Genomic DNA, 56,759 nt, shown 5'->3' with positions numbered 1-56,759 from the left:
ATGCGCTGACCGCCCAGGACCTCGTGCTCGACTCGTTTCTGCTGCCGCCGGAGCACGCCGATGATGTGCGCGGACGGCTCGCCGCCGGTTCCGTGCTCGTCCTCGACCAGGTCAGCTGGGTCAAAGCCAACGCGCAGTCCGTCAATGGAATGCTCGACGAGGCGGCCCTGCCCGCCCCGGTCAGCCCCGCCACCGCGAAGGCCGGCGCCGTCGAGGTCGCCGGGGTGCTCTCACTCCTGTCGACTCGCGTGCTCGGCCAGTTCGACCCCTTCGCCGTGGAGACGGGACGGCTGATGTTCGTCGCCGCCGCCGTGCTCATCGCCGAGAGGGCCATGGACGTCGATCCGCGTGACTTCCGCATGTGGGTGGCCCTCCACGAAGCCACCCACCAAGTGCAGTTCGCGACCGCGCCCTGGCTGCGCGAACATATGCGCACCCTGCTCTCCGGAGCCGTGTCGACCCGACTGACGATGCCGGGGATCGGCGGGATCGTCGACCTCTTCGCCACCCTCGGCCGCATCGTCAAGGGCGAGGCCAGCATCATCGACCTCATCCGTGACGAGAACATGCGCACCGCACTCGACGAGGCCACCGCGATCCTGTCCCTGCTCGAAGGCCACGCCGATGTCGTCATGGACGAAGTCGGAGCCGGTGTGATCCCGAGCGTGCGCCGGCTGCGCCGCAAATTCGAGGCCCGCCGCGATGCCGCCCAAGGCGGGTTCCTGACGAATCTGCTCGGAATGGACCTCAAACTCGCCCAATATCGCGACGGAGCGAAGTTCGTCCGTGCCGTCCGCCGCGAGGTCGGACAGTAGGGCTTCTCCCGCATCTATGCCGAACCCGCGAACCTGCCGTGCACGGCCGAAATCCACGAACCGCAGCTCTGGCTCGACCGTGTCCACGGCTGAGGGGCCGCGCAGCGCATCGTCGCCGAGGCGGCCGACCCTCGACCCGGCCAGCGCAGCCATCCGCAATGCCGTGCGCGCAGCGCTCGCCGTCGCAGAATCGTCTGTCCCGGGCCTCATCGTCGCAGTGTCCGGGGGAGCGGATTCGATGGCGCTGCTCCACGCGACCGCATTTCTCCATCGACGCGGTGAGATCCGGGCCCGTGCCGTCACCGTCGACCACGGCCTGCAGACCGTCACCGCCGAGGTGGCCGACCGGGTTGCTGTCACCGCCGAATCCTGGGGCGTACCCGCCGAGGTGATGAGGGTGAGCATCGATGCCGGCGAGGAAGGCCTCGAGGCCGCGGCGCGCACCGCCCGCTACGCGGCCCTCGAAACCGCTCGGGCCGCGGCCGGAGCCGACTGGATTCTCACGGCCCATACGCGCAGCGACCAGGCAGAGACCGTTCTGCTCGGCCTCATGCGCGGATCGGGCACCCGGTCCCTGGCCGGGATGAGCCCGCTGGCCGGTCGCCTCATGCGTCCGCTGCTCGGCCTCGACCGAGACCGGACCGAAGCGTCCTGTCAGGCACAGGGCATCGAGATCTGGAACGATCCGATGAACGCCGACACCGCGTTCACCCGAGTCCGGGCTCGGCAGCTGCTGGCCGGACTCGAAGCCCAACTCGGCCAACCGATCACCGCGAACCTCGCCCGCACCGCCGACCTCTGCCGAGCCGACGCCGATTTCATCGACGCCCACGCCGAAGCAGCAGGGCAGACGATCCGCGGAGCCGCCTCGGTGCCGGTGGAGGTCTTCACTGCGCTCGACGATGCCGTGCTCAGCCGCGTCGTGCGCGACTGGGTGATCTCACTCGGAGTTCCCGGACAGAACCTCGGAGCGGTGCGGGTCGCCGAACTCTGTGCCCTCATCTGTGACCGCAGGCGCGGTCGACTGTCCCTGCCCGGGGACACGGAAGTCGTCGTCTCCGACGGGCGGGCCGTGTTCCAACCGGCCGCGAAGGCCCGCTGAGACTCAGCTCAGCCGCGGCCCGCCCGCCAGTTCGCCGCCGGAGGCGATGAGTCGACCGCCCTTGAACACATCCCTGTCCCTCGGGCAGTCCATGATCGCCGAGGTGACCGTGTTGGCGTCGACGAGCACGAAGTCCGCGGGAGCGCCCACCGCCAGACCGAACCGGGAATCGTCGACCAGAGCCGAACCGTCGGAACGAGCACCGGCCAGGACCTGCGCTCCTCCGCGTGAGGCGATGTCGAGACAGCCTTCGATGTCTGCGTCTGCACGGAATCCGTTCGTGAACGCCAGCTGCCAGGTCCGGCGCAGCAGATCGCCGTCACCATAGGGACTCCAGTAGTCCCGCTGACCGTCCTCGCCGAGTCCCAGAGCCATTCGGCGCTCACGGATGAGACTCTGCGGCAGCGCACCCTTGGCCGGGGCAACCGTCGTCAGGGCCACTCCCGCCTCGGCGAGGACATCGAGGATCCGAGCGACCTCGGGTTCCGGGTTCGTGTTGAGCGCGAAGGCATGGGAGACCGTGACCTGCCCGGCCATGCCCGCGGCTCGAGTACGCGCAGCGATCTCCTCGAGCGTGAAGAGTCCCGCGGTGCCCGCCTCGTGGAGGTGGATGTCGATGCCCTTGCCATGCTTCTCAGCCAGGCCGAAGACGACATCGAGGTGGGAGACCGGATCCCGGTCGTAGAGCAGCGGATCGAGTCCGCCGACGAGGTCCGCGCCCTCGCTCAGAGCCGCATCGAGCAGCTCTTCGACGCCCTGCTCGTGCACGATTCCGGCCTGCGGGAAGGCAACGATCTGGAAGTCGAGGACATCGGCATGAGCCTCGAGCGCGGCCCTGACCCCGCGGAAGCGCTCGAGACCGCAGTCGGCATCGACCTGTGCGTGTGAGCGGATGCGCGTGCCTCCGGACGCGATGATCTTCGCAATTGCGTACGCGGCCTGATCGGCGACGCTGCGTTCGCCCTGCCGCCAGTTCTCGCGATCGTTCATGATGTACCCGTGCAGAGTGCCGTCGGCGGTGTGCGGACGGAACGTCTGGCCCATCCGATTCGAATCCAGATGAGCGTGGACATCGCCGAGGCCAGGCAGCAGGATCCGCCCCGCTCCATCGATGACCTCGGCCCCGGTCGATGTCGTCCCGGTCGCCGGTGGCGCGGAATCGGGGGCGGCATCCTCGGCGGGGGAGAGGCGAGAGAACCGTCCCTCGGTGATCTCGACATCGACGGCGGGAGCATCGGGGGTGCGAGGGAACAGGCGCACATTCTTCACAACGATCATGTGCTCAGCCTACGACCGTCAGACGGTATACCATCGGAAGCTGTGCCTGTCTGCGTGCCTCTATGGGGCCGCGGCCCGCGCGCACGACGACTACAGCGGTCTGAAAGGATGAGGCCATGACGACTTCGCCCGTGCAGGGATTCCGACGCAACCGCGGCCTCGACGTTCTGGCCCTGGCCTGCCTCGTCCTCATCGCCGCCTCGCTGCGCCCAGCCGCCTCCTCCCTGGGGCCCGTTCTCTCCGAAGTCAGCGACGGATTCTCCCTGGCCGAATGGCAGACCGGTCTGCTCACGGCTCTGCCGGGACTCGTGTTCGCCATCTGCGGCACCATCGCCGTACCCCTGCTCAAGCGCCTCGGTCTGTTCTCAGCTCTGGCCTTGAGCTCCGCCCTCATCGTGGCAGGCATCGGTCTGCGCGCCATCGTCACCGAATGGGTGGCCTTCGCTCTGCTCACGGTCCTCGCCCTGGCCGGAATGTCGATCGGCAACGTCATCCTGCCGGTCTACGTCAAGTCCCGCTTCCCGCACCGGCCCACCCTGGGCGCGACGACATTCACGGTCTCGCTCGGCCTCGGTTCGATGCTGCCCTCGCTGCTGACTGCGCCCCTGGCCGAACAGTTCGGCGGGTGGCGCTTCGGTCTCGGCTTCTGGCTGGTCCTGCCCTTGTCCGCGCTCATCACCTGGACTGTGCTGCGGACACTGAAGTCCGTGCCCGTCCTTTCCGGACAGGCCGCGGAGCCCGGTGGGCAGCAGGAGGAGGCGCCGCCTCGGCGAGCGGTTTTCACCTCGCCCAAGGCGCGGTATATGGCCATGTTCTTCGGCCTCCAATCGGCTAATGCCTATCTCCAGTTCGGATGGCTGCCGCAGATCTACCGCGACGCCGGACTCGACCCCTTCCTCGCCGGGATCATGCTCACGATCGTCACCTTCGGCGGTCTGCCCGGCGGTTTCCTCGCCCCGCAGATCATCGTCCGGGGCATCGCCCCGCGCGCCTTCCTCGTCTCCTTCGGGGCCAGCGCCGTCGCCGGCTATACCGGACTGCTGCTCAGCCCGGTCAGCCTCCCCTGGCTGTGGGCGGCTCTGCTCGGATACGGCGGATTCGCGTTCCCCGCCGCGCTGGCGCTCATCACCTCCCGCACTCGCGAGGTCTCCGTCACCGCCTCGACTTCGGCGTTCGTCCAGTCCTCGGGCTATGTGCTCGCCGCACTGTGCCCCCTGGCCGTGGGCGGACTGCTCGGGGTCAGCGGCGGCTGGCAGGTGCCGCTGTGGTTCATGGTCATCATCTCCGCACTCATGGCGATCACCGGTTGGCTGTCGGCCGGTCCGGGGACCGTCGACGACGAACTGGCACCGACATCCGGGCCCACTGGCACCGGTGAGGCAAAGTGACCCATAATGGAATCTCCAGGACCCGCATCTGAGGAGAATCGACACTCGTGGACATCAACGATCTCGGCAATGACATCGAAAAAGTACTCGTCTCGGAAGAGCAGATAGCCGCACGACTCGTTGAACTGGCCGCCGCCATCGATGCAGACTACAAAGACAAGGACATCCTCCTCGTCGGCGTCCTCAAAGGCGCCGTCATGGTCATGGCCGACCTCGCCCGCGCCCTGCACTCTCCTGTGACGATGGACTGGATGGCCGTGTCCTCCTACGGTTCGGGCACCAAGTCCTCCGGCGTTGTGCGGATCCTCAAGGACCTCGACACCGACCTCACCGATCGGCACGTCCTCATCGTCGAAGACATCATCGACTCCGGCCTCACTCTGTCCTGGCTGGTCCAGAACCTGCGCACCCGCGGAGCTGCCACCGTCGAGATCTGCACTATGCTGCGCAAACCCGAAGCCGTCAAGGTCGACATCGACGTCAAGTACGTCGGCTTCGACGTGCCCAATGAATTCGTCATCGGCTACGGCCTCGACTATGCGGAGAAGTACCGCAATGTGCCGTTCGTGGCGACCCTGGCCCAGCACGTCTACAGCTGAGTCCGCTGGCACCGCTTTTTACGCCCGCGGCGAACCCGGGCCGAGTCCGGGGTCTGTGACGGAATAGATTCGGCACGCATTCGGGCTATAGGGGTGCGAAGTACTAGGCTGTGGGGGATGTTCCCAGGCAGCCTCGGTAGCCTGAAACGGTTGCCCACATCTTTTTCCTGAGAGGACTTATGGCCGAGTCGAACAAACGTCGCCCCCTGCTGAACAAGGCGACGAAGGGCCCATTGGTCTGGATCGTCCTGGCGCTGCTCGTCGTATCGATCGGTGCTCTGCTGTTCAGTCAGTCCGGGTTCAGCCAGATCGACACCGAACAGGGTCTGCAGTTACTCAAGGACGACAAGGTCGAACAGGCCAAGATCGTCGACAAGGACCAGCGCGTCGACCTCACTCTCAAGGACGACTACAAGGTCGACGGCAAGGACTTCGGCAAGAAGGTCCAGTTCTTCTACGTCGAACAGCGCGGAGAGCAGGTCGTCAAGGCCGTCGACTCCGCCGGCCCGGACAAGGGCTTCACCGACGAGGTGCCCAAGCAGAGCTGGCTGATGTCGCTGCTGGGCACGCTCATCCCGTTCGTCATCATCTTCGTCGTCTTCTGGTTCCTCATCTCGCAGATGTCGGGCGGGAAGATGATGAACTTCGGCAAGTCGAAGGCGAAGCTCGTCAACAAGGAGAACCCGGACGTCACCTTCAAGGACGTCGCCGGAGTCGACGAGGCGCTTGAAGAGCTCGAAGAGATCAAGGAGTTCCTCGCCGAGCCGGAGAAGTTCAAGGCCGTGGGAGCGAAGATCCCCAAGGGCGTGCTCCTCTACGGACAGCCCGGCACGGGCAAGACCCTGCTGGCCAAAGCCGTCGCCGGTGAGGCCGGAGTCCCGTTCTACTCGATCTCCGGTTCCGACTTCGTCGAGATGTACGTCGGCGTCGGTGCCTCCCGAGTTCGTGACCTGTTCGAACAGGCGAAGTCGAACGCCCCCTGCATCATCTTCATCGACGAGATCGACGCCGTCGGCCGCCAGCGCGGCGCCGGAATGGGCGGCGGACACGACGAGCGCGAACAGACTCTCAACCAGCTGCTCGTCGAGATGGACGGATTCGACGTCAAGACGAACGTCATCCTCATCGCCGCGACCAACCGTCCCGACGTCCTCGATCCGGCGCTGCTGCGTCCCGGTCGCTTCGACCGGCAGATCCCCGTCGAAGCCCCTGATATGAAGGGCCGCAAGCACATCCTCGAGGTCCACGCCGCCGACAAGCCGCTGGCCGACGAGGTCGACCTCGGGCAGGTGGCGAAGCGGACCCCCGGATTCTCCGGTGCGGACCTGGCCAATGTCCTCAACGAGGCGGCCCTGCTCACCGCACGTGAGAATGCGAAGGTCATCGACAACCGGATCCTGGATGAGGCCATCGACCGTGTCATCGCCGGCCCGCAGAAGCGGACGCGACTGATGAACGACAAGGAACGCCTCGTCACCGCCTACCACGAGGGCGGGCACGCACTGGTCGCCGCGGCCATGAACCAGACCGACCCGGTGACGAAGGTGACGATCCTCCCGCGCGGACGCGCACTCGGCTACACGATGGTGCTGCCCAGCGAGGACAAATACTCGACGACCCGCAACGAGCTGCTCGACCAGCTCGCCTACGCCATGGGCGGGCGTGTGGCCGAGGAGATCGTCTTCCACGACCCGACCACAGGTGCCAGCAATGACATCGAGAAGGCGACGAACATCGCCCGGAAGATGGTCACCCAGTACGGAATGAGCGAGAAACTGGGCATGGTCAAGATCGGCGACGACCAGTCCGAACCCTTCGCCGGCCGCGGTTACGGCGGCGGCGACGAATACGGGGATTCGACCCTGTCCTCGATCGATCGCGAGGTCCGCGGTCTCATCGACTCCGCGCACGCCGACGCCTACTGGGCGCTGACGCACAACCGCGATGTGCTCGACAACCTCGCCTACCAGCTGCTCGAACGCGAAACGCTGGACCAGGCCGCCCTCGAGGAGATCTTCGCCCCCGTCGTCAAACGCGCCACCCGCGAAGTGTGGCTGGCCCACGACGATCGCCCCGTGTCCGAACGCGGCCCCATCGTTCCGCCCGCACCGCAGAGCGAACGCAGCGACGGTGAAGGATCGACCGGCGCCGAGGTGGACACCACCGACATCCCCGGAGCCGGACCCACGGGCGTCAGCGGACCCCACGTCCCGCACAACCCGCCCGGACCCGAGAACCCGAACGGCCCGACCGGCCCGACGGGCGGCCCCACCGGGGGACCGACCGGAGGACCAGGCACAAGCGGTCCGGGAACCGGGGGACCGGCGACGAATGACACGAACGAAGACAGAGGGAACAACGACTGATGGCCGATATCGAAGAGGTCTCCGCCGGTCTCGGCCCCGCCCCCGCAGGGCAGGACAACAAGGTCGACCAGGAGCGCATCGCCGCTGCCGTGCGTGAGATCCTCATCGCCGTCGGCGAAGACCCCGACCGGGAAGGTCTCGTCGAGACTCCCGGCCGGGTGGCTCGAGCCTATGAGGAGATCTTCGCGGGACTCCACCGCGACCCGGCCGAAGTCCTCGGCGTCACCTTCGACATCAGCCACGAGGAACTCGTCCTCGTCCGCGATATCGACCTCTACTCGACCTGCGAACACCACCTCGTGCCCTTCCACGGAGTCGCCCACATCGGCTACATTCCGAGCAAGAACGGCAAGGTCACGGGACTGTCGAAACTGGCCCGCCTCGTCGAGATCTATGCGCGGCGCCCCCAGGTGCAGGAACGCCTGACCTCACAGATCGCCGACGCGCTCGTCGATCATCTCGAACCGCAGGGCGTCATCGTCGTCGTCGAAGCCGAACACCTGTGCATGACCATGCGCGGAGTGCGCAAGCCCGGAGCCTCGACCATCACCTCGGCCGTGCGCGGGCAGCTGCGCGAAAGCGCCTCTCGAGCAGAAGCGATGAGTCTCATCCTCGGTCGCTGAGGCAGAACACGGATCACACAGCGATGGACGAAACAGCCGCTCAGACGACGCAGATCATGGGCGTCCTCAATGTCACCCCCGACTCCTTCTCCGACGGCGGGCTGTGGTTCGACCATGACCGAGCAGTCGCCCACGGACTCGAACTCATGGCAGCCGGTGCCGACATCATCGACGTCGGTGGCGAATCGACTCGTCCGGGATCGGCCCGCGTCGACGAAGCCGAAGAGCTGCGCCGAGTCGTCCCGGTCGTCCGTGAGCTCGCCGCAGCCGGAGCTGTCATCAGCGTCGACACGATGCGTGCCCGCGTCGCTGCAGAATCCCTGGCAGCCGGAGCTCATATCATCAACGACGTCTCCGCCGGACAGTCGGACCCCACCATGCTCAGCGTCGCCGCCGAGTCCGGAGCTCCCATCGTGCTCATGCACTGGCGCGGCTACCTCGATCAGGCTTCCGCAACGTTCCACTACGACGATGTCGTCGCCGAGGTGATCTCCGAGCTGCGCACCCGCATCGACGAAGCCATCGACGTCGGCGTCGAACCTGCGAATATCATCGTCGACCCCGGCCTCGGGTTCTCGAAGAACGCCGAACACAACTGGCAGCTGCTCTCCGCGCTCGACGAATTCGCCGCCCTCGACCACCGACTCCTCGTCGCCGCCAGCCGGAAGCGCTTCATCGCCTCCCTGCTCAGCCCCGACGACCCGAAACAGGCCGAACAGGCGGCGAAGGATCAGGCCACGGCCACGATCTCCGCGATCTCCGCACAGGCCGGTGCCTGGGCGGTCCGCGTCCACGATCCGGCCACCTCGGCGGTCGCCTGCAAGGTCATCGCCGCGGTCAGGGAACACTCCGCAGCAGCGGCACACCCGGCAGCGGACTCCGGGATTGAGGGAGCCGGGCGATGACCGGCGCAGAGGCGACTCCCGACCGCATCGAACTGCGCGGACTGACGGTGCGCGGAAACCACGGCGTCTTCGACTTCGAGAAACGAGACGGCCAGGACTTCGTCATCGACGTCACCCTCCACACCTCCGTCGCACGCGCCGCGGCCACCGACGACCTCGCCGAGACTATCCACTACGGCGAACTCGCCGAAGACGTCGCCGGAATCGTCGAGAACAACACCTTCGACCTCATCGAAACGCTGGCCGAACGCATCGCCGACCACTGCCTGAGCCTGTGCGAGCACGTCGAGGTCGTCGTCCACAAACCCTCGGCACCGATCCAACGGACCTTCGACGATGTGCGCATCCGAGTCGAACGCAGACGCGCCGACTCTGCCGCCTCCTCGGTGGGGGAGCCTGCAACGGCCGCGGACGCCACGCCCGGTTCAGGCGGCGAGGACGAGGACGGAGCCGAAGCGTATCTCAATCTCGGGGCGAACCTCGGCGATGCCGCGGACACCCTCGACCAAGCGGTTGCCGCCCTCGACCGGCATCCGGACATCACCGTCACCCGCCGGTCCTCACTCTTCCGCACCGCACCGTGGGGCGGAGTCGACCAAGCCGACTTCCTCAACCTCGGAGTGCTCGTGACGACCACATTGTCGGCTCTCGAACTGCTCTCCGTGGCACAGGGCATCGAAGTCGCCTGCGGGCGGACGCGCGAACTCAGGTGGGGACCCCGCACCCTCGACATCGACCTCATCCGCTTCGGAGACGAGGACGGGGAACAGCACAGCCGGACCCCGCGACTGACGCTGCCGCACCCGCACGCTCACGAACGCGCCTTCGTCCTCGCGCCATGGGCGGAACTCGTCGGAGACACACTCATCGACACCCCACAGGGGCGCCGCCCCATCAGCGCGGTCCTGGCCGAACTCGACGACCAGGACATCGCCCGGATCACCTCTGGATAACCGCCCGCGATCTGAGAGACTGGGAACCATGCAGAGAACCTCCTCGTCCACCCTCGCCGTCTGGGCCGTGATCGGCACGGTTCTCGCGATCGTGGTCGACGTGGTGCTCGAAAGCCAGGGGTTCTCACTGCCGGGACTGCCGTGGTTCGCCGTCGTCGGCATGCTCGTCCTCTCAGCCATCCTGTTCCTGCTCGGCTGGCCCATCAAGAAATGGAATGACGGGGACCGGACGAAGGAGATCGACCCGATCCAAGCGGCGAGAGTGGCGATCATGGCCAAGGCCAGCGCCCTGACCGGGGCCGGACTCTCCGGCTGGTATCTCGGCAACGCAGGGTACTACTTCCTGTCGGCGGCCGGGATCCGCAATGATCTGGCCGCAGGTATGCTTGTCGCAATGATCTCTGCCGCAGTGCTCATGGTCGTCGGTATGATCGTCGAGGGATTCTGCGAGATCCCACCCCAAGACCCGCCGGGAGCTGAAACAGCATGAACCGCGACCTCTCCTTCTCCATCGGAGCCGATGTGCCCTTCAACAGGGTGAGTCCGAAGTACGGGCTGAAAGAGGTTCTGGCGTCACTGACGCTGCTCGTCCCGCTGCTCATCGCCGGGCTGGTCTTCGCGATCATCTTCAACTCCGAGGTGCCCTGGCTGCACCTGACCTGGATCGCCGTCCTCGTCTACGGCATCATCTCGACGATCATCATCCTCCGTCAGGCTCGTGCCATCGGCTATGCCGAACGGGAGGACGACCTGCTCGTCCGTCGCGGCATCATGTTCCACCGCGCCACCGTCGTGCCCTACGGCCGACTCCAGTTCGTCGACGTCGACGCCGGCCCCATCGACCGCATGTTCGGTCTGGCCACCGTCAAACTCCACACCGCGTCGGCAGCCACCGACGCGACGATCCCCGGACTGCCCCGCGCCGAAGCCGATCGCCTGCGCGACAGCCTCGCCGGCCTCGGCCAGGCCAATCTCGCCGGGCTGTGACCATGAGCGACGCATCTTCACCCGGAATCCCGAACCCCGGCACCGAGGCGGCCGCACCGGAGGTCTGGCACCGCGTCCATCCGCTGACGCCGATCCTCGAGAGCCTCGCTGTCCTCGTCGGTATCTTCATCGCCGCGGCCTACGGTCTGCAGAACTTCTTCCAGAGCGCCGTCGAAGACCTCGCCTCCGGCCGGTCCGTCAACCTCACCTTCGCCGAATGGCTGGGCGCCCACCCGCTGGTGATCCTCGCCGTCGTCGGCGGAATCATTCTGATCCTGGTCCTCACCGCCTTCTTCAGCTGGCTGGCGTGGCGAGTCATGGGGTACCGGGTCGACGCCGAGGCGATCTACTACCGTCGGGGGCTGCTGTCGAAGAAGCTGCGCAAGGCCCGTCTGGACCGCGTCCAGTCGATCGACCTGCAGCAGAAGCTGCTGCCGCGCATGCTCGGCATGGCCGAACTCGTCTTCGATGTCGCCGGCGGCACTGACTCGAACATCTCCCTGAAATACCTGTCGAAGAAACGTGCCGAAGAGCTGCGCGATGAACTTCTCGCCGCGGTGAAAGCGAAGAAGAATGCATCCGCGACGTCTGCTACTGCAGAGTCTGGAGCGGAAGCCGGCCACGGTAGTGCCGAGCCCCATTCAGGCACAGGTACTGCGACAGGAGCCAATGCATCTGCGGGCGACACTGCACGCTTCGGCGCCGGTGGCCACGGCAGCCCGGACCCAGGTGCGGACGGAGAACAGCCGGGCATCGACCGCTCAGTGCCCGAACGCAGCGCCGACAGCATCGGAGTGCGACTGAGCAAGCGCCTGGGCGTCCTGGCCGACGATGTCTCCCACGAAGCGGAACGGAGCCTCAACGACCTGCTGGCTCCGTACAACCTCTCGGCCGATGTCGGCGAGGAGGGAGAGATCATCCGAGTGCCCGCCCATCGGGTCATCGTGTCCTCCCTGCTCAACACCGGAACGCTGATCTCCGTCGGCGTCATCATCGTCCTCGTCGCCATTGCCGTCGTGTTCCTCCTCGTCGGAATCGAGGAAGCCTTCCTCCCGATCCTCATCGGTGGATTGCCCGGCATCTTCGCCGCGTTCGCCGGGTTCAAGAAGAACCTCGACAATGCCAACTTCGTCGTCCGCATCAGCGAAGACGGATTGGCCGTCAGCCACGGACTCTTCTCCACCTCCCGCAAAGTCATCCCGCTCGACCGGCTCCAGGCCGTCTGCCTCCACCAGCCGCTGCTGTGGCGCTGGGCCGGCTGGTGGAGGGCCGAATACAACATCGCCAGCGACGGCGGAAAGAGCGACGAAAACCTGCTCCTGCCGGTCGGCGATATCGACCAGGCACTGCTCATGGTGGGTCTCGCTCTGCCCGATCCGCAGCTGCCCGAAGGCATCTCGGCCGACGGTCTCGTCCGGTCGGCCATGTATGACAGGAAGTCCACCCACCCGGACGCTGCGTCAGCGGAGGCGCTGTTCCACGCGCAGCCGCGCTCCTCGCGGATCCTCGACCCCCTCGTCTGGAGACGACGGGCCTATGCCCTCACCGAATCTCTGCTCGTGCTGCGCCTGGGAGTTCTCGATCGCCGGGTCGACTTCGTGCCCCACGTCAGGGTCCAGTCCCTGCGCTACTACCAAGGGCCGCTGATGAGGGCGCTGAAACTGGGCAGCGTGGCCGTGCACTCGACCGCCGGACCCATCACCCCGCTCGTGAAGCATCAGGACGCCGAAGACGCCAAACGCTTCTTCACCGAACATGCCGAACGTACTCGGATCGCCCGCCAACGCTTCGACGCCGCCGCGAAGTCGGCGCACACCGCCCCCATCGAGACCCACGAGGAAGACAACGGATGAACCAGGACGAGGCACCACGGCTGGGCATCGGAATCATCGGCTGCGGCCGAGTCGGAGCCAGCATCGGAGCGGCCTGGCGGCAGGCCGGTCACGCGATCGTCGGAGTCAGCGCCACCTCGACGGCCAGCCTCGAACGCGCGGAGGACATGTTGCCCGGAGTGCCGGTCCTCGACCCCGATGCGATCGCCGAACGCGCCGAACTCGTGCTCATCGCCGTTCCCGATGACGAGATCGCTCCCTTGGTCACGGGCCTGGCCAGCCTCGGCCGCATCCATGCCGGGCAGATCCTCGTACACTGCTCCGGCCGATACGGAACGGAGGTCCTCGAGGCCGGGACCCGCCTCGGCGCTTTGCCCATCGCTCTGCACCCATCCCTGACATTCACCGGCACCGAGGTCGATCTCAGCCGTCTGCGGCAGGCGACGATCGCGGTCACCGCGCCCGCGCCGATCCGTCCGGTAGGCGAGGCGCTCGTCGTCGAACTCGGTGCCGAACCGATCGACATCGCCGAGGCGGACCGTCCCCTCTACCACGCGGCCATCACCCACGCGTCGAACCATTCGATCACGATCCTCGCCGAGGCCATGGAGCTGCTCACCGAAGCAGGGGTCGCCGATCCGTCGGCCGTCCTCCGCACCCTCGTCGACGCCAGCGTCGCCAACACCATGCAGAACGGACCGAAGGCACTGACCGGTCCGATCAGCCGCGGTGACGTCGGAACAATCGAAGCGCACCTGGCGGCACTGAGCGAGTTCAGCCTCAGCCGATCGAATCCTGCCGTGCGCAACAGCTACATCGCACTCGCCCGATCGACGGCCGCGAAAGCACTGGCGATGGGACGGATCACAGAAGCCCAGGCACAGCAGATCCTGAGCGCTCTGGACTGACAGTCGAATTCCCCCGTACGGCCCGTCCACGGTAGCCTTGAAGCATGGCGAATACCGACTCGAAGACACCTGAGAACGCAGACCTTTCACCCGAACACCTCGATCCGGAACAGATCCGGATTCGAAAGGACAAGCGCCAGCGTCTCCTCGACGACGGAACCGATGCCTACCCGGTGACGGTGCCCCGCACCCACAGCCTCGCCGAGGTCCACGCCACCCACGATGGACTCGATGCGGGGGAGGAGACCGAGGCTGTCGTCGGCGTCATCGGCCGAGTCGTCTTCGTCCGCACCACCGGCAAACTCTGCTTCGTCACACTGCAGTCCGGTGACGGCACCCGCCTGCAGGGCATGCTCTCGCTGCGCGAAGTCGGCCAGGAGCGCCTTGATGACTTCAAGACCGACGTCGACCTCGGCGACTTCCTGTTCCTGCACGGAAAGGTCATCAAGTCCAAGCGCGGTGAGCTCTCCGTCCTCGCGGACTCCTGGACCATGGCGTCGAAGGCCCTCCGCCCGCTGCCCGGACTGCACACCGAACTCGCCGAGGACACCCGCGTCCGCCAGCGCTACCTCGACCTCATCACCCGCGAGCAGGCTCGGGAGACGATGCTCACCCGTGCCAAGGTGATGTCGTCGCTCCGGAAGACCTTCGCGGACCAGGACTTCGTCGAGATCGAGACGCCGATGCTGCAGACCATGCACGGCGGTGCCTCGGCACGCCCGTTCAAGACGCATATGAACGCCTACGACATCGACATGTACCTGCGCATCGCCCCGGAGCTGTTCCTCAAGCGGGCGGTCGTCGGCGGAATCGAGAACGTCTTCGAGATCAACCGCAACTTCCGCAACGAGGGTGCTGACTCCACTCACTCCCCGGAATTCGCGATGCTCGAGGCCTATCAGTCCTTCGGCGATTACCATTCGATCGCCGATCTCACGAAGACCCTCATCCAGAACGCCGCCCAGGAAGCCACCGGATCGCTCGTCGTCACTCTCGACGACGGCACGGACTACGACTTCGGCGGAGACTGGCCGGTCGTGAGCATGTACGACTCCCTGTCCGAGCTGTCCGGCGTCGAGGTGACCCCGGAGACCGGACTGGACGTCCTCGATAAGATCGCCGCCGACAACGGCGTCGACATGGGCGGAGTCTTCCGCTCACACGGAAAGTACGTCGAAGAGCTGTGGGAGCACTTCTACCAGGACAAGCTCTGGGCTCCGACCTTCGTCACCGACTTCCCGGTCGACACCTCACCTCTGGTGCGTGAGCACCGGACGAAGAAGGGCGTCGTGGAGAAGTGGGATCTGTATGTGCGCGGCTTCGAGCTGGCAACCGGCTATTCGGAGCTCGTCGACCCGATCATCCAGCGTCAGCGTTTCGAGGCTCAGGCAGCGGACGCCGCTCGCGGTGACGATGAGGCGATGGGCCTCGATGAGGACTTCCTCATGGCGATGGAGCACGGAATGCCGCCGACCGGCGGAATGGGCATGGGACTCGACCGTCTGCTCATGGCGCTGACCGGTTTGGGAATTCGTGAAACCATTCTGTTCCCATTCACCAAGCCTTTGGCTTCTTCGCAGGAGGACTCGGCTCAGGAAGGCTGATCTGATTATGTTGGATATCCTCAAAGCTCTGCTCCCGTCGATCTGTGTGGGATTGCTGTTCTGGTATGTGTTCCGGAATATCGTCCGCGCAGATCGCAATGAACGCGAACAGGTAGATAAATACTATTCAGAGATTGAAGTTAGCGAAGTCGACGATAATCCCCGAACGGATGTTAAGATGACAGCGACAAAATCCTCTGATTACGAAAAGAGTGAACATGGCAAGGGAAATGCGCCTCGTTCTCACGGATGATTTCGACGGAAGCGAAGCGGCGGAAACCGTTCGTTTCAGCCTCGACCAGGCAACGTACGAACTCGAGCTCTCAACCGAGAATGCCGACAAGCTCCGTGAGACGTTCGCCCCATTCATCGCCAAAGCACGTCGTGTAGCCAACACCGGTGGCCGTGGCCGCCGTGCGGGTTCGTCGGGCCCCAAGCGGGACACGGCGAAGATCCGCGAGTGGGCTCAGAACAACGGGTACCAGCTCGGTGATCGTGGACGGATCCCGCTGGAGATCGTCGAAGCATACGAAGCAGCGGAGAAGTAAGAGGCTCATTCGAAAGCCGATAACTTCCGATTAGGCCCGAGGGGCCAGCGAATTGATTCGCTGGCCCCTCGGGCATTTTGTGCTCGGCCTCGGTATTGTCAATTGCCCTCTTCCGGCGATGCGGCAACACAGCAGTGATGAAACATCACAGACAATTGCCAGGTGGAGAGTAGTTGAAAATCATATCGATTGATGGCGCAGCCAAATGATTCGATGAAGTTGCACATGAATCAAGGGAGCCTGCACTGCGGCTGAGGAAATGCCTGTGCTCATCGCACGGCTGTTGAAGTCGGTTCAGTTCTCCGGGTTCAATTGAGTTCGTGCCGCACTCATATGCTCCGGGTCTCCGGTCTGCAGAGCGAACAGCCCCAAATCGACGGGCGACGTCGAGTAGAGCTCGCCGCAGTGCTCTGCAAACCTGGGCCAGATCCGTCCGCCGGCTTCCACGTATCGCGCGATCGTGTTCTCGAACGCCGAGGCCGAGACACTGGCGTGATGGAACATGAAATCTCTGGCCGGATCGCCGATTGCAGCGGTCGTCCAGTCGAGGATGCTCAGATTGACCGGTCCGTCCATGAGCTGATGCGCCGGGTACACCTCGCCATGAGTCACGGTTGAGAATGACGGCCAATAGCTGTCATCGTCGAGCCACGCGGTCCACCGCCGGAGGAGGTTCTGCGCTACTTCGAACTCAGCGGCGACGTTCTCGATGTCTTCGCGCTTGCGCTGCCGGATCTCCGTGGGGGAGAACTCCGGAATGCCTGTGTCCCGAACGGCAGCCGGGTCGACGGTGTGAAGTTCGGCGAGGACCGATCCGAGCGATGCGGCATACTCGGGGGATTCGACATCGAAATGCCACTGCGGCTGACCACTGTCATCGATCGTCAGCCCGGGAGTGCCCGGCAGCAGCGGATAGGCGATGAGGTCCGTGGAGTGGATCTGCCAATTCGGGACCGCGACACTCATGCGCGGTGCGATGGCCTTGAGGAAGCGGCCCTCGACGGCGGCGCGGGCGGAGGCATCCGGACGCCGAGGTATCCGGAGCACCCAGGATCGACCGTCGACCGCCTCGGCGATGGCGACCTGGAAGTCGAGACCGAGCTCGTTGATGACGATGGAATCGGTGATGATGTCGAGACCGTGGGCCCGGGCCAGGTCCCGGATGATCGTGGGATCTGTGGGCATGTCTGCATCCTCTCTGACGTTGCTGTGTGGGTCTCGAGTCTAGAGAATTTCGCCCACAGCCAAACGGTTTCGGCTGATGGCGAAACCTGCAATAGAACCGCGGTCGTGGTGGTTAGGCTCAGGAGAATCAGAAGACCGAGGAGGATGAATATGTTCGAGCGGTTCACCGACCGAGCACGACGCGTCGTGGTGCTTGCGCAGGAAGAAGCGAAACTTCTCAAACACAACTACATCGGCACCGAGCACATTCTGCTCGGCCTCATCCATGAGGGTGAAGGTCTGGCAGCGAAGGCACTCGAGGGTATGGACATCTCCCTCGAGCAGGTGCGCGACCAGGTCCAGGAGATCATCGGTCAGGGACAGCAGGCTCCGAGCGGCCATATTCCCTTCACCCCACGGGCGAAGAAGGTCCTCGAGCTCAGCCTCCGTGAAGCACTGCAGCTGGGTCACAGCTACATCGGCACCGAGCACATTCTGCTCGGCCTCATCCGTGAGGGCGAGGGCGTTGCCGCGCAGGTGCTCGTCAAGCTCGGCGCGGACCTCGGACGCGTCCGCCAGGAAGTCATCAAGCTGCTGTCGGGCTACCAGGGCAAGGAGCCCGTGTCCGCCGGCGGCCGCGAAGAGGGAACTCCCTCGGGATCGCTCGTGCTCGACCAGTTCGGCACCAACCTCACCGCTGCGGCCCGCGAGGCCAAGCTCGACCCGGTCATCGGCCGGCACGAGCAGATGCAGCGCGTGATGCAGATCCTCTCGCGTCGCACGAAGAACAACCCGGTCCTCATCGGTGAACCCGGTGTCGGCAAGACGGCTGTCGTCGAAGGACTCGCACAGGCCATCGTCAACGGCGATGTCCCCGAGATCCTCGCCGACAAGCAGCTCTACACCCTCGACCTCGGTTCGCTGGTCGCAGGCTCCCGCTACCGCGGTGACTTCGAAGAGCGTCTGAAGAAGGTCCTCAAGGAGATCCGCACCCGCGGCGACATCATCCTCTTCATCGACGAGATCCACACCCTGGTGGGTGCCGGAGCCGCCGAAGGTGCGATCGATGCCGCTTCGATCCTCAAGCCCATGCTGGCTCGCGGAGAGCTGCAGACCATCGGTGCGACCACGCTGGACGAGTACCGCAAGCACATCGAGAAGGATGCCGCTCTCGAGCGCCGGTTCCAGCCGATCCAGGTTCCCGAACCGTCGCTGGCGCATTCGATCGAGATCCTCAAGGGTCTGCGGGACAAGTACGAAGCGCACCACAAGGTCACCGTCACCGACGGAGCCCTGGCAGCCGCTGTCAACATGTCCGATCGCTACATCAACGACCGGTACCTGCCGGATAAGGCGATCGACCTCATCGACGAAGCCGGTGCCAAGCTGCGCATCTCGCGTCTGTCGGTTCCCCAGGAGGTGCGTGACCTGGAGGAGAAGATCCTCGAGGCCCGCCACCGCAAGGAAGCCGCCATCGATGCTCAGGACTTCGAACTGGCAGCTTCGGAGCGCGATTCCGAGATGAAGCTGCAGAAGGAGAAGGAAGAGCAGACCGAGGCGTGGCGCAAGTCCGGCACCGACACCTCGAAGGTCGTCGACGCCGATCTCATCGCCGAAGTGCTCGCCTCTGCCACCGGCATTCCGATCTTCAAGCTCACCGAGGAAGAGTCCTCGCGTCTGCTGCGGATGGAAGACGAGCTGCACAAGCGCGTCATCGGTCAGGACGATGCGGTCAAGGCGATCTCGCGGGCGATCCGTCGTACCCGCGCCGGGCTGAAGGATCCGAAGCGCCCCTCCGGCTCGTTCATCTTCGCGGGCCCCACCGGCGTCGGCAAGACCGAGCTGGCCAAGGCTCTCTCGGAGTTCCTCTTCGGCGATGAGGACTCGCTCATCAGCCTCGACATGTCCGAATACTCGGAGAAGCACACAGTTTCGCGACTGTTCGGTTCGCCTCCGGGATATGTCGGATACGAAGAGGGCGGTCAGCTCACGGAGAAGGTCCGCCGGAAGCCGTTCTCGGTCGTCCTCTTCGACGAGGTGGAGAAGGCCCACTCGGACATCTTCAACTCGCTGCTGCAGATCCTCGAGGATGGTCGCCTGACCGACTCGCAGGGTCGTGAGGTGGACTTCAAGAACACCATCATCATCATGACGACCAACCTCGGTACGCGTGATGTTTCGAGCGGACTCCAGCTCGGATTCCAGGTCGAGGGTGACACGAAGACCAACTACGACCGGATGAAGCAGCGGGTCAACGAAGAGCTCAAGCAGCACTTCCGTCCCGAGTTCCTCAACCGTGTCGATGACACGATCGTGTTCCCGCAGCTGAGCATGGTCGAGATCATCAGGATCGTCGATCTCTTCCTCGAGCGTCTCGACGTCCGTCTGGCAGATCAGGGCATGAAGGTCGACGTCACGGCCAAGGCGAAGGATCTGCTCGCCGAGCGCGGCTACGATCCCGTTCTGGGTGCCCGTCCTCTGCGTCGGACCATCCAGCTCGAGATCGAGGACACTCTGTCGGAGAAGATCCTGTTCAAGGAGATCGGACGCGGCCAGACCATCAAGGTCGACGTCAAGGGCGAAGGAAAGGACGCTGAGTTCACCTTCGAAGGCATCGAGACCGAGAGCCTGAAGCCCGCTGAGGATGATGACAGCGAACTCGCAGGTTTGGGTTCGTCCGGTTCGAGCGGATCCTCGGAGACCTCGGTCTGACCGTTCATCACCTTCTCGGATGACGCCTAAGAGTCCGGGGAGTCGGCAGCAGCCGGCTCCCCGGACTCTTTCGTGTTCGCCTCCGGTGATGGTGTTGAATGTCGGTATGAGCTCACACGCAGGCGACTTCGATCACGGACTGATCTCCGAGGACCATCATTCAAAGCACGAACTCCCAGGAGGTCTGTACCTGCGACGAGCGAGGACCGGCGACGTCAAAGGCATCGAAGCCCTGGTCGCCCCACTGGCCGGTGAGCGGATCCTGCTCGCCAAGGACACGGTGACCTACTTCGAGTCGCTGCAGGAGTTCTGGCTGGTCGTCGACCCGCAGCCCGATGGTTCCGAGATCCTCGCCGGCTGCGGCGCCCTGCACATCATCTGGGCGGATCTCGCCGAGGCGCGCACGGTCGCCACGTCACCGGACTATCGGGGCAGGGGAGTGGGCAAGGCGATCATCAAGCAGCTGCTCGCCGATGCTCGTGAGATCGGAGTCGACCGGGTGTTCTGCCTGACCTTCGAGACCGGATTCTTCGGTTCGCTCGGCTTCGAACCGATCAAGGGCATCCCCGTCTCACCCGAGGTCTACGTCGAGCTGCTTCACTCCACCGATGAGGGCGTCGCAGAGTTTCTCGACCTGGCCAGGGTCAAACCGAATACCCTGGGCAACTCACGGATGATCAAATACCTCTGAGGCAGACCCTGATCCTGCCCGTCACCGGCGGGCGTCGGTCTTGGCCACGCTCTCACCGGCCGGTGTAGGCGACTGCCGCACACGCACCGTCCAGTGGCGACGTCTGCCACGTTCGGGACCTGATTCAGCTGTTCGGCAATGCCAATCGGCCATCGACCTGTTGTGCCAGACCGTCGTCGACGAGGTCGGAGATGAGCCGATTGATCCTGTCCTGGTCCGCACTGAGTTCACGCACTCGCGCCACCGCCGTGGCCGTCGATTCGGCCAGTGAGTCGAGAAACACCGGGTCGAAGTCGGTCACCGAGGCGGTGAAGACGTCGAGCCGGACACCGCGTCGGTCGTCCCCGGCGACGTGCGCTGCCTTGAGGACATCCATGATCGCACCGCGCAGCTGTCGATCGGTGCCTGCCCACTTCTGAGTCTTCGGTTTCGTCGCCGAGGCGGGTCTGCCCAACTGGTTCCATGTGCAGATGTCCTGGAGCGGGCAAGCGGGGCAGTCGGGATTGCGTGCCGTGCAGACGAGGGCTCCGAACTCCATGACTCCGGCGTTCCATTCAACGTGCTTTTCCTCGGGCACCAGGGCGGCCGCCCAGGCAGTCTCCTTCCGGCCAGGTGAGCTGGTGGGGCGTTCCCGGCCCGCGAAGAGGCGGATGAGGACCCGACGCACGTTCGTGTCGAGCACGGTCGTCTTTCTGCCGAAAGCGAAGGAGGAGACCGCGGCGGCGGTATAGGACCCGATGCCCGGCAGTCGTTCGAGCTCTTCGGTCGTTTCGGGAACCCGGTTGTCCAGGTCCGCAGCGATGACTTCGGCGGCTTCCTGCAGTCGCAGCGCTCTGCGCGGATAGCCCAAGCGGTCCCATGCATGGAGGACTTCGGCGGTCGGGGCGGCGGCGAGGTCGGCCGGTGTCGGCCACTTGTCCATCCACGCACGCCACCGCGGTTCGACTCGGGCGACAGGGGTCTGTTGGGACATGATCTCACTGACGAGGATTGCCCAGGCGCTCGTGTTCGGGTGCCTCCACGGCAGGTCCCGGGCGGTGTCCTCGAACCAGGTGATGATGGTGTCCTGGACTCGTCTGAGCACAGGTTCGGACACCTCGGGGAAGGCGGAGGTCGACCCGGAGGGATTCGATTCGGGACCGGCTCGGTGTGTCATTTGGATGCTCAATCGCTTCGGCCTAGGCTCAAAGCGATGACTCCTTCCAATCGTGGTTCGCAGCCGAACAGAGCTGCCGGGCAGCCTCGCCAGTCTAGCGGGAAGCTGCCTGCTCACGTGTACCGCCGACGCCGCATCACGCTTGCTGTGGCCAGCCTCCTCGTCCTGGGGCTTCTCGTGCTCGGAATCGTCGGTATCGTCAAAGCCATCGGCGGCCGCAGCGACGGATCGGACAAGGTTGCAGCCGAGGAGACTACCCCGGCCGAATCGACGACGGCGGCACCCGTGCCGGATAAGAAGGCAGCGAGCGGAAAGTGCCCGGAGGACAAAGTCTCGCTGAAGGCCAAGGTCGATCCGAAATCCGTGAAGGACGGGAAAGAACCCGAATTCGGCATGGTCATCGAGAACGGCCACACCGCCACGTGCCTCATCGAGGTCGGTACCGATAAGCAGGAATTCATCGTCGAAAAGAACGGTGATGTCGTGTGGTCGTCGGAGTACTGCGCGGCGGCGAAAGACGAGAATGCCGAAGCTTCCACGGAGTTCGCACCGCAGTCGGAGAAGACTGCGAAGCTCAAATGGAACCGGATCAAGGTCGACAAGAACTGCAACCGCGAAGACGCTGACTTCGCCCCCGGCGACTACGAGCTCATCGTGAAGCTCGATGACAAGAAGAGCGAACCGACGCCGTTCGAGCTCGAGAAGAGCGCCGCCGATAAGGCCAAAGAGAAGAAAGCCGCGGAGAAGAAGAAGAAAGCCGACGAGGAGAAGAAGTCGGAAAAGGAATCCGGCGAGAAGGACTCCTCGGATGAGAAGCAGTCAGAGGAACCGCAGGACTGAGTCCTCAGGCACCACGGTAGGAGCCGACTCCCCAAGAGTTCCCGTCGTGGTCGCGGAAGTCGAATTCGCGGCCGCCGTAGTCTTGAGTCGCTACCGGTCGCACGATCGCATGCCCCAGGTCGACGATCTCCTGGTAGAGCCGGTCCACTTCTCGTTCGGTGTCGACGACGACGTAGATCGAGCTTCCGCCCACTGCATCGAGTGCCGATCCGTCGTTGCGGACCGAACCGAACATGATCCCGCCGTTGTCACCGAGCGCGAATTCGGCATGCTCGACGAGGGCCGGGTCCTGCTCATTGCGCACGAGCAGTCTTTCGGTGAACCCGAGCGTGACCAGCAGTTCGATCGTCGCTGCGGCATCGGTGGTCCGGAAGGCGGGAAAAACTGTCGTGGTCATGACACCAGGATGCTCCAAAACCAAGCGAAAGTCCCGAACTTTCTTACTTCTGCTCCCGAAGACCCTGCTTCGTCAGCATCAGTTCGACCGCCCCGGCGATGTGTTCGCACTCCTCGACCTCCATCTTGTCCGGTGCCGCCACATTGGTCATGGCTCCCTTGGCGACGACGGCATGGGTGATGCCCAGTCGTTTGGCTTCGTTGAGGCGTTGGCCGAGATTGGGGACATTGCGGATCTCCCCTGACAGGCTGACTTCGCCGATCGCGACGAGGTGGCGAGCCAGCGGCTTGCCGAGCAGCGCCGAGGCCAGGGACATGCAGATCGCGAGGTCGCTGGCCGGCTCGGAGAGCTTCGCTCCGCCGACTGTGGCGGTGAAGACATCGCTCTTGGCGAGGTTCGCCTGCGCGACATTCTGGCTGAGCACAGCCAGCATCATCGCCACTCGGGAGGAATCGACTCCGGAGACCGAGCGACGGGACTGGCCGCCGGCGGATTCTGTGATGAGCGATTGGACTTCGACGAGCAGCGGTCGCTTGCCCTCCTGCGTCACCGTTAGGCAAGTGCCGGGCGGATTCGCACCGCTGCGCGAGAGGAACAGTCCCGACGGGTCCTCGAGACTCTTGATCCCGTTCTCCTCCATATCGAAACAGCCCACGTCGTCGGTGGGGCCGAAGCGATTCTTCACCGCGCGCAGCATACGCAGACGCGAATGCCTCTCACCTTCGAAGGTGCATACGACGTCGACGAGGTGCTCGAGAAGGCGAGGACCGGCGATCGTGCCGTCCTTCGTGATGTGGCCGACGAGCACAGTCGGCAAAGATCGGGCCTTGGCTTCCCTGATGAGGGCGGAGGCGACTTCGCGGACCTGGGTGACTCCGCCGGGGATGCCTTCGACCTCGGAGGATGCCAAAGTTTGGATCGAGTCGACGACGAGCAGCTCCGGCTGTTCGGATTCGATCATTCCCAGTACCGACCCCAGATCGGTCTCGGCGGCGAGGAGCAGCGAGTCGGCCAGGGCATTGATCCGTTCGGCGCGCAGCCGCACCTGACCGGCGGATTCCTCACCGGTGACATACAGAACCTTGACCCCGAACATGGCGATCTTCGCGGCGACGTCGAGCAGCAGCGTCGACTTGCCGACCCCCGGCTCGCCGGAGAGCAGGACAACGGCGCCAGGCACGATGCCACCGCCGAGCACCCGATCGAACTCGGGGACGAACGTCGATCTCGCCTGCGCGAGCGTCGAGTCGATCTCGCTGATCGGCTTCGCCGCATTGGATTTCTTGACCTTCGTCTTCACCTTCGACGAGTTCGCGCCCTTCTCCTCAAGGGTGCCCCAGGCCTGGCATTCGGGGCAGCGTCCCAACCATTTGACCGTCGAATAGCCGCATTCCGAGCATGTGAAAGACATACCGCAATTCTGGCACGGGCCGCTGACACGAGAGTCCTTGCTCGAGAGTCCGGCCTCAGTGACAAGGAGAGCTGGCCGGTGCGCACTGCAGTGGGGGAGCTCGGTGAATGCAGAAGGGCGCCCGACGATGAGTTCGTCGGACGCCCCTGCCGGCAGAGTGCGGCAGCCAGGTCAGTCGAGCGTGGTGAGGATTCGGGGACCATCCTCGGTGATGGCGATCGTGTTCTCCGAATGGGCACCATTCGAACCGTCGGCCAGGCGCAGGGTCCAACCGTCCTTGTCGACGGACAACTTCTTCGAGGTGAACGACCACCAGGGTTCGATCGCCAAGGTCAGACCCGGTTTGAGGACCAAGCCGCGACCTCCCTTTCCGCGGTTGGGCACGTGCGGATCCTCGTGCATCGTGTGGCCGAGACCGTGCCCGCCGAAGTCGAGGTTGACGGGGATGCGGTGGGCATCGGCGACGTCACCGATAGCCTTCGAGATATCGCCGAGGCGATTGCCTGCTTGGGCGGCGCTGATTCCGGCGTCGAGGCCGGCCCACGTGGTGTCGATGAGGCGCTGGTCCTCGTCGCTGCCGTCGCCGACGACGACGGAGCGTGCGGCGTCGGCGACCCAGCCGTCGATGGATACGGCGAAGTCGAGGGTGAGCAGGTCGCCGTCCTTGAGGACGTGGCTGTGGGGCTTGCCGTGGAGGACGCCGTCGTTGACGGACAGGCAGATGACGTTGCGGAAGGGGCCTGAGCCGAAGGAGGGGGCGTAGTCCCAGTAGCAGGACTTCGCGCCGGCATCCTCGATCATCTTCCGCGCGGTCTTCTCCAGGTGCATGATGTCCATGCCCGGTTCTGCGATCGAGGTCAGCTCGGCCAAGGTCTTCGCGACGAAACGGCCGGTCACCGCCATCTTGTCGATCTCGGCGGGCGTCTTCAGCTCAATCACAGGGGTCTCCTTCGGCGGGGTGCAGGGTTTCGACGGCGTTCACCGGTCCAGAATCGATTTTAGTCCTCGGCGGTTGTGAAGTCGCGGCCGCACCCGGATCTGTGGGCAAGGAGACAGTTGCGGCGTCAAGTCACCGGAGGGCGGAGCCGCGGACTGTCCGTTTCGATCGTGTGGAAGCGAGAACGAAAGGCAGCGCGAGTGCCGCAAACCCCAAACACCACAGAGGCGCGGCTCCGTCGACTCCGAGGGCGAGTCCGCCGATCCACGTGCCGGAGACGATTCCGACCTGGAAACCCACGACGTAGGTGGCCGAAAGCACCGAGGCTCCTACACCTCCGAGTCTGACCACAGTCGACTGCAAGATGGCCGGTGCCGCCGCGACGGGAAGACCCCAGAGGATGATCGCGGGCACGGAGACGCTCTGGTGAATAGACACTCCCAGCGGCAGCAGTCCGGCGAAGACGACGACAGCCGAGCTGACCAGTCTGGGGCGGGCGTCGAGGAACGACGAAGCGAGCCACACGCCCACGACTCCGATCGTTCCGAAAGCGACGAGGAACACCGAATACCCGCCCCCGACGATGCGGTCCGCCGCCGCATATTGGCTGAGATAGGGGTAGAGGACGTAGATGCCGGTCACGAGGAGGAGCGTTGGCGCGGTGACGAAGACGAAGGTCCTCGCCGAGGCGGAGCGATCCTTGGCAGAGTGGCTGTCCGATCGAGGCGGAAGAGACGGGATGGCTGCGAGTGCAGCGAACGCGACGATTGCGGCGACGGTGGCGATGGCGAGAGAGCTTGCCCTCCAGCCGAAGGTCTGTCCGAACAGCGTGACTCCGGGTACTCCGGCCAGCATCGCGGCACTGCTGCCGAGGAAAACCCGTCCTGCAGAGCGCGATTGTCGATCGGCGGGCGCGAGTTCGGCGGCTATGAGCGGGGCGATGCTCCAGAGCGTGACGTGGGTGGAGGCAATGAACGCGCGGGCGATGATGACGACGATGAGGTCCGGGGCGATGGCGACAACTGTCTGTGCGAGCGCGAGAACTGCCAGCGCACCCACCAGGACGGATCGGCGCGGCAGGCGTCGGGTGGCAGCGGTGAATGGGAGGCCGGAGACTCCGGCGATGAGCGCATACCAGCCGATAAGCCCGCCGACCTCAGTAGGAGGGACGCCGAAGTCGGTGGCGATCTCAGGCATCAGTCCCGTCGGCAGCATCTCGGCGACGAGGAAGACGAAGACCGCTGCTGCCAGGACGAGAGTGGGAAGTCGATCTGTCGAAGCCGAATGCGCGGTCGAACGCGGTTCTGCAGGTGTTCTCACAAGTTCCTCCGAGTGAGGAACTCGTCGATGGCGCCGGCCCACAGTTCCGCCTCTGCGGGGGTGAAGATATGCCCCGCATCGTCGAGTTCGACGAGTTCGGACCCGGGGATGCCCGCCGCTAGGGCACGCGTCGAATCCGGGAGGACGATACGGTCTTGACCAGCGGCGATGACGAGTGTGGGCACACTGACCTCGGTAAGACGGCGGCGGATGTCGACCGATCGGGCAAGGCTCATCTGCGGAGCTCGGGCGCTTCCCTGGGCGGAGAGTCCGGCACGGACGTTCGCTTCGGCGGTGATCGAGGTTTGAGGGCTGAGAGCGGCGAGTGTAGCAGGGGAATTCGCAAGGCGGAGCATGGCGGCAAGGTCGTCCACGCGACCGGCGGCTGCCAGGCTCTCATACAGCGAGCTGAACGCGGCCAGTTGTGTATCAGGGCCAGCAAATCCTACGGTGAGGATGAGTCCGGAGACGCGGTCGGGATGGCGAAACGCAGCGGTGATGGCGACTGCCGAGCCTAGAGAGAGGCCCAGGACAGGTACGTGGTCCTGACCCTTCGCGTCGATCCCTGAGACAAGCTCGTCAGCGAGGGCATCGAGGCTGAGCGGCGCTGATCTGGATTCGCGCAGGCCGCTGCCAGGATAGTCGATACCGAAGAGCTGCCGGTGCTGAAGGTGCCCGGCGAGGTCGCTGAAGTTCTCGAGCACGGATCCGCCGGCACCGTGGGCGAGGGCGAGCGGTGCGCCGGAGCCGAGGGTGTGGAGATAGGGCAGTGACGAGGTACGAGTGGAATAGTCGTTCATGCCGATGACGTTATGCATTGACATGGATGTCAAGGTCAAGACCGGCTCTCTGCTTATCGGCGAGCTTGCTGCGGCGACGGGCGCGAGCAGGCGCTCGATTCGGTATTACGAGGAGAAGGGCTTGTTGGACGTTTCGCGCTCGCCTGCGGGATATCGTGAGTACTGTCCAGAGGCCGTGAGAACGATTGCACGCATTCGGCGGCTGCTCGATGCGGGGTTCAATCTCGACGCGATTGCGGTGATGTTGCCGTGCCTCGGAGACGACCCCGCTCGGCCCATCGACATGTGTCCTAAGGTGGCGGCCCAGATCCGTGAGAATGTCGAGAATATCGAAGCCGAGTCCGCTGATCTTGCCCGACGACGGCAGGTGATCCAGGAGCTCATCCGCGTCCGGTGACCCGGAGCCTGCACCTTAGTGAAAGCAACCTTGTCGTCCGGTAGGTTCAGATACATGCGGTACATCATCACTGCGTTCATCTTCGGAACGGTCTTCGCGAATTCATTGCTCACAGGTGCCTACGCGTTGGAAGAGGGCGATGGACTCTGGGCGCTGTGGCTGATCATTCTCCCGGCCATTGCCCTCGTCGGCCTGGGATCTCTCCTGTGGGAGTACAGAAAGCAGGAGCACAGAAGGCGAGAGTCAGCGAACGCGAGCCCCAAGGTCTCGTTCAGCTGAGGCGGGTGTCCGGCTTCTGCGGTCGTGCAATGAGCCAGCAGATCGGCCCGACGACGGGCAGCAGCAGGACGATGATCGCCCAGACGAGTCTCACCCGAGGGTCGAGTCCTGATCGGGCGATGCTCACCATTGCCCAGATGAGCAGGACGACGAGCAGTACGACGACTCCGGACCAGATCACGTCATAGGCGGCGGGCAGCAGCGGATCTTTGCTCATGGCATCAATCTACCTTGACTTTTGTACGAAAGTCGCTCGTTCAGGGGCCAGCGCGGATATCGCGTCGTGTACCACGTGATATGCGCGCTGGCACTTGAACGACGTGAAGGGTCGTCGGTGGGCCGGTCTGCGCTTCGATCAGCCCACCGGCCCACCGGTCGAGGACCTCACTTCGCCCCAGAGGACTCAGCTCTCTCAGAGGAACTCGACTCCCTGCGCCAGCGGCAGCTCGCCGGAGTAGTTGATCGTGTTCGTGGCCGGGCGCATATAGGCCTTCCACGAATCCGAACCCGACTCGCGTCCGCCGCCGGTCTCCTTCTCACCGCCGAAAGCACCGCCGATCTCCGCACCGGAGGTGCCGATGTTGACGTTGGCGATTCCGCAGTCGGAGCGGGACAGGAACTTCTCGGATTCGGCGAGTTCGGCTGTGAAGATCGCCGAGGACAGACCCTGCGGCACCCCATTGTGGATCTCGAGCGCCTCATCGAGATCCGAATATGTGACGACGTAGAGGATCGGGGCGAACGTCTCTTCCGTGACCACTGCGCTCTGATTGGGCATCCGCACCACTGCCGGCTCGACATAGTGGGCATCGGGGCGTTCATCGGCGAGCACCCTGCCGCCTCCGCAGAGGATCTCGCCGCCCTCTGCCTCTGCCTGCTTGAGGGCCGCCTGCATCGCATCGAACGAACCTGAATTGATGAGCGGTCCCACGAGCACTCCGTCATCGGTCGGCGATCCGATGCTCAGCGTCTTGTATGCGGCGACGACCTTGTCGACGAACTCGTCGGCGATGGATTCGTGCACGATGAGCCGCCGCAGCGTCGTGCACCGCTGACCGGCCGTTCCGGCGGCCGCGAAGACCACTCCGCGCAGCGCCAGATCGATATCGGCGCTCGGGGCGACGATCGCCGCGTTGTTGCCGCCGAGCTCGAGCAGGATCTTGCCGAAGCGCTCGGCCACGACGGGTCCGACCTCACGTCCCATCCGCACCGATCCGGTCGCCGAGACCAGTGCCACCCGAGAATCCCTGACCATCACATCACCGATGTCCCGCCCACCGACGAGGACAGGTGCGAGATTCTCCGGTGCCCCCACCTCGGTGGCGGCCCTGGCCAACAGGGACTGCGCCCCGAGGGCTGCAAGCACGGCGTTCTCTGAGGGCTTCCACACGACCGCGTCACCGGCGACCAGGGCCAGGGCGGTGTTCCAGGAATACACGGCCACGGGGAAGTTGAATGCGGAGATGACACCGACGACGCCGAGGGGATGCCACGTCTCCATGAGCCGGTGACCCGGCCGTTCGCTGGGCATGGTCTTGCCCCACAGCTGCCGGGACTGACCGAGTGCGAACTCGCAGATGTCGATCATCTCCTGGACTTCGCCGGCCGCCTCGGAGGGGGTCTTGCCGGCTTCGACGGTGATGATCTTGGCCAGATCCTCCTTGTGCTCGCCGAGCAGCTGTCCCCACCGCTGCACCAGCTGACCGCGGACGGGAGCTGGCACGTCCCGCCAGGTCTCGAACGCGGTCTGGGCTGCGGCGATCTTGTCCGCCGCTGTCTGCGCGGTGTCCGCGGCGATCGTGCCGAGGCCTTGTCCCGTGATGGGGGAGCGGGCCGGAAGGCTCGCCGAGGCGGCCGATCCCTCAAGCACGGATGCGTCTACTCCGCAGGCGCTCAGCCCTGTGGTGAGGAGGTCGGTGATGGTCTGATCGGTGGGCAGTGCGGTCATTGCTGTCCTTTCGTCGTCTGCTGTGTCGATCGGCTGCTGCGCCGGTCGGTGGAGTTCGGTCGTTGCGGGGAGGTGGGAGATGAGGGGCGGGTGCGCGAGGACTCAGATCACATTGAGCTCCTTACGCAGTCCGGTGGTGGAGAAGCGTCGTTTGTCCATGGGAGTCACATCGACGAGGGGAGTGCGGCCGGTCATGAGGTCGGCGACGACCTCTCCGACGGCCGGGCCCATGAGGAAGCCGTGACCGGAGAACCCGCAGGCGTAGAAGAATCCCGGCCTCTCCTCGGCCTCGCCGATGAGGGCATTGTGGTCGGGCGTCATCTCATACAGTCCCGCCCACCCGCGTTTCGCTTCGACATCGCCGAGCTCCGGGGTGCGGGCTTCGATGTGCTCGGCCAGGGTGGCCAGCCAGTTCGGGTCGCGTTTGTCGTTGAAGGACCAGTCATCGACCTCATCGGGGCAGCCGAACAGCAGCCCGGCTCCTTCCGGGTGGACGTAGTAGCTGGTGGAGAAGTCAATCGTGAAGGGCATCCGCGAGGTGTCGAAATCGACGGGCTCGGAGACCATGATCTCCCGCCGCAGCGGCTTCACGGGCAGGTCGACCCCGGCCATGTCCCCGATGGGGCCGGACCAGGCTCCCGCCGCGACGACGACCTGTTCGCAGCTGATCGTGCCCTGATTCGTGATCACCGAGGTGGCCATGCGATCCGTTCCGCCGTCGGTGTCGAATCCGGTGACCTCGCAGTTCTTGACCACCGTGACCCCGCGCTCGCGGGCGGCGGTGACGAAGCCTGCGACGACGGCCTCGGGGGTGCAGTGACCGTCGCCGGGATTGAACGCTCCGGCGATCAGCCCTTCGGTGTTGACGAACGGGGCCAGCTCGGCCACCTCGGCGATGGTGAGCATCCGCGAATCCAGCCCCATCCGCTGTTGCAGGGCCACGTTGTCGGTGAACGCGCGCACGTCGTCATCGTTGTCGAGGAGGAACAGATAGCCGTTGCTGACCAGGTCGATGTCGACGCCGAAATCGGTTTCGAAGTTCCGCAGCACTTCGAGCCCGCGGGCGGCCAAGGCGATGTTGACCTCGTCGGAGAATTGGCAGCGCACACCTCCAGCGGCCTTCGACGTCGATCCGGCTCCGGGGGTGTCGCGTTCGACGATGACGATGTCGCGGACTCCGCGTTCGGCCAGGTGGTAGGCGATGGCCGCTCCCATGACGCCGGCGCCGATGATGACGACGGAGGCTTCGGCGGGCAGGGCTTTGGACGTGTCGGGGACCCCGTCGGTGTGAGGGGCGGTGGTTGATGCGGTGGGGGATTCCACGGTTCACCTCGCTGTCTGCTGCCGGGGCGACCGTCGTTGGTCGCCCCGGAAACGGAGAGTGCCGACGGCGATGTCGGCGTTTGTGTCTTGACTTCATTGTGGTTGCCATCACACTTAAGAACAAGCGAGAGTTTGTGAACACTGTGTTCAAGAAACCTAAAGACAGGAGAGCGCTGCCATGACATGGACGCTCGGACAGCTGCGCACTTTCGTCGCTGTGGCCGAACTCGGATCGATGACGCGGGCGGCCGACCACCTCGGCTACAGCGTCGGGGCCGTGTCCCAGCACATCTCAGCCCTGCGCAGGGTCGTCGATTCCGACCTGTTCCGACGGCGCGGCCGTGGGCTCGTCCTCGCCGAAGCCGGGCGCACCCTGCTGCCCAGGGCGCGGAACATCCTCGCCGCTCAGCAGCAGGCGGAGATGGCGATGCTCGGCCGGGACTTCCGCAGCGAGGCCATCGTCACCCTCGGCGTCTTCGGATCGGCATCGACGACGGCGCTGCCGAAGGTGGTGCGGGCGCTGGCCGAGCGCCATCCGCATATCGAAGTCCGGGCGCGGGAGATCAATGTCGAGACCATGTCGGCCGCCGTCATCGACGGGATCATCGACCTGGGGATCGGGATCAACTACCCGGCCGCGCCGCTGCCGCCGATGCGCGGGCTGAGTTGGGAAGCTGTGGCCGAGGAAGACTTCGGCATCGTCGTCCCCGCGGGGACGTCCCGGCCGAGCGATGACGATCTGGCCGAGGCCGACTGGATCCTACCGCCGGCTGAGGAGCTCTTCGGCCGCGCGATGCGGTTGGCCACCTCGGCGCTGGGAATCAATGCGAAGGAGACCCATATCGTCACGGACACCGCGGTCGCGCTGGCGCTCGCCGGAACCGGGCTCGGCCTGACCCTGGCGACGCCGATCATGATGTCGTTGGGTGGGTCCGAGGTCGACCTCCACCCCGTCGTCGAGGCGGGTGGACGCGAGATCATCGTGCTGACTTCCCCGGACCCCAGCGATCCGGTCCGGGCGGTCGCTAAGGTGGTCACCGAAGTCTTCGCCTGAGATTCCGGCCTAGGATAAGGACATGAGCTTCGACCATCAGTGGAATAAGGTACGCAGGGCCAACCCCGACCATTCGGCGAACTACGCGCAGCGGTGGCGAGATCTTGCGGCCGCCGGGCATGACATCGGCGGTGAGGCCAGGTTCGTCAACGCCATGGCTCCGCGGGGATCGCGCATCCTCGATGCCGGCTGCGGAACCGGCCGGGCCGGCGGACTGCTCATCGACGAAGGGCACACCGTCTTCGGCGTGGATCTCGACGAATTCCTCATCTCCGTCGCCGAGGAGGACTTCCCCAGCGGTGAATGGCACACCGGCGACCTCGCCGACTTCGATTTCGCCGGCGCCGGGATCACCGAGATCGATGTGGCCTTCTGCGCCGGAAACGTCCTGTCCTTCCTCGATCCCGCCTCGCGCCGGCAGACCTTGGGCAATATCAAATCGACGCTCAAACACGGCGGCCGGTTCGTGTCCGGCTTCGGTGCCGGACGCGGGTATGATTTCGACGATTTCATCGAGGACGTCAAGGCCACGGGGATGTTCGTCGACCAGAAGTTCTCCACCTGGGAACTCCGCCCCTTCGAAGCTGACAGCGACTTCCTCGTCCTCATCGCCGAAAGGCTGTGAGCCGGTCGATTCGCAAGGGCGGCAGAATTAGGCTGGGATCGACCCATACTGCTGATCAACTGAAGGAGAATGATCATGATCTTCATCGTCGTGAAATATGACGTGAAACCCGAAAGCGTCGAGAAGTTCCCCGAGGCGGTGCGCGCCTTCACCGAGGCCGTGCGGGAAGAGCCCGGCAACCTGTGGTTCGAATGGTCGAAGAGCTTGGAGAACCCGAACGAGTTCGTGCTCGTCGAAGCGTTCACCGACGAAGGTGCCGAACCTCATGTCAAGAGCGACCATTTCGCCGCCGGTCTCGAATCGATGCGCCCGCACCTGGCCACGACGCCGAAGATCATCTCCCGCAAGATCGACGGTGAAGGCTGGGACGAGATGGGCGAGCTCAAGATCGGCTGATTCGTCTCGGAGCAGCCGAGTCCGCACCCTTCACCAGGGCCCCTGGAACTCTTCCAGGGGCCCTTTCGACATCGCGATGAAAGCCTCGGTCGCCGGTGAGAGTTCGGCATCGCTGCGCGAAATGAAAGCGAAATCGACCGGGAAAGCGGGGGAGAGATGGGCCCAGGACAACTGGTCCCGCAGCGGATGGCGCTGCAGTTCTACGAGCGGCAGGATCGTGTCGAACGTCCCTCGTGAGACTATCTCCAGGGCCGCATCGCCGTATTCGACCTGGATGAACGGATCGAGGTCGATCTGCTCCGACTGTGCTCTCTCAGCAAGGAGCCGGCGCATCGGATCTCGAGTACCCCAGCTCGCCTCGGCGAGGACCAGGCGACTGGGCACAACCTGATCGAGAGAGACCGGGCGTCTGGTCCTCTCGCGATGAGCACTGATATAGACAACGTCGTCCGAGAGCACCGGCGCCGAAACCTGCAGTCCGTGCGGATCGACAGGCAGCTCGACGAGACCGGCTTCGAGGTCGCCGCGGCGCACTGCATCTGCGACGTCGGACGAATTGAGGCCGACGACCCTGACCTGCACGTTCGGGAACCGCTCATTGAAGGCGAGGATCAACGGAGCAAGCAGGTAATGCTGGGCGCTGCGGAACGAACCGAAGGAGACCTCTCCTCCCGACAGATCGGTGGTCACCTTCGCGACCCGTGAGACCTCGGCCGCGGCCTCGATCGCCGCCTTCGCCTTCGGCACGAGCTGCCGGCCCACGTCGGTCAGCCGCAGACGCGAGTTCGTGCGCACGAACAACGTCGTCCCCAGGCGTCGCTCGAGCCGCCTGATCTGCTCGGACAGACTCGGCTGAGCCATATGCTCCTTCGTCGCAGCGGCCGCGAACGACCCCTCGTCGACGGTGCGGATGAAGTATTCCAGCTGCCTCAGCGTCGGACCCTCACTCATGTCGACAGCATAACGCGCTCAAGGCTCAACCTTGGGCGGATGCTCTGATTTGCCGTCTTCCGCCTGTGTCGAGTTCTCGGCAGACTGTTGCCACCTGGTCAGTACGACGGATCCAAAGGGGGACCTCATGGCCGCAGTCACCTATCGCAGTGACGCACGTTTCAAACGCAGCATGACGCTGCAGTCCGCGATGTTCATCGCCATCGGCGGGCAGATCGGCTCGGGATGGCTCTTCGCAGTACTCTCGGCTGCCGGAATGGCCGGTCCTTCGGCCGTGATCTCCTGGCTCATCGGTGGCGCACTCGTCACCCTCATCGCCCTGTCCTGGATGGAGGTCGGCGCAGCACTGCCGTTCTCCGGAGCGATTGTGCGCTACCCCTATCTCTCACACGGCGGGCTCACCGGTTGGCTGATGGGCATGTCGTACTGGCTGGCCAATCTCGCTCTGCCGCCGATCGAAGCGGTCGCCGCAATCACCTACGTCGGCGGTCTGTTTCCCAATCTCGGGCTCCTCGAGACGCGACAGGGAATCTCGATGCTCGCCTGGCCCAACGGCATCATCACCGGCATCGTCGTGATGTTCGTATTCATGCTCATCAACATCTTCGGGGTCAAGCTGCTCAGCGAAGCCAACCGATGGATCACCTGGTGGAAGATCATCATCCCGACTGCCACCTTCGCCCTCCTCTTTCTCGTCTTCAACGCCGGCAACTACACCGACCACGCATTCTTCGGCAACGCAGGTGGCACGAAGGAAGGCTTCGGTGCGACCTTCCAAGCTGTGGCGATCTCCGGCATCGCCTTCGCCATGATGGGCTTCCGCGGTGTCATCGACTTCGCCGGCGAAGTGAAGAACCCCAAACGCAATATCCCCTTGGGCACCATCGGGTCCATCCTCATCCCTCTGGGCATCTACACCGGACTGCAGATCGCTTTCATCGGCGCCATCAACTGGGCCGACGCCGGAGTCAACCCCGGCGACTGGGCGGCACTGATGTCGAGTTCTTGGGCCGATGGGCCGCTCGGCGCCGCGCTCAAGGCTTCCGGGATCGCCCTCCTCGGAGCATTCGTGTCCCTGCTCCTCCTCGACGCAGTCATCTCTCCCGGAGCCGCCGGGTACCTCTACCTCGGCAGCGCCTCCCGAGTCGCCTACGGCCTGGCGACGAACAAGTTCTTCCCGTCCATCCTCACCCGGATGAACCGGCACGGCGTCCCGGCCTGGGCGATCATCGTCAACTTCGCCATCGGGCTGGCCTTCTTCCTCCCGGCCCCGAGCTGGTACCGCCTCGTCGGATTCATCTCCTCCGCCCTCGTCCTCTCCACACTCACCGCACCGGCGGCGATCCGAGTCATGCGACACCACGCTCCGCAGCTGCACCGGCCCTATCGTCTGCCGTGGTCGAAGGTGCTCGCCCCGATCGGCTTCATCGCCTCGACGATCACCATCTTCTGGTGCGGGTTCATCACCCTGGCCAACCTCGACGCCATCCTGCTCGGTTCAATGGTCTGCTACGCGATCTTCTTCAGCGTCAAGAACGGGTGGACGAAGCGGGCCCCCTCGATCGTCCTCTCCATCGTCTTCATCATCGCTTGGGTGATCGTGTGTGTCCGCGGAGGGTTCATCCTCGCCCCGTCGGACATGGCGGTCGATGACCCCGGGAAGGTCTATGAGTTCCTCATCGGCATCACCGTGCTCACCGTCGCCTTCCTCTTCGTGCTGCGGCTGATGACCAAGCGAGAGGGAGTGCGCCACCTGCGTGCAGGCTACTGGCTGGTGTTCCTACTCCTCGCCGAACTCATCCTCTCCGCGTTCAGCGAGTACGGACCTTTGCCGACCCCGGCAGTCATCTTCCCGTGGGACTCGCTCATCGCCGTCATCATCGGCTACATCGCCTACCTCGGGGCCGACAAGACCGGATTCGCAACTCCGGAGCTGAAAGCTCTGGAACAGGAGAGCATCGAACGCGAGGCCGCGAACGACGGCGATGACAGCTTCGACGACGTTCCTTCGACACCAGCACAGGAGAGGAGAAGTCCGGAATGAGCACAGCAGTCGTCACCGGTGCTGCCAGCGGAATGGGGCTGGCCACCGTGCGCACCTTGGCCGCCGACGGCTGGACGGTGGTGGGCATCGACATCGCCGAGGCGGTGGAAGAGGTGGACAACACCACCTTCCTCACCTGCGACATCACCGACAGAGACAGTCTTGGCCGGGTCCTCGGCGACTACCTCGGGGAACCGGGAGACGAACAGTCAATCGACCTCGTCGCGAACATCGCCGGCATCTTCCCGCCGACGACGATCGAAACCTACACCTCCGACACCGTGCGAGCGATCTTCGATGTCAACGTACTCGGCACTCTCAACGTCTCCGCCGAATCCCTGCCGTGGATGTCGCAAGGCTCAGCGATCGTCAATTTCGCCTCCGTCGATGCGTTCACCGTCTCTCCCGGCCAGCTCGTCTACGGGGCGTCAAAGGCCGCAGTCGTCATGGTGACAAAGAGCCTCGCCCTCGAGCTCGCCCACCGAGGGATCCGCGTCAATGCCATCGCCCCCGGCTGGGTCGACACTCCGGGCAACAAGGCCACCGGACGGATGGAAGCTGCCGCCGTCTCCGTGCCTCTGGGGCGAGTTGCCCAGCCAGAGGAGATCGCACGCTGGGTCGCTATCCTCGCGTCGGCCGATGCCGGATTCATGACAGGGGAGACCGTCGTCCTCTCCGGCGGGGACGTGATCCGCTGATGCCTCCCTGCGATACCCCCGCATATCTGCCCACCCCAATCCCGTCGGGAAGGAACCACCGCTATGACCACACCGAAGTACGCCGTCATCGGTGCCGGAGCCGCCGGTCTCTCCGCGCTCGCCCAGCTGCGCAAGGCCGGGATCGACGCGGACTGCTTCGAGAAGGACGACTGCGTCGCCGGACACTGGAACACCGACTATGATGCGCTCCACCTCATCACCGCCCGGGATCAGACGTTCTTCGAAGACTTCCCGATGCCGGCGGACTATCCGCATTTTCCGCGCCGAGACCAGGTCAGGGACTACATCGTCTCCTTCGCTGAAGAGTTCGCACTGACCGATCACATCCGCTTCTCCACCGCAGTCGAAGCGGTCGAACCGATTGGCGGAGCGGACTCGGCCGGCACAAGAGGATGGACCGTACGCACGCGGAGCAGCGACGGCACAGTTTCCGAACGCGACTACGACGCGGTGCTGGTCGCCAACGGGCACCTGCGTGATGCGAAGATCCCGAACGTGCCCGGGACATTCACCGGCAAGCAGATTCATTCCTCCGAGTATGCGAACACCGGCGACATCGACGGTGACCGGGTGCTCGTCGTCGGAGCAGGCAACTCCGGTTGCGATCTTGCAGTGGATGCAGCACAGAATCGCTTCGAGGTCGACATCGTGGTCCGCAAAGGCGTCTTCTTCCAGCCCAAGACCTACTTCGGCAGGCCCCGACAGATGCTTGAGTGGATGAACCAGTTCTCCGCCGAGGAACAGGACTTCATCGCACGCCTGCTCGCAAAGGTCTCACTCGGCGACAACACGGAATATCCCGGACTGCCGGCGCCAGCCGAACGTACCCTGGCTGAAGGCTACGCGGTGGTCAACGACCTTCTCCTCTACTGGATCCATCACGGGCGGATCAGCGTCCGCCCCGCAATCGAACGGTTCGACGGACGGACAGTGACCTTCGACGACGGCACACAAAGGGACTATGACACGATTCTCTACGCGACAGGGTTCAATCCGAGCCTTCCGTTCCTCGACGATCGGCTCGTTGCGAAGAACGGGACGATGCCCGTCAAACACGCGGCCGGAATCATCCCCGCCGGTCTCGACAACCTGTACTACATCGGACTGACTGCACCGCGAGGGCCGCAGATTCCCATCTACGGAATGCAGGCAGCGCTCGTGGCGAAGATGTTGCAAATTCAGGAATCAGGGACGGTCTCCGTCGCAGGGTTCCTCTCGGAGCGATTCCCACCGGAGCACGGCATCGATATCGTTCGTGCACCATGGCTGAAGGAACTCTCTGAAGTCGAGACGGCAGTCGATGCCCTCCTCTTCGCCGAGAAGTCGACGACGGCGACAGGAGCGCGAGCATGAGGACCGCACTGATCACCGGAGGAGCAAGAGGGCAGGGGCTCTCGCACGCCAAACGGCTGGCGGCAGCCGGGTGGGCTGTCGTCATCGGCGATGTCCTCGACGAGGACGGCACAGCCTCGGCGAAGGAGCTTTCCGACCTCGGGCACAGTGTCGATTATCGTCACCTCGATGTCTCCGATCCGGACAGCTGGGATTCGGTGATGGAATTCGTGCGCGATGAGCATGGCAGTCTGCACGGACTAGTCAACAACGCCGGAATCATCCACGTCGCCGACATCGTCGAGGAGTCACTGGAGGTGTGGAGCAGAATCGTCTCCGTCAACCTCACCGGCAGCTTCCTCGGACTGAAGGCGGCGTCCCCGCTGCTGGAGGTCGGGTCGTCAGTGGTCAATGTTGCATCTGTGTTCGGCCCGATCGGCGCCAGGGGCTACGCGGCGTACTGCTCGACGAAGGCGGGCATCATCGGGTTGACCAAGGTCGCCGCGCTCGAGCTGGCCGAACGGCGGATCAGGGTCAACGCCATTTGTCCCGGCGGGGTGTCCACGAAGATGAATGAAGACGAGCCTGAAGGCGGCGTCTCCGATGACACCCCGTTCGGTCGCCGCGCGGAGGTCGACGAGATCTCGGGAACCGTGGCATTCCTCCTCTCCGACGATTCCCGATTCATCACGGGCACGGAAATCACCATCGACGGGGGGCTGACAGCGAAATAGGTGTGTTGGCAGGTCGGAGAACTGTCTACACTCGGACCCATGGCGATCAAAGCGCAGAACATCGCATCGATCGAAAAGGCCCTGGGCGAACCATGGGCCGACACCCGTGCTCGCTTGGAGGCGGCCGGGGGAGCGTCGGCGAGTCACAAGGAACTCGCCGACGCTCTCTATCCCCAATTCGACGGCAGAGTCGACAACCACGGCTGGTGGGTCCAGGGCGCCGTCGTCGCCTACGAGCAGGAGATCGGACGTCGAGTCCCCGGCCAGCGCGCCGACGGCACCTTCGACGTCGCCGTCTCCCGCACCATTCCCGGCGATCGTTCCGCACTCATCGAAAAATTCGCGTCCCTCGTCGGCGACACCCTCAACGAGGTAGCCCTCGACGGTGATCCCCGCACCTCGGAGACAGCGAAGCGCTCCTTCTGGCGAGCCAACCTCGAGGGCGGCGCCAAGGTCGAAGCCGCCGCTGAGACGAAGAGCGAAGACAAGACACTCTTCGTCCTCACCACGTCGAAGCTTCCCAGCCCCGAAACCCTGGAGGAATGGCGGGCCTTCGGCAAGGACTTCCTCAAGCAGCTCTGAGCTCTGACCGTCCGGCAGCTCTGATCGACCGCCGGTGGAACGGCTCCGACCTCTTGTGAGCACGGCAGCTCCGAGACACCCGATCCGCCTCAGCCGATGATCGGGTTCCAGACTCCGAGCACGCGAGCTGCACCGATCGCGACCGCGCAGACGGCCAGACTGAGAAGCACCGCCACGAGATCTCGGACCGCGAACTTCGACCGCCTGCGCCACGTGCGTTCGGGACGACCGAATGCCCTCCCCTCCATCGCCATCGCCAAGGTCGTTGCCCGGCGAATCGAGACCACGAGCAGAACGAATACCCCGCTGAAGAGGCTGCCCGTGCGCCGCAGAAGCGAACCGCCCGCGACGCCTCTGGCCCGCCTGGCCATCGCCAGCACCTGCCACTCGCTGACGAGCAGTCCGAGCAGACGTGAGGCCGCGAGAACCGAGACCACGACGACCTCCGGCAGTCGCAGGCGCTGAATGAGCGCATCGGCGAGGTCACGCGGATCGATCGTCGACGCGAGAACGATGAGTGGGATCGCCAACGCCAGGGCACGGACGAAGATCGCCGCGGCCGCGGCCAGTGACTCCGTGGTGAACAGAATCGGACCGAAGTCGACGACCACATCCCCGGTCTTCTCCGCCAGCAGCGCTGTGCCCCAGGCCGCAAGCAGGGCTCCGGCGGGGAGGAACCACAGCCGCTTGGCCGCGGCCATCAGATCGAGTCCCGTCGCCGGCAGAGCCAGCAATGCTGCCAGCAGCACCACTCCGGCAGAGACGAGATCGATGCTCAGCAGCGCCCCGACCATGAGGATGAGCGCGACTGCGATCTTCGTCAGCGGATTGCACCGAGCCAAAGCGGTGGAACGCACCACGGGGATGAGCTGCCCCGGATCCTCTGCGGCGACCTCGGAGGCGGGGCGAGAATTCATATCGAGACTGTCACTCACCGCGATCACCCGCCCTGACATGCGAATCCGACCCACTGATGTCGGCTTGTTCTGCGCTGCTGCGGTCGCCGAGCTGGAGGAGATCGGCCCCTATGGCCTCGAGGAACGCCTGATCGTGGCTAACCGCGACCACCGCGGAACCGTGTTCCAAGACATCGAGGAACATCTCCACCAACCGCGCCCACGTCAGCGCATCCTGACCGAAGGTCGGCTCATCGACGATGAGTACCCGGGGCCGGGGAGCCAGCATCGCCGCCACCGACAGGCGACGCTTCTCCCCACCTGAGAGACTCTGCGGATGAGCCTGCGCCAACCCGGTGAGACCGAGTCCCTCAAGAAGCTCATCCACCCGTGCCTGCGACTCGGCGGCAGACCATCCGGCCAGTCGGGGGCCAAGCTCGAGTTCGGTCGCCACGCTCGAGGTGAGGAACTGGTGCGCCGGTTCCTGGAAGACCATGCCGATGCGCGCCGCCAACTGCTTCGACGGCCAGGCGAAAGGCCGGGCCCGTTTGGCTCCTTCCCGCAGGGCCGCCTCGGCGAGGACCTGCCCGGAGAATTCGGGCAGCAGACCCGCCAAGGTCAGGGCCGTCGTCGATTTGCCTGCCCCGTTCGCACCGACGATTCCGAGCGCCTGACCGGCACGCAGGCTCAGCTCCAGGCCGGCCGCGGTGGGGGCGGCCATGCGCGGTCGAGCAACGCTGAGCCGATGGGTGCGCAGCAGAACCTCGCCGAGGCGGCCCGTCGTCCTATTGATTTCTGCGGTTCCGCCTCGGCGCGAGTCGGGGGAGTGCCGCGGCATCCAGATTCCGCAGTCGACGAGTGTGTCGGTCAGGTCCGGATCGGAGAAGATCTGCGCGGGCGGACCTTGGGCAGCAATGCCGTCGCGGCCGAGCACGATGACCCGGTCGACGTGATCGATCCACAGCTCGACCCGGTGTTCGACGACGAGCATGGTCGCCTGTGTCTCGGCCTGCACGGTGAGCACGGCATCGCGGACCTCGGCGGCCGAGGCGGGATCGATATTGGCCGTCGGTTCGTCGAGGACGATGACCTCCGGGGCCATCGCATGGATCCCGGCCAGAGCCAGCCGCTGCTTCTGCCCGCCGGACAGAGCGGCACTCGGATGCTCCGGCGGCAGATCGAGTCCCAGCGCCTGCAGGGACTCGGGGACCTGAGCGTCGATTGTCTCGGACGGGAGTCCGAGGTTCTCCATCCCGAACGCCACATCATCACCGATGCGGGAGAAGATCACCTGAGAATCGGGATCTTGGAGGACCAGCCCGGTGCTGCCTCGGCGGGGATCCGGTTTCTCACCGCCGACGAGGAGTTCACCGGTGGCCTCACCCGATTCCTCGGGCAGGACACCGGCGACGGCGTGGAGGAACGTCGATTTGCCGGCCCCGGAGGCGCCGAGCAGCAGCACTTTCTCTCCGGCCGCGATCTGAAGGTCGAGTGGACCGACAGCCGGCTGGTCACGGTCGGTGTGCGACCATGAGAAGCCGGCGGCCGTGATCGGCAGCGCCATCAGCGCAGACGGCCGGAGGCGAAGGAGCTCAGAGCACCCGTGGCCGCGATCGCCCGATAGGCGAACCAGGCGCCGATCCCGGAGATGACGAGGCCGGAGACGATCGCGCAGACGGCGTAAATCGCCTGGAAGCCGAACTGCCATTCTGCGTTGTACATGATGTTCTCGCTCACGGCCATGAACGCAGCCGCCAGCATGCCCGATGCGGCGGTGACCCACAGGGTGAAGCGCTTGTAGCCGAAGGCGGCGAAGACGAGTTCGGCACCGAGGCCCTGCAGCAGACCCGAGAGCAGAACGGTTGCTCCGAAGTGGGAGCCGAGGACGGCTTCGACGATGGCCGCGATGAGTTCGCACAGGAGCGCGGCACCGGGTTTGCGGATGATCGCACCGGCGAGCGGACCGGCCAGCACCCAGAGCCCGGCGATGAGGCCGATCGACGGCGGGAATGCCTGGAAGGCGAGTTCGAGGACCTTCCAACTCAGCGCCAACACCCAGAACACGAGTCCCACGGCGATGCCGAGAACGGCGGTGGTGACATAGTCGACCACCCGCCACTGTTTGGATTTCGGCGCCGCGGTGAAGGCGCGTGAAGGGGTGGGTGTGGTGTTCGGCGTGGTGGTTTTCGGCATTGTGCCTCCTCATTTCAAGGAGGGGTGAAGAGTCTCGACTTCCTTCGACGGTGCTAACCGCATCAGGTTCGAGGGTCTGCAGCTTCTTCTGCACTCTCAGCGCCCCTGACGGCGCTCCCCTGTCGTAGCCACCACTGTACAACAGGGGAGCGGGGCAGCGACCGGGATCCGTGGCGACGCGGAGGCCGGGGGCGGTCATCGAGGATTCACTTCCCGTTCCCATTCCCGTCGATGGGCCTCGAACAATCGGACACTACTGGTCAGTAGGAATGGGCGGGTGAATACGCATCGACTTAAGAGACCGCTCAGTGCCCTGTCCGCCGCCACCCTGCTCGCCGCTCTGGTGGCGGCCCCGGTGCCCGTGCGTGCCGAACCATCTCTCGGCTCCGGAGGGCCGACCGCGACCCAGGGTGCGAATGCCGACTCTGTTCAGACTCGCAGCCCGGACCGGTCGGATTCGCCCGCCGAGGCGGATGCTGGGAGCGAGGCGATCACCGATACCGTGTTGCAGGTCGGGGCCGACTCCACGGCGCGCAACCTCTCGTGGATGAGTGAGAGTGCCGGTGGGGGAGAGATCCGGTGGGCGCCGGCGAGTGAGCTCGTTGGCGGAAAGCTCCCCGCCGATGCTGACAAGGCTGAGACCACGGACTCGGGCCTTGCCGCCGACCTCAAGCGTCACTTCAACCATGCGAGCATGACCGACCTGAAACCTGGCATTGACTACGCCTACCAGGTCGGCAGCGAAGAGGACGGGTACACCGAGGTGCAGCAGTTCACCACAGGGTCTGCTGGAGGAGACGACGAATTCCTCGTCTTCGGCGACCCCCAGGTCGGTGCCGGAGGCGGGGATCCAGACGACGCTGCCGGTTGGGACCGGACCCTGTCCTCGGCGGCGGCCACTGCTGACGACCCGAGCTTCTTCTACTCGCTGGGAGACCAGGTCAACTCCGCCGGCAACCAGGAGCAGTACGCGCAGTACCTGGCACCGGAAGCGACCCGCACGATCCCGCAGGCGACGACGATCGGCAACCACGATGTGTCTTCGAAAGCCTACGAGCAGCACTTCAACCGACCCAATGTCAGCCAGGATCACGGCGGTGGCGGCGTCATCACCTCCGGCGGCGACTACTGGTTCATCGAGGACGGGGTCCTGTTCCTCAACATCAACTCGAACAGCCCGGACATGGATGCCCACGCCGAGTTCATCGACGAGGTCGTCGCCGAGCACGGAGACCAGGCACGCTGGACTGTTCTCGGGTTCCACCACTCGATCTATTCGACGGCAACCCATTGGGACGACCTCGACGTCAAACGGCTGCGGAAGGCGATCCCTCCGGTCGCGGCCCGCAATGACATCGACCTCGTCGTCTCCGGCCACGACCACATCTATAACCGCACCTTCCTCATGGACGGCGAAGGCAAGCCTGTTGAGGGCTCCGAAGCGGGAGCCGAGGAAGAGAAGGAAGACGGGCAGACGCTCTACCTCACGCTGACCTCGTCATCAGGGTCGAAGTTCTATGACTACGTTCCCGGCCTCGACTGGGAAGGCAAGAGCGTCCACAACGACGTGCCCGCCTTCACGCGGGTCCGGGTCAGCGACGAGGCGCTGCGGGCGACGACCTATGAGGTGCCGGCAGGTGGGCCACCGGCCGATGGTGAGCGCGCGGAAGCGCAGGCCGCAGCCGAGCAGATCGACGATGTCGAACTCAGGCGCGCCGAGGCGGAAGAACCCGCCCCGGATGACGACGCCGGTGCAGACGCCGGTTCCGGCGCCAGCGCGGGTGCCGACTCCGCGGCAGGTGCTGATGATGCAGGTGCGAATGATGACGCCGACAGTGCAGGAACGAGCGACGACGCGGACGCAGGTGCCGATGATGCCGGAACCAGCGACGACGCTGGTACGGGTGGCACCGCCTCCGACAGCGCCGCCTCCGACGGTGCTGCCTCGGGTGGTGTCGGGTCTGACGGTACCGACGACGAGAACGGAACAGACTCGGGGACAGCAGATGCCGGCACTGCCGACTCCGGCTCCGAGGCAGATGCGACCGAGGCGAACGCCGCAGGAACGGGCGATGATTCGGATTCATCCGGGACCGCATCGGCGAGTGGGGATGGAGACCTGCCCCGCACCGGCGGTGGGCTCGCACTGCCCTTGGCCGTCGGCGCGGGAGCGCTGGCACTCGGTGCGACACTTCTCGTGGTGAGCCGTCGCCGCCGAGGTGCCGGGCTCAGCTGATCGGCACAGCCGTGCTGATCAACCCGGCGCTGTCGATTAGCTCGGAACCACCATGACCGGACCCTCGGCGTGGTTGAGGACTCCGCGCGAGACGGATCCCAGCAGTGCGCTGCGGATCCGTCCGCGCCCACGGGTGCCCATCACCGTCAGCTGTGCGCGGGAGCTGATCTCGACAAGAGTCTCAGTCGGATCGCCGACCGGCACCGAGGTGGTCACCGTCAGATCCGGGAACTGCTCCGACAGCGTCGCGGCTTCCTTCTCGAGTGATTCGGTCAGCTGCCTCTGTCGACGCGCGGTGACCTCGGAGCTGAGTTCGAGGTCGGGGTACCAGTAGAGCCATTCCTCACCGGCCGGCAGCACCACGACGAGTTCGAGTTCCGTGCCGCGTAAGGCGGCCTCGGCGGCTGCCGTGAACATGGCGACCCGACCGGTGTCGGAACCGTCGACCGCGACGACGACTGGGCCGTTGCCGGCCGTTGCCGAGGCCGACCGTTCGGAAACGACGATCGTCGGGCAGTGAGCGTGGGCAGGCAGCGCCGTGGACACGGATCCGAGGACTCGACCCATGAAACCGCCGCGGCCGCGGGCGCCGACGATGGCGACCTCGGCATCGGCGCTGAGCGTGACGAGCGCACCGGCGGAATTGCCGGGTGCCGTGCGGAAGGACTTCTCACCGGAGTAATCGCGCAGAAGTTCGACCGCCTCGGCGAGGGTCTTCTCTGCTTCCTTCTTCGCCTTGTCATCCTCGGGTTCACTGGGGATGGAGGCCATATTCGGATAGATCATCGTCGGCAGCTCATAGGCGGTGACGACGGTGAGAACGGTTCTGCGGCGTTCGGCCTCGACTGCGCCGTAGCGGACGGCTTGGGCGGCGAGTTCCGAGCCGTCGAAGCCGACGAGGACGCCGAGTTCGAGGTTGAGGCCGGATTCGGACGAACTGGTTTGAGCAGACATCTCGCACCTCTCGATCGGGGCCTGTCCAACCCAGACGCCGACGACGGCCCCGACTGGCGGTATCGTCCGCGTCGCTTTCAGTCTACCAAGACGGTTCTACAACTTGTAGAAAAAACGTGGGGCGAGAAGGTCCGTCTCACCTGGGCGTGCATCCGGCTCAGACGCGGAAGCCCAGATGGGCCAGTGCGATGCGCAGGATATGGTCCTGGCCGTAGCAGAGCTCGCCGACGATATCGGGACGCATGGTCTCCTCGGGGGTCAGCCAATCGAGGCTGAGGGCATCGGCCCGCGGGGTGCATTCGCCGCGGACCTCCATGATGAAGCACATGGCGATCGCATGCTGGCGCGGATCGTGGAGGAGGGCCGAACCCTCGGTGGGGAAGTACTCGGCGATGTGGAACGGGCTGATCGCAGGCGGAATGACCGGCAGCGCCATCGGGCCGAGGTCGTTCTCGGCATGACGCACCAATGCGGTTCGGATCGTCTCGTGGAAGCGGATCCGCCCGCCTACGACCTCGCGTCCGAGGGTGCCGTCCTCGAGGCTGCGCAGCAGCAGGCCGATGCGTTCGACATTGCCGGTCTCGCCCACCCGCACCGGGATGGCGTTGACATAGGGGATCGGCATGCGTCTGCGCAGGCGCGCGTATTCCGCGTCGTCGAACCAGTTCTCGTCGAAGTCCAGGGCAGTCCGAGTCATGACCCAATATTCCCACAACCATCCCTCGCGGCAGAAGAGCATGGGGACCCCGTTGGTGAACTGGGACACGCTTCGGGTAAAATATCTTGATGTCGAGATAAATTTCCGACCGGCAGGGACCTGTCGAGTGACGTGGCCTACAGTTGTGTCAGCACTATGTGACCATTTCCGGTCAAGGACTATGAAGGGGTATCCATGATCAATCATGAAGTCCGCACCTACAAGAGCTCAGAGAACCTGGCTCGCGAAGATCAGCTCGCATGGAAGATCGCCGAGGTCGCATCCGACCCGACGCCGGTCGATTCCGAAGTCACCGAAATGGTTATCAACCGCGTCATCGACAACGCTTCCGTCGCTGCCGCATCCGTGCGCCGCTCCGCTCCCACCCACGCTCGCGAGCAGGCTCAGGCTCACCCGTTCAATCCCGGTGCCAACATCTTCGGCCTGCCGGTGAGCGACCGCTTCTCACCGGAATGGGCCGCTTGGGCCAACGGTGTGGCCGTGCGCGAACTCGATTTCCACGACACCTTCCTCGCCGCCGAGTACTCACACCCCGGTGACAACATCCCGGCAGTGCTCGCAGTCGCCCAGCACAAGGGCATCGGCGGCAAGGACCTCATCAACGGCATCGCCACCGGCTACGAGATCCAGGTCGACCTCGTCAAGGGAATGTGCCTGCACGAGCACAAGATCGACCACGTCGCCCACCTGGGCCCCTCGGCCGCAGCCGGCATCGGCGCCCTGCTCCACCTGCCCACCGAGATCACCTTCCAGGCCGTCCAGCAGGCCCTGCATGTGACCACCGCGACCCGTCAGTCGCGTAAGGGCGAGATCTCGTCCTGGAAGGCCCACGCTCCGGCGTTCGCCGGCAAGATGGCCGTCGAATCCGTCGACCGTGCGATGCGCGGCGAGGGAGCCCCGAACCCGATCTACGAAGGTGAGGACGGCTTCATCGCCTGGATCCTCTCCGGTCCCGAGGCCCGCTACACCATCCCGCTGCCGGGCAAGGGCGAATCGAAGCGTGCGATCCTCGACACCTACACCAAGGAGCACTCGGCCGAGTACCAGGCTCAGGCGCTCATCGACCTCGCCCGCAAGCTCGGCGGGCAGATCGAGGACCTTTCGAAGATCAAGCGCATAGTCATCCACACCTCGCACCACACCCACAACGTCATCGGCACCGGTGCGAACGATCCGCAGAAGATGGATCCGAAGGCCAGCCGTGAGACCCTCGATCACTCGATCATGTACATCTTCGCCGTGGCCATGCAGGACCAGGGCTGGCACCACGAGCACTCATACGCTCCCGAACGCGCCGGCCGTCCCGACACCGTCGAGCTGTGGCACAAGATCGAGACCACCGAGGATCCCGAGTGGACCCGCCGCTACCACTCGATCGACCCGAACGAGAAGGCCTTCGGCGGACGCGTGGAGATCGAATTCGAGGACGGCTCGACGCTGACCGACGAGATCGCCGTCGCCGACGCCCACCCCTTCGGTGCTCGTCCCTTCGCCCGTGCGAACTACATCGAGAAGTTCAAGACCCTGGCCGAGGGCATCGTCTCCGATTCGGAGCAGACCCGGTTCCTCGATCTCGCCGAGAACCTCGAGAGCCTCGACGCCAAGGGCGTTGCGGAACTGAGCTTCACGGTCGACGGACTCGAGCACAGCGGATCGAAGGGCATCTTCTGATGCTCGGCGCACAGGCAACCCCCGCCGAGCGCCGCGCCAAGTTCCGCGAGCTGCTCGCAGGCGACGAGATCGTTCAGTTCCCCGGCGCCATCAACCCGATCAACGCTCAGATCATCGAGCAGACCGGCTTCGAAGGCGTCTACATCTCCGGTGGCGCGTTCTCCGCGGCCATGGGTCTGCCCGATATCGGGCTGACCACTCTCACCGAGGTGGCCGACCACGGACGCAATATCGCCCGAGTGACGAACCTGCCGACCTTCATCGACGCCGACACCGGATGGGGCGAAGCCATGAACGTGGCCCGCACCGTCCAGGAGTTCGAGGACGCCGGAATCTCGGGCATGCACCTGGAGGACCAGGTCAACCCGAAGCGCTGCGGCCACCTCGACGGCAAGGAGGTCGTGACCGCGGCCGAGATGTCCAAGCGCATCAAGGCCGCCGTCAAGGGGCGCCGAGACGAGAACTTCGTCATCTGCGCCCGCACCGACTCCCGCGCCGGGGAAGGCCTCGACGCCGCCATCGACCGGGCGAAGGCCTACGCCGATGCGGGAGCGGACATGATCTTCCCAGAGGCGATGCGAGATCTCGGAGAGTTCGAGAGATTCGCCTCCAGCGTCGATGTGCCGATCCTGGCGAACATGACGGAATTCGGAAAGAGCGAACTGTTCACCACCGAACAGTTGGCGAATGTCGGAGTCAAACTTGTGATCTACCCGGTCACGACTCTGCGCATCGCCATGGGTGCGATCAAATCGGGCCTGCAGACCATTCGGGACAAGGGCACTCAGGTGGACCTGCTCGAGGGCATGCAGACCCGCGCGGACCTGTATGACACGATCGACTACGCGGCGTACAACGAGTTCGATGCCGCAGTCTTCAACTTCTCACAGGAGGGTCACCAGTGACCGAAGAAATCAAGAAGGGCCTCGCCGGTGTCGTGGTCGACACCACCGCAGTGTCCAAAGTGGTCCAGGAGACCAACTCGCTGACCTACCGCGGCTACCCCGTGCAGGAGCTCGCCGCCAAGCGCAGCTTCGAGGACGTCGCCTACCTCATCTGGAACGGCGAACTGCCCACCGAGGCGCAGCTGGCGGAATTCCAGGAACGCGAACGCTCCCAGCGTGAGATCGATGGCAAGCTCGTCGACCTCATCCTCGGCCTGCCCAAGGACTGCCACCCGATGCACGTCGTGCAGACGGCTGTGGCCTACCTGGGCGCCGTCGACCCCGAGGCCGACACCGAGGGTGCCGAGGCGAACCTCGCGAAGGCCGAGCGTCTCTACGCCCAGCTGCCGACGATCGTGGCCATCGACCACCGTCGCCGTCACGGCCTCGACCCCGTCGCCCCGACGAAGGACCTCGGCTACGCCGCGAACTTCTTCAAGATGGTCTTCGACGAAGTTCCTGCCGAGGAGGTCGTACGCTGCTTCGACGTGTCGATGATCCTATACGCCGAGCACTCGTTCAACGCCTCGACCTTCACCGGTCGAGTCATCACCTCGACCACATCGGACCTGTACTCGGCAGTCGCCGGTGCCGTCGGGGCGCTCAAGGGACCCCTGCACGGCGGAGCGAACGAAGCCGTCATGGCGATGCTCGAAGAGGTCGGCACCGCCGACAAGGCTTCGGCCTGGATCGACGAGGCACTGGCGAAGAAGGCGAAGATCATGGGCTTCGGCCACCGCGTGTACAAGAACGGCGATTCGCGCGTTCCCACCATGCGCAAGGCCTTCGAGGACATGGTCGCCGTCAAGGGTGCGAACGATCTGCTGGATCTGTACAACACCTTCGAAGAGGACTTCGTCGGGCGCAAGGGCATCTACCCGAACCTCGACTACCCCTCGGGCCCGGCCTACCACCTCATGGGCTTCGACACCGAGCAGTTCACCCCGATCTTCGTGATGGCCCGCATCACCGGCTGGACCGCTCATATCTTCGAGCAGCAGGCGAACAACGCCCTCATCCGTCCCCTGAGCGCCTACGACGGTGAGGACCAGCGCGAGGTTCCCGACAACCGGGGCTGACCTCTCGAAAGGCAGAACACACATATGAGACCAGACGGCTCCTACCGTCCGGTCGATCTCGAGGGTTTCGACTTCACCGTCTCCGGTGGGGTCGGAACTCTCGTCATTGATCGGACCGAAAAACGCAATGCGATCTCCCGGCCCATGTGGCGGGCGCTGCCGCAGATCATCGCGAACGTCGATGCCGACGATTCGATCGGCGCGCTGGTGATCACCGGGGCCGGCGGGCACTTCTCCGCCGGTTCGGACATCGCCGACCTCAACGTCGCACTCGCGGACTTCTGGGAACTCAACTCCACCGCCGAGGCGGCCCTTGCGAGCTCGCGGACACCGACGATCGCCGCCATCACCGGCAACTGCGTGGGCGGAGGGACGGAGATCGCCGCGGCCTGCGACATCCGCATCGCCGCCCCCGGAACGATCTTCGGCGTCACCGCAGCCAAACTCGGACTCGTGTACCCGGCCGGACCCACGAAGCGGCTGGCTGAGATCCTCGGCGACGCCTGGGCACGGTACCTGCTCATCACGGCCTCGATCGTGAAGTTCGAGAAGATGGCCGAACTCGGGTTCTTCCACGAAGTCTCCGACACCCCGCTCGAGACGGCACAGGCCCTGGGGGAGCGGATCGTGGGACTGTCCCGGCTCAGCCAGGTCGGTGCCAAGGCGATCCTCGACGGTGAACTGACGGAGGACACGGAGCCGCCTCGGTGGCTCGATGACGCCTACCGGGACGAGATCATCCGCGGTCAGGAAGCCTTCTTCGCCAAGGAGCCGCCGGAATTCGGCTTCGCCAAATCCGCATGGCAGAACGGTCCCCAGGTTCGTTCTCACGGAGTCCCGCGGAGAGGATAAACTGAGCGAATGCGCCTAGCAGTCCTCGATATCGGCTCCAACAGCGTCCACCTCCTGGTCGTCGACGCCCACGTCGGAGCACCGCCCCTGCCGGCCACCTCGCACAAGGAGGTGCTCAGACTCGCCGAATTCCTCAGCGACGACGGAACGATCGACTCCGAAGGGCAGGAACGGCTGCGCTCCTTCATCGCCGATGCCGTCGAGATCGCCGAAGACCAAGGCGCGGAGCAGATCCTCGCCTTCGCCACCTCGGCGGTCAGGGAAGCTCCGAACGGGATCGGACTCATCGAATCGATCAACGCTCAGCTCGGGGTCACCCTCAACGTGATGTCGGGTCGGGACGAGGCCCGCGTGACCTTCCTCGCCGCCCGCCGCTGGTTCGGGTGGTCGGCCGGGAAGATCCTGTTGCTCGACATCGGCGGCGGCTCGCTCGAGATCGCGGCGGGTCAGGACGAATACCCGCAGGCGGCCGTGTCGGTTCCGCTCGGCGCCGGACGCACCTATTCCGAGTTCCTCCCGGACCCGATGCCCACTGAAGAGGACATCCACCGCCTGCGCAAACATGCCCGGGCGCAGATCGGACGCATCGCCGGCGACATCAACAGGGTCGGAGTGCCCGACCAGGTCGTCGGGTCGTCGAAGACCTTCCGCTCGCTGGCCCGCATCGCCGGCGCAGCCCCGAGCGGAGACGGAATCTATGCTCCGCGGAAGCTCTTCCGCCGCGACCTCGAAGGCATCATCGACACCCTCGCCTCCCGCACCCCAGCGGAACGTGCGACCCTGCCCGGCGTCTCCGAAGCCCGAGCCGGACAGGTGCTGGCCGGAGCGATCGTCGCCGAGGCGGCCTTCACGATCTTCGACATCGGCGTCATGAACATCTCCCCATGGGCGCTGCGTGAAGGCATCATCATGCGCAAACTCGACCTCCTCGACTCGGCCGAACAGTCATCGGCGATGCGCGTCGAGCCCGTCGCCGCCCTCGACTGAGTCTTCGGCGGGTCGCATGCCGGCGTTTCCGGACACGGTTGAGCCGCTTTCGCTTCTGTCGGATTGCTACCGGAATTCAGGTTCGCCTGCTAGTTTTTGATTAGTCGCCGAGGCGGCACCCGCACTGATCTGCCCGTGCCGACATCGGTGAAAGCCCGAATCTTCTGACGGAAAGCACGAATCTGCTGATGCGAAATGGTGAGCTGTCCCCGAACTTCCGCGACCAGGCGCTGGAGACTCTGAAGAAGACGAGCGCGGCCGACCCGCTCGACGTCTTCGTCGTCGGCGGGGGAGTGACCGGAGCAGGATCGGCCTTCGACGCAGCCACCCGCGGACTCAAGGTCGGCGTTGTCGATGCCAAGGACTGGGCCGCGGGCACCTCGTCCCGGTCCTCGAAGCTCATGCACGGCGGACTGCGCTACCTCGAGATGCTCGACTTCAAGCTCGTCGCCGAGGCGCTCAAGGAACGCGACCTGCTGCTCCAGCACACCGCACCGCACCTCGTCGAACCTGTCGCCTTCGTGTTCCCCTTCGAGCACCGCCTCATCGACCGGGCCTTCATCGGCTCCGGCGTGCTCCTCTACGACACGATGGCCACCCGGCCGGGCCGCAAACGGGCTGTGCCGATGCACCGCCACCTCGGGAAGAAGGCACTGAGCGCCCACTTCCCGGGCTTGGCCGACGACGCCGCCGTCGGAGCCCTCGAATACTATGACGCGAAGGTCGACGACGCCCGCTTCGTCATGAACCTGGTCCGTTCGGCCGTGAGCTACGGAGCCGCTGCCGCCAACCACGTCTCCGTCATCGGCTACCTCCACGACGGCGATCAGGTCACCGGCGTCCACGCCCGGGACGAGATCACCGGTGAGGAGTTCGACATCCACGCTCGCCGCACCATCCTCGCCGGGGGAGTCTGGACCGAAGAGCAGCAGGATCTGGCGAAGGCCGATGCCGGGCTCAAGGTGCTCGCCTCGAAGGGCGTGCACATCACCGTGGCCGAGGACAAGATCAAGGCCGACCCGAACACCGGAATCATCTCGAAGACGGAGAAGTCCGTCCTCTTCGTCATCCCGTGGGAAGGCTACTGGGTCATCGGCACCACCGACACTCCGTGGAACGAAGACGTCGACGCACCGGTGGCGACCTCGCAGGACATCGACTACCTGCTCGAACATGCCAACGCCATCCTCGCCGACAAACTCACCCGCGAGGATGTCATCGGCGTCTACTCGGGACTGCGTCCGCTGCTCCAGCCGGTCGTCAAGGAAGGACAGGCCTCGACGAAGGTCTCCCGCGAACACACCGTGATGGAGGTCGAGCCGGCCCTCGCCGCGATCGCCGGCGGCAAGTTCACCACCTACCGAGTGATGGCCGAAGACGCCGTCGATTTCGTCCTCGGCGACGATGCGAAGGACCGCAGGTCACTCACCGAATCCGTGCCGCTGCTCGGTGCCCAGGGCGTCGGTGCACTGAGGCGCGGCCAATCCGGAATCGCGGAGAAGTTCGGATGGGACGAGGACCGCGTCAAACGACTCATCCGCCGCTATGGCACCCTCATCGAGGATCTGCTCGACCTCGTCGATGAGGATCCCGAACTCGGTCAGCCTTTGGACGGCGCCGAACGCTACCTGCGCGTCGAAGCCCATTACGCGGCCGCCGCGGAGGGGGCCGTCCACCTCGGCGACATCCTGGAGCGGCGGATGCGGCTGAACTACGAGACTCGCGACCGGGGGAAGAACGCCGCCGAGGCGGTCGCGGCCATCGTCGCACCCGTCCTCGGGTGGGACGACGACCGGCAGACGGCCGAGGTCGAGGCGTTCAACGCCCACGTCGACGCCCAGGTCGCGGCCGAGTCCACCGACGATGACGCCTCGGCGGCGGCCCTGGTCGGTGCGACTCTCCACTGAACCGTTCACAGAGAAGTGCGGGACCACAACGGAATACCGACAATCGAATATCGACAGACCTCGGAGCACCCTCCGGGTCGACCATCGACCGGGACACCCTCCGGAAAGACAAACAATAGGAGTTTGTGAGATATGGGCACCATCTTCCTCTTCGAGATCGCCGGTACGGCGATGCTCATGCTGCTCGGCGTCGGCGTCGTCGCCAATGTCGTCCTCGGCAAGACCAAAGGCAACGGCGGAGGCTGGCTGCTGATCTCCTTCGGCTGGGGCCTCGCGGTCTTCGCCGGTGTCTTCGTCGCTTATAAGACCGGCGCACACCTCAACCCCGCCGTGACCTTCGGCATCCTCGCCAGCGGAGCCGACGAATATGCACCCGGCATCGCCGTGACTTTCGGCAACACCATCGCCTATCTCGCGGCCGAGATGATCGGAGCGATGCTCGGCGCGGTCCTCGCGTGGGCCGTCTACAAGAAGCACTACGACGAGGAGAAGGACGCTGGCAACATCCTCGGCACCTTCTCCACCGGTCCGGAGCTCCGCTCCTACGGCTGGAACTTCGTCACCGAGGTGATCGCGACATTCGTCCTCGTGTTCGTCATCCTCCTCTTCGGCAAGACCCCACACGAGCTTGGACCCTTGGCCGTCGGCCTCCTCGTCGTCGTCATCGGCGCTTCGCTGGGCGGGCCCACCGGCTACGCCATCAACCCGGCGCGTGACCTCGGTCCGCGCATCGTCCACGCACTGCTGCCGATCCCGAACAAAGGCGGCTCCGACTGGGCGTACTCGTGGGTGCCGATCGCCGGACCGCTGGTCGGCGGCGTCGTCGCCGGTCTGGCCTCCCAGGCATTCGTCTGAGTACGATCACAGACAACTGAGCACGCTCACAGACAAACCACTTCGACACAGGAGTCAGAATGAGTCAGGAAAAGTTCATCCTCGCCATCGACCAGGGCACCACCTCGTCGCGGGCGATCGTCTTCAACCATGACGGGCAGATCGTGTCGTCCGGCCAGCTCGAGCACGAGCAGATCTTCCCACGCGCCGGCTGGGTCGAACATGACCCGATCGAAATCATCAAGAACACCAACGAGGCGATCGGTCAGGCCCTGGCTCGGGCGAACATCAACCGCCACCAGCTCGAAGGCGTGGGCATCACGAACCAGCGTGAGACCACCGTCATCTGGAACAAGAACACCGGCGAACCCGTCTACAACGCCATCGTGTGGCAGGACGCACGCACCCAGAAGGTCTGCGATGAACTCGCCGGGGACGAAGGACCGGATAAGTACAAGGACCGGGTGGGTCTGCCCCTGGCGACCTACTTCGCCGGCCCGAAGGCCAAATGGATCTTCGACAACGTCGACGGGGTCAAGGAAACCGCCGCGGCCGGGGACCTGCTCTTCGGCACCATGGACACCTGGGTGATCTGGAACCTCACCGGCGGGGTCAACGGCGGAATCCACGTCACCGATGTGACGAATGCCTCGCGGACGATGCTGATGAACATCGACACCCTCGACTGGAACCCTGACATCGCGGCAGATATGGGCATTCCCGTCGAGATGCTGCCCGAGATCAAGTCCTGCTCGGAGATCTACGGCTACGGGGCGAAGAACGGACTCATCATCGACACCCCGATCTGCGGCATCCTCGGCGATCAGCAGGCTGCGACGTTCGGTCAGGCCTGTTTCGAGAAGGGGCAGGCGAAGAACACCTACGGCACCGGCAACTTCATGCTCATCAACACCGGCAATGAGCCGGTGGCCAGCAAGAACGGTCTGCTCACCACAGTCGCGTACAAGATCGGCGAGGACGATGCCGTCTACGCGCTCGAGGGGTCGGTGGCGGTGACCGGTTCGCTCGTGCAGTGGCTGCGCGACAACTTCGGCATCATCAAGGACGCCCCCGAGGTCGAGACCCTGGCCAAACAGGTCGAGGACAACGGCGGCTGCTATATCGTGCCGGCGTTCTCCGGACTCTTCGCCCCGCACTGGGAGTCTGATGCTCGCGGCGTGATGGTGGGTCTGACCCGGTATGTGAACAAGAACCACATCGCCCGTGCCGCCCTGGAATCCGTGGCTTTCCAGTCGCGCGAGGTCCTCGACTCGATGAACCTCGACTCCGGTGTCGAACTCACCGAGCTCAAGGTCGATGGAGGCATGGTCGCCAACGAGACGCTCATGCAGTTCCAGGCCGACCTCCTCGGCGTGCCCGTCATCCGTCCCGAGGTCATCGAGACCACGGCGCTGGGTGCGGCCTATGCGGCGGGCATCGCCGTGAAGTTCTGGAACGGCGAGGACGACGTGAAGGGCAACTGGCGCGAGGACAAGCGCTGGAATCCGTCGATGGACGACGAGACGGTCGACCGCCTCTACCGCCTCTGGAACAAGGCGGTGGAGAAGTCGAAGAAATGGGTCGACGACGACACCGAAGCCCTCTACGCCTGAATTACTACCTGACGGCGGCCCAGCAACCTCGCGCTGGAGTGGTCCCCAATAGTTGGACTGCTGTGAGGTCAGCATGAAGCAGTTGCCGGCTGTCCGGCTGTGGCGGTCTTGGTCCGATACTCCATCGGGGCAAGACCGCCGAGTCGCATCGAGAT

The 56,759-nt window shown here is 64.8% G+C and carries 53 protein-coding genes and 1 riboswitch (1 of these 54 running past the window's edge); of the genes, 36 read left to right on the top strand and 17 right to left on the bottom strand.

Annotated features, from left to right (window positions below):
- Together HK108_RS06375 and tilS are read left to right on the top strand one after the other, a co-directional pair.
- Positions 1-815, top strand: the 3' portion of a protein-coding gene (locus HK108_RS06375) for an Rv3626c family coenzyme F420 biosynthesis-associated protein (protein ID WP_229663998.1). The gene continues 109 nt to the left of window position 1, outside the view; the window shows 815 of its 924 coding nt (coding positions 110-924); its start codon lies beyond the left edge, outside the window; it ends in the stop codon at positions 813-815.
- Between the two features lie 79 nt (positions 816-894).
- Positions 895-1,917 (top strand): tRNA lysidine(34) synthetase TilS, encoded by a 1,023-nt coding sequence (gene tilS / locus HK108_RS06370; RefSeq protein WP_229663997.1) that lies wholly within the window; start codon positions 895-897, stop codon positions 1,915-1,917.
- Between the two features lie 3 nt (positions 1,918-1,920).
- Here tilS and HK108_RS06365 read toward each other — a convergent pair whose 3' ends face one another.
- Positions 1,921-3,195 carry an amidohydrolase family protein gene (locus HK108_RS06365; protein WP_181270900.1) on the bottom strand — a complete coding sequence of 425 codons (1,275 nt, stop codon included), beginning with the start codon at positions 3,193-3,195 and terminating at the stop codon, positions 1,921-1,923.
- A 116-nt stretch (positions 3,196-3,311) separates the two neighbouring features.
- Between HK108_RS06365 and HK108_RS06360 the strand changes: the two genes are divergently transcribed.
- The 12 genes from HK108_RS06360 (at position 3,312) to HK108_RS06305 (ending at position 15,908) form a co-directional block, all read left to right on the top strand.
- Positions 3,312-4,583, top strand: coding sequence for an MFS transporter (locus HK108_RS06360; protein ID WP_181270899.1), 1,272 nt, complete (start codon positions 3,312-3,314; stop codon positions 4,581-4,583).
- A gap of 47 nt (positions 4,584-4,630) precedes the next feature.
- Positions 4,631-5,182, top strand: coding sequence for a hypoxanthine phosphoribosyltransferase (hpt, locus tag HK108_RS06355; protein ID WP_139468656.1), 552 nt, complete (start codon positions 4,631-4,633; stop codon positions 5,180-5,182).
- Between the two features lie 179 nt (positions 5,183-5,361).
- A complete protein-coding gene (ftsH, locus tag HK108_RS06350) occupies positions 5,362-7,548 on the top strand; it encodes an ATP-dependent zinc metalloprotease FtsH (protein WP_139468655.1) in 2,187 nt (728 codons plus the stop codon).
- On the top strand, positions 7,548-8,171 hold the full coding sequence (gene folE / locus HK108_RS06345) for a GTP cyclohydrolase I FolE (RefSeq protein ID WP_172173815.1): 624 nt from the start codon (positions 7,548-7,550) through the stop codon (positions 8,169-8,171). The genes ftsH and folE overlap by 1 nt, the downstream gene beginning before the upstream one ends.
- 23 nt (positions 8,172-8,194) lie before the next feature.
- Entirely contained in the window at positions 8,195-9,076 is an 882-nt protein-coding gene (gene folP, locus HK108_RS06340) for a dihydropteroate synthase (protein WP_219922242.1), read from the top strand.
- A complete protein-coding gene (folK, locus tag HK108_RS06335) occupies positions 9,073-10,029 on the top strand; it encodes a 2-amino-4-hydroxy-6-hydroxymethyldihydropteridine diphosphokinase (RefSeq protein WP_181270898.1) in 957 nt (318 codons plus the stop codon). Before folP ends, folK begins: the two co-directional genes overlap by 4 nt.
- A 28-nt stretch (positions 10,030-10,057) precedes the next feature.
- The gene (locus tag HK108_RS06330; RefSeq protein ID WP_181270897.1) at positions 10,058-10,519 is read left to right on the top strand and encodes a DUF3180 domain-containing protein; all 462 of its coding nucleotides are present in this window, start codon (positions 10,058-10,060) and stop codon (positions 10,517-10,519) included.
- On the top strand, positions 10,516-11,016 hold the full coding sequence (locus HK108_RS06325) for a PH domain-containing protein (RefSeq protein ID WP_139907231.1): 501 nt from the start codon (positions 10,516-10,518) through the stop codon (positions 11,014-11,016). Before HK108_RS06330 ends, HK108_RS06325 begins: the two co-directional genes overlap by 4 nt.
- Before the next feature lie 2 nt (positions 11,017-11,018).
- Complete coding sequence (locus tag HK108_RS06320) at positions 11,019-12,869, top strand: PH domain-containing protein (RefSeq protein WP_181270896.1); 1,851 nt, start codon at positions 11,019-11,021, stop codon at positions 12,867-12,869.
- Positions 12,866-13,756: a Rossmann-like and DUF2520 domain-containing protein gene (locus tag HK108_RS06315; protein ID WP_181270895.1), complete on the top strand. Its 891-nt coding sequence runs from the start codon at positions 12,866-12,868 to the stop codon at positions 13,754-13,756. Before HK108_RS06320 ends, HK108_RS06315 begins: the two co-directional genes overlap by 4 nt.
- Positions 13,757-13,800: 44 nt before the next feature.
- Positions 13,801-15,360, top strand: a complete 1,560-nt coding sequence (gene lysS / locus HK108_RS06310) for a lysine--tRNA ligase (RefSeq protein ID WP_181270894.1) — start codon at positions 13,801-13,803, stop codon at positions 15,358-15,360.
- A gap of 218 nt (positions 15,361-15,578) precedes the next feature.
- Positions 15,579-15,908 carry a histone-like nucleoid-structuring protein Lsr2 gene (locus HK108_RS06305; RefSeq protein WP_092015973.1) on the top strand — a complete coding sequence of 110 codons (330 nt, stop codon included), beginning with the start codon at positions 15,579-15,581 and terminating at the stop codon, positions 15,906-15,908.
- 294 nt (positions 15,909-16,202) lie between these two features.
- Here the strand turns inward: HK108_RS06305 and HK108_RS06300 are convergent, their stop codons facing one another.
- The gene (locus tag HK108_RS06300) at positions 16,203-17,093 is read right to left on the bottom strand and encodes a macrolide 2'-phosphotransferase (RefSeq protein WP_181270893.1); all 891 of its coding nucleotides are present in this window, start codon (positions 17,091-17,093) and stop codon (positions 16,203-16,205) included.
- Positions 17,094-17,243: 150 nt separating this feature from the next.
- On the opposite strand from HK108_RS06300, the gene HK108_RS06295 reads away from it, so the two are divergent.
- Both HK108_RS06295 and HK108_RS06290 read left to right on the top strand, forming a co-directional pair.
- Positions 17,244-19,784, top strand: coding sequence for an ATP-dependent Clp protease ATP-binding subunit (locus HK108_RS06295; protein WP_181270892.1), 2,541 nt, complete (start codon positions 17,244-17,246; stop codon positions 19,782-19,784).
- A 106-nt stretch (positions 19,785-19,890) separates the two neighbouring features.
- Positions 19,891-20,475 carry an amino-acid N-acetyltransferase gene (locus HK108_RS06290; protein WP_139468645.1) on the top strand — a complete coding sequence of 195 codons (585 nt, stop codon included), beginning with the start codon at positions 19,891-19,893 and terminating at the stop codon, positions 20,473-20,475.
- 124 nt (positions 20,476-20,599) lie between these two features.
- On the opposite strand, the gene HK108_RS06285 is transcribed toward HK108_RS06290, so the two are convergent.
- Positions 20,600-21,631, bottom strand: coding sequence for an iron-sulfur binding domain-containing protein (locus tag HK108_RS06285; protein ID WP_181270891.1), 1,032 nt, complete (start codon positions 21,629-21,631; stop codon positions 20,600-20,602).
- Positions 21,632-21,667: 36 nt separating this feature from the next.
- Here HK108_RS06285 and HK108_RS06280 point away from each other — a divergent pair, with 36 nt between their 5' ends.
- Complete coding sequence (locus HK108_RS06280) at positions 21,668-22,471, top strand: hypothetical protein (protein ID WP_258233272.1); 804 nt, start codon at positions 21,668-21,670, stop codon at positions 22,469-22,471.
- Between the two features lie 4 nt (positions 22,472-22,475).
- Here the strand turns inward: HK108_RS06280 and HK108_RS06275 are convergent, their stop codons facing one another.
- The 5 genes from HK108_RS06275 to HK108_RS06255 form a co-directional block, all read right to left on the bottom strand.
- Positions 22,476-22,868, bottom strand: a complete 393-nt coding sequence (locus tag HK108_RS06275; protein ID WP_139468643.1) for a VOC family protein — start codon at positions 22,866-22,868, stop codon at positions 22,476-22,478.
- Between the two features lie 43 nt (positions 22,869-22,911).
- A complete protein-coding gene (gene radA / locus HK108_RS06270) occupies positions 22,912-24,279 on the bottom strand; it encodes a DNA repair protein RadA (RefSeq protein WP_139907236.1) in 1,368 nt (455 codons plus the stop codon).
- 171 nt (positions 24,280-24,450) lie between these two features.
- Positions 24,451-25,218, bottom strand: coding sequence for a type I methionyl aminopeptidase (gene map, locus HK108_RS06265; RefSeq protein ID WP_181270890.1), 768 nt, complete (start codon positions 25,216-25,218; stop codon positions 24,451-24,453).
- Positions 25,219-25,348: 130 nt separating this feature from the next.
- Entirely contained in the window at positions 25,349-26,536 is a 1,188-nt protein-coding gene (locus HK108_RS06260; RefSeq protein WP_181270889.1) for an MFS transporter, read from the bottom strand.
- Positions 26,533-27,336, bottom strand: a complete 804-nt coding sequence (locus HK108_RS06255) for an alpha/beta fold hydrolase (protein WP_181270888.1) — start codon at positions 27,334-27,336, stop codon at positions 26,533-26,535. The genes HK108_RS06260 and HK108_RS06255 overlap by 4 nt, the downstream gene beginning before the upstream one ends.
- A gap of 22 nt (positions 27,337-27,358) precedes the next feature.
- Here HK108_RS06255 and HK108_RS06250 point away from each other — a divergent pair, with 22 nt between their 5' ends.
- Entirely contained in the window at positions 27,359-27,733 is a 375-nt protein-coding gene (locus HK108_RS06250; protein ID WP_219922241.1) for a MerR family transcriptional regulator, read from the top strand.
- Positions 27,734-27,787: 54 nt separating this feature from the next.
- Positions 27,788-28,012, top strand: coding sequence for a hypothetical protein (locus HK108_RS06245; protein ID WP_181270887.1), 225 nt, complete (start codon positions 27,788-27,790; stop codon positions 28,010-28,012).
- On the opposite strand, the gene HK108_RS06240 is transcribed toward HK108_RS06245, so the two are convergent.
- From HK108_RS06240 to HK108_RS06230, 3 genes are all read right to left on the bottom strand, one after another.
- A complete protein-coding gene (locus tag HK108_RS06240; RefSeq protein ID WP_181270886.1) occupies positions 28,005-28,229 on the bottom strand; it encodes a PLD nuclease N-terminal domain-containing protein in 225 nt (74 codons plus the stop codon). The genes HK108_RS06245 and HK108_RS06240 overlap by 8 nt on opposite strands.
- A gap of 195 nt (positions 28,230-28,424) precedes the next feature.
- On the bottom strand, positions 28,425-29,960 hold the full coding sequence (gene amaB / locus HK108_RS06235; protein ID WP_181270885.1) for an L-piperidine-6-carboxylate dehydrogenase: 1,536 nt from the start codon (positions 29,958-29,960) through the stop codon (positions 28,425-28,427).
- 102 nt (positions 29,961-30,062) lie between these two features.
- Positions 30,063-31,283, bottom strand: a complete 1,221-nt coding sequence (locus tag HK108_RS06230) for an NAD(P)/FAD-dependent oxidoreductase (RefSeq protein WP_229663996.1) — start codon at positions 31,281-31,283, stop codon at positions 30,063-30,065.
- A gap of 178 nt (positions 31,284-31,461) precedes the next feature.
- Between HK108_RS06230 and HK108_RS06225 the strand changes: the two genes are divergently transcribed.
- The 3 genes from HK108_RS06225 (at position 31,462) to HK108_RS06215 (ending at position 33,358) form a co-directional block, all read left to right on the top strand.
- Entirely contained in the window at positions 31,462-32,337 is an 876-nt protein-coding gene (locus tag HK108_RS06225) for a LysR family transcriptional regulator (protein ID WP_181270884.1), read from the top strand.
- Between the two features lie 22 nt (positions 32,338-32,359).
- A complete protein-coding gene (locus HK108_RS06220; protein WP_139468637.1) occupies positions 32,360-32,962 on the top strand; it encodes a class I SAM-dependent methyltransferase in 603 nt (200 codons plus the stop codon).
- Between the two features lie 75 nt (positions 32,963-33,037).
- A complete protein-coding gene (locus HK108_RS06215) occupies positions 33,038-33,358 on the top strand; it encodes a putative quinol monooxygenase (RefSeq protein WP_181270883.1) in 321 nt (106 codons plus the stop codon).
- A gap of 30 nt (positions 33,359-33,388) precedes the next feature.
- On the opposite strand, the gene HK108_RS06210 is transcribed toward HK108_RS06215, so the two are convergent.
- Positions 33,389-34,309, bottom strand: coding sequence for a LysR family transcriptional regulator (locus tag HK108_RS06210; protein WP_181270882.1), 921 nt, complete (start codon positions 34,307-34,309; stop codon positions 33,389-33,391).
- Positions 34,310-34,436: 127 nt separating this feature from the next.
- Here HK108_RS06210 and HK108_RS06205 point away from each other — a divergent pair, with 127 nt between their 5' ends.
- The 5 genes from HK108_RS06205 (at position 34,437) to HK108_RS06185 (ending at position 39,720) form a co-directional block, all read left to right on the top strand.
- The gene (locus tag HK108_RS06205; RefSeq protein WP_181270881.1) at positions 34,437-36,353 is read left to right on the top strand and encodes an APC family permease; all 1,917 of its coding nucleotides are present in this window, start codon (positions 34,437-34,439) and stop codon (positions 36,351-36,353) included.
- Positions 36,350-37,051 carry an SDR family NAD(P)-dependent oxidoreductase gene (locus HK108_RS06200; protein ID WP_181270880.1) on the top strand — a complete coding sequence of 234 codons (702 nt, stop codon included), beginning with the start codon at positions 36,350-36,352 and terminating at the stop codon, positions 37,049-37,051. The genes HK108_RS06205 and HK108_RS06200 overlap by 4 nt, the downstream gene beginning before the upstream one ends.
- Positions 37,052-37,114: 63 nt before the next feature.
- Positions 37,115-38,425, top strand: a complete 1,311-nt coding sequence (locus tag HK108_RS06195) for a flavin-containing monooxygenase (protein ID WP_181270879.1) — start codon at positions 37,115-37,117, stop codon at positions 38,423-38,425.
- On the top strand, positions 38,422-39,138 hold the full coding sequence (locus HK108_RS06190; RefSeq protein WP_181270878.1) for an SDR family NAD(P)-dependent oxidoreductase: 717 nt from the start codon (positions 38,422-38,424) through the stop codon (positions 39,136-39,138). Before HK108_RS06195 ends, HK108_RS06190 begins: the two co-directional genes overlap by 4 nt.
- A 39-nt stretch (positions 39,139-39,177) precedes the next feature.
- Positions 39,178-39,720: a hypothetical protein gene (locus tag HK108_RS06185; RefSeq protein WP_181270877.1), complete on the top strand. Its 543-nt coding sequence runs from the start codon at positions 39,178-39,180 to the stop codon at positions 39,718-39,720.
- Positions 39,721-39,809: 89 nt separating this feature from the next.
- Here the strand turns inward: HK108_RS06185 and HK108_RS06180 are convergent, their stop codons facing one another.
- From HK108_RS06180 to HK108_RS06170, 3 genes are read right to left on the bottom strand one after another with little or no spacing between them, the layout of a single operon-like run.
- Positions 39,810-40,637 carry an energy-coupling factor transporter transmembrane component T family protein gene (locus HK108_RS06180; protein WP_181270876.1) on the bottom strand — a complete coding sequence of 276 codons (828 nt, stop codon included), beginning with the start codon at positions 40,635-40,637 and terminating at the stop codon, positions 39,810-39,812.
- Between the two features lie 10 nt (positions 40,638-40,647).
- The gene (locus HK108_RS06175) at positions 40,648-42,180 is read right to left on the bottom strand and encodes an ABC transporter ATP-binding protein (RefSeq protein WP_181270875.1); all 1,533 of its coding nucleotides are present in this window, start codon (positions 42,178-42,180) and stop codon (positions 40,648-40,650) included.
- Positions 42,180-42,809, bottom strand: coding sequence for an ECF transporter S component (locus HK108_RS06170; protein WP_039206491.1), 630 nt, complete (start codon positions 42,807-42,809; stop codon positions 42,180-42,182). The genes HK108_RS06175 and HK108_RS06170 overlap by 1 nt, the downstream gene beginning before the upstream one ends.
- A gap of 22 nt (positions 42,810-42,831) precedes the next feature.
- Positions 42,832-42,940: riboswitch (TPP riboswitch) on the bottom strand.
- A 146-nt stretch (positions 42,941-43,086) separates the two neighbouring features.
- Between HK108_RS06170 and HK108_RS06165 the strand changes: the two genes are divergently transcribed.
- Complete coding sequence (locus HK108_RS06165) at positions 43,087-45,045, top strand: purple acid phosphatase family protein (protein ID WP_181270874.1); 1,959 nt, start codon at positions 43,087-43,089, stop codon at positions 45,043-45,045.
- Positions 45,046-45,081: 36 nt separating this feature from the next.
- Here HK108_RS06165 and HK108_RS06160 read toward each other — a convergent pair whose 3' ends face one another.
- Together HK108_RS06160 and HK108_RS06155 are read right to left on the bottom strand one after the other, a co-directional pair.
- Entirely contained in the window at positions 45,082-45,999 is a 918-nt protein-coding gene (locus tag HK108_RS06160) for a universal stress protein (RefSeq protein WP_172173753.1), read from the bottom strand.
- A gap of 157 nt (positions 46,000-46,156) precedes the next feature.
- Entirely contained in the window at positions 46,157-46,696 is a 540-nt protein-coding gene (locus HK108_RS06155; protein ID WP_139468629.1) for a DUF4916 domain-containing protein, read from the bottom strand.
- A 195-nt stretch (positions 46,697-46,891) separates the two neighbouring features.
- On the opposite strand from HK108_RS06155, the gene HK108_RS06150 reads away from it, so the two are divergent.
- The 8 genes from HK108_RS06150 to glpK all read left to right on the top strand — a co-directional run bounded on the left by HK108_RS06150 (position 46,892) and on the right by glpK (position 56,604).
- Positions 46,892-48,388, top strand: a complete 1,497-nt coding sequence (locus HK108_RS06150; protein WP_172173750.1) for an MmgE/PrpD family protein — start codon at positions 46,892-46,894, stop codon at positions 48,386-48,388.
- Positions 48,388-49,293: a methylisocitrate lyase gene (prpB, locus tag HK108_RS06145; RefSeq protein WP_139468627.1), complete on the top strand. Its 906-nt coding sequence runs from the start codon at positions 48,388-48,390 to the stop codon at positions 49,291-49,293. The genes HK108_RS06150 and prpB overlap by 1 nt, the downstream gene beginning before the upstream one ends.
- Complete coding sequence (locus HK108_RS06140) at positions 49,290-50,411, top strand: bifunctional 2-methylcitrate synthase/citrate synthase (RefSeq protein WP_139468626.1); 1,122 nt, start codon at positions 49,290-49,292, stop codon at positions 50,409-50,411. The genes prpB and HK108_RS06140 overlap by 4 nt, the downstream gene beginning before the upstream one ends.
- A gap of 24 nt (positions 50,412-50,435) precedes the next feature.
- Entirely contained in the window at positions 50,436-51,263 is an 828-nt protein-coding gene (locus HK108_RS06135) for an enoyl-CoA hydratase/isomerase family protein (protein ID WP_181270873.1), read from the top strand.
- A 9-nt stretch (positions 51,264-51,272) separates the two neighbouring features.
- The gene (locus HK108_RS06130; protein ID WP_181270872.1) at positions 51,273-52,250 is read left to right on the top strand and encodes a Ppx/GppA phosphatase family protein; all 978 of its coding nucleotides are present in this window, start codon (positions 51,273-51,275) and stop codon (positions 52,248-52,250) included.
- Between the two features lie 188 nt (positions 52,251-52,438).
- Positions 52,439-54,157: a glycerol-3-phosphate dehydrogenase/oxidase gene (locus tag HK108_RS06125; protein ID WP_181270871.1), complete on the top strand. Its 1,719-nt coding sequence runs from the start codon at positions 52,439-52,441 to the stop codon at positions 54,155-54,157.
- Between the two features lie 132 nt (positions 54,158-54,289).
- Positions 54,290-55,012 (top strand): MIP/aquaporin family protein, encoded by a 723-nt coding sequence (locus HK108_RS06120; RefSeq protein WP_139907252.1) that lies wholly within the window; start codon positions 54,290-54,292, stop codon positions 55,010-55,012.
- A 59-nt stretch (positions 55,013-55,071) separates the two neighbouring features.
- Positions 55,072-56,604 (top strand): glycerol kinase GlpK, encoded by a 1,533-nt coding sequence (gene glpK, locus HK108_RS06115; protein ID WP_181270870.1) that lies wholly within the window; start codon positions 55,072-55,074, stop codon positions 56,602-56,604.
- Positions 56,605-56,759 lie beyond the last annotated feature (155 nt).

It is taken from the genome of Brevibacterium sediminis (assembly GCF_013623905.1).
Lineage (GTDB): Bacteria > Actinomycetota > Actinomycetes > Actinomycetales > Brevibacteriaceae > Brevibacterium > Brevibacterium sediminis.
The sequence above is the reverse complement of the archived record's forward strand: the minus strand, read 5'-3'. Positions and strand labels throughout refer to the sequence as shown.

Bases quoted from the DNA above. Each gene is read 5' to 3' on its own strand.
- HK108_RS06180 (WP_181270876.1), bottom strand. From the start codon at position 40,637: ATGAATTCTCGCCCCGCCTCCGAGGTCGCCGCAGAGGATCCGGGGCAG.
- HK108_RS06130 (WP_181270872.1), top strand. From the start codon at position 51,273: ATGCGCCTAGCAGTCCTCGATATCGGCTCCAACAGCGTCCACCTCCTG.
- folP (WP_219922242.1), top strand. From the start codon at position 8,195: ATGGACGAAACAGCCGCTCAGACGACGCAGATCATGGGCGTCCTCAAT.
- HK108_RS06325 (WP_139907231.1), top strand. From the start codon at position 10,516: ATGAACCGCGACCTCTCCTTCTCCATCGGAGCCGATGTGCCCTTCAAC.
- glpK (WP_181270870.1), top strand. From the start codon at position 55,072: ATGAGTCAGGAAAAGTTCATCCTCGCCATCGACCAGGGCACCACCTCG.
- HK108_RS06150 (WP_172173750.1), top strand. From the start codon at position 46,892: ATGATCAATCATGAAGTCCGCACCTACAAGAGCTCAGAGAACCTGGCT.
- HK108_RS06155 (WP_139468629.1), bottom strand. From the start codon at position 46,696: ATGACTCGGACTGCCCTGGACTTCGACGAGAACTGGTTCGACGACGCG.
- radA (WP_139907236.1), bottom strand. From the start codon at position 24,279: ATGTCTTTCACATGCTCGGAATGCGGCTATTCGACGGTCAAATGGTTG.
- HK108_RS06365 (WP_181270900.1), bottom strand. From the start codon at position 3,195: ATGATCGTTGTGAAGAATGTGCGCCTGTTCCCTCGCACCCCCGATGCT.
- HK108_RS06185 (WP_181270877.1), top strand. From the start codon at position 39,178: ATGGCGATCAAAGCGCAGAACATCGCATCGATCGAAAAGGCCCTGGGC.
- HK108_RS06120 (WP_139907252.1), top strand. From the start codon at position 54,290: ATGGGCACCATCTTCCTCTTCGAGATCGCCGGTACGGCGATGCTCATG.
- prpB (WP_139468627.1), top strand. From the start codon at position 48,388: ATGCTCGGCGCACAGGCAACCCCCGCCGAGCGCCGCGCCAAGTTCCGC.
- HK108_RS06200 (WP_181270880.1), top strand. From the start codon at position 36,350: ATGAGCACAGCAGTCGTCACCGGTGCTGCCAGCGGAATGGGGCTGGCC.
- HK108_RS06205 (WP_181270881.1), top strand. From the start codon at position 34,437: ATGGCCGCAGTCACCTATCGCAGTGACGCACGTTTCAAACGCAGCATG.
- HK108_RS06215 (WP_181270883.1), top strand. From the start codon at position 33,038: ATGATCTTCATCGTCGTGAAATATGACGTGAAACCCGAAAGCGTCGAG.
- HK108_RS06190 (WP_181270878.1), top strand. From the start codon at position 38,422: ATGAGGACCGCACTGATCACCGGAGGAGCAAGAGGGCAGGGGCTCTCG.
- HK108_RS06280 (WP_258233272.1), top strand. From the start codon at position 21,668: ATGACTCCTTCCAATCGTGGTTCGCAGCCGAACAGAGCTGCCGGGCAG.
- HK108_RS06320 (WP_181270896.1), top strand. From the start codon at position 11,019: ATGAGCGACGCATCTTCACCCGGAATCCCGAACCCCGGCACCGAGGCG.
- HK108_RS06305 (WP_092015973.1), top strand. From the start codon at position 15,579: ATGGCAAGGGAAATGCGCCTCGTTCTCACGGATGATTTCGACGGAAGC.
- HK108_RS06195 (WP_181270879.1), top strand. From the start codon at position 37,115: ATGACCACACCGAAGTACGCCGTCATCGGTGCCGGAGCCGCCGGTCTC.
- HK108_RS06160 (WP_172173753.1), bottom strand. From the start codon at position 45,999: ATGTCTGCTCAAACCAGTTCGTCCGAATCCGGCCTCAACCTCGAACTC.
- HK108_RS06240 (WP_181270886.1), bottom strand. From the start codon at position 28,229: ATGAGCAAAGATCCGCTGCTGCCCGCCGCCTATGACGTGATCTGGTCC.
- HK108_RS06285 (WP_181270891.1), bottom strand. From the start codon at position 21,631: ATGACACACCGAGCCGGTCCCGAATCGAATCCCTCCGGGTCGACCTCC.
- HK108_RS06220 (WP_139468637.1), top strand. From the start codon at position 32,360: ATGAGCTTCGACCATCAGTGGAATAAGGTACGCAGGGCCAACCCCGAC.
- folK (WP_181270898.1), top strand. From the start codon at position 9,073: ATGACCGGCGCAGAGGCGACTCCCGACCGCATCGAACTGCGCGGACTG.
- HK108_RS06290 (WP_139468645.1), top strand. From the start codon at position 19,891: ATGAGCTCACACGCAGGCGACTTCGATCACGGACTGATCTCCGAGGAC.
- HK108_RS06225 (WP_181270884.1), top strand. From the start codon at position 31,462: ATGACATGGACGCTCGGACAGCTGCGCACTTTCGTCGCTGTGGCCGAA.
- HK108_RS06175 (WP_181270875.1), bottom strand. From the start codon at position 42,180: ATGGCGCTGCCGATCACGGCCGCCGGCTTCTCATGGTCGCACACCGAC.
- lysS (WP_181270894.1), top strand. From the start codon at position 13,801: ATGGCGAATACCGACTCGAAGACACCTGAGAACGCAGACCTTTCACCC.
- HK108_RS06125 (WP_181270871.1), top strand. From the start codon at position 52,439: ATGCGAAATGGTGAGCTGTCCCCGAACTTCCGCGACCAGGCGCTGGAG.
- HK108_RS06210 (WP_181270882.1), bottom strand. From the start codon at position 34,309: ATGAGTGAGGGTCCGACGCTGAGGCAGCTGGAATACTTCATCCGCACC.
- HK108_RS06245 (WP_181270887.1), top strand. From the start codon at position 27,788: ATGCGGTACATCATCACTGCGTTCATCTTCGGAACGGTCTTCGCGAAT.
- HK108_RS06360 (WP_181270899.1), top strand. From the start codon at position 3,312: ATGACGACTTCGCCCGTGCAGGGATTCCGACGCAACCGCGGCCTCGAC.
- HK108_RS06135 (WP_181270873.1), top strand. From the start codon at position 50,436: ATGAGACCAGACGGCTCCTACCGTCCGGTCGATCTCGAGGGTTTCGAC.
- folE (WP_172173815.1), top strand. From the start codon at position 7,548: ATGGCCGATATCGAAGAGGTCTCCGCCGGTCTCGGCCCCGCCCCCGCA.
- HK108_RS06330 (WP_181270897.1), top strand. From the start codon at position 10,058: ATGCAGAGAACCTCCTCGTCCACCCTCGCCGTCTGGGCCGTGATCGGC.
- HK108_RS06275 (WP_139468643.1), bottom strand. From the start codon at position 22,868: ATGACCACGACAGTTTTTCCCGCCTTCCGGACCACCGATGCCGCAGCG.
- HK108_RS06315 (WP_181270895.1), top strand. From the start codon at position 12,866: ATGAACCAGGACGAGGCACCACGGCTGGGCATCGGAATCATCGGCTGC.
- HK108_RS06300 (WP_181270893.1), bottom strand. From the start codon at position 17,093: ATGCCCACAGATCCCACGATCATCCGGGACCTGGCCCGGGCCCACGGT.
- HK108_RS06295 (WP_181270892.1), top strand. From the start codon at position 17,244: ATGTTCGAGCGGTTCACCGACCGAGCACGACGCGTCGTGGTGCTTGCG.
- ftsH (WP_139468655.1), top strand. From the start codon at position 5,362: ATGGCCGAGTCGAACAAACGTCGCCCCCTGCTGAACAAGGCGACGAAG.
- HK108_RS06170 (WP_039206491.1), bottom strand. From the start codon at position 42,809: ATGCCGAAAACCACCACGCCGAACACCACACCCACCCCTTCACGCGCC.
- HK108_RS06255 (WP_181270888.1), bottom strand. From the start codon at position 27,336: ATGAACGACTATTCCACTCGTACCTCGTCACTGCCCTATCTCCACACC.
- amaB (WP_181270885.1), bottom strand. From the start codon at position 29,960: ATGACCGCACTGCCCACCGATCAGACCATCACCGACCTCCTCACCACA.
- HK108_RS06250 (WP_219922241.1), top strand. From the start codon at position 27,359: ATGGATGTCAAGGTCAAGACCGGCTCTCTGCTTATCGGCGAGCTTGCT.